Source organism: Devosia sp. Micro-HW1, from assembly GCF_056341075.1.
This window is the reverse complement of record NZ_CP094375.1, coordinates 574,277-630,697: the sequence shown is the minus strand read 5'-3', so window position 1 is coordinate 630,697 and position 56,421 is coordinate 574,277. Positions and strand designations below refer to the sequence as shown.

Genomic DNA, 56,421 nt, shown 5'->3' with positions numbered 1-56,421 from the left:
TCCCGGTGCCAATGGGCGCTTGCAGGCCATGCCGAAGCTGTCGTGGGGTGGGAAATGGCCCTCGGGTCAAACCCGAGGGCGGCGCGGTGAGCGATGTGGAAAAGCTACAAAAACAAAAACCCCGCAATCGCTTGCGGGGTTTCGTTCATTCCAGAAAGGAAGAGCCAGATTACTTGATCTTGGCTTCCTTGAATTCAACATGCTTGCGCACGACCGGGTCGTACTTCTTGAAGGCCAGCTTTTCAGTCTGGGTACGTGCATTCTTCTTCGTCACGTAGAAGAAGCCGGTGTCGGCCGTCGAGACGAGCTTGATCTTGATGGTGGCGGCCTTGGCCATGATAGTGGTCCTTCACAAAGCGAAAGGCGCCGCATCGGGGCAGCGCCGGAATTTGCGCGCAACCTACGGATTTGCTCGCCGTTGTCAAGTGATAGCATGGATCGCGAGAGGCCAAGATGACCGCACCGACCGAATTGCTGCATAAACTGCAGATCAAGGCAGGCTCGAAGCTCTGGCTGATCAATGTGCCGCAGTTCCTGGCGGAGGAATTGTCGGCGGGAGCCGAGGTCGAGATCGTGCACGAAAAGGACGCCTATGACGGTGTTCTGGCGTTTTTCGAAACGCCGGCGGAGGTGCCGGTCCTGGTGCCACGCATTCTCAAGGAAATGCCGCCTGACGGCTTGCTGTGGGTCGCCTATCGGAAGGGACCTGACGCCAAGGCGGCAGGGCTCAATCGCGATACCGGCTGGGAATCGCTCGACACCGCCGGCTGGCGGCCGGTGCGGCAGGTCGCCATCGATGAGGAATGGTCGGGCTTGCGATTCCGGCCGCGGGACCTGGTGAAGGCCAAAGAGGGCAGCCAGTTCGGGTGAGGGAGCCGCCTACTTCCGCACCAACCCAATTCTCGTCATTGCCGGGCTTGTCCCGGCAGTCCAGATTTTGGGGACATGGACCACCGGGACAAGCCCGGTGGTCACGACAGAGGCGGATTTAGCGGATGGTGTTGGGCTCAGTCCTTCTGGCCGGTTCCGAAGCCATACATACGATTAGCCCATTGCAGGCCGATGATGGCGCCCTTGATGGAGGGCAGCATGGCCAGCGGCAGGACGATGGCCAGAGGAATCATGGTCACCACATAGGTGATGGGCTGGACTTGATAAGCCATATCCATATGCAGCATCAGGAAGATGATGATGTGGCCCACGATGGTGATGGCGATATAGGGCGGGAAGTCGTCAGCACGGTGGTGATTGAGCTCTTCACCGCACACATTGCACTCGTCGGCAGCCTTCAGATAAGCGCGGAACATCTTGCCCTGGCCGCAATGGGGACAGCGGCAAAGGGCGCCTCGCCACATAGCCTGGCCTACGCTCCGCTGATCGAGAGTTCGAGTCTGATCGGTCATCAGTTATCTCTTTCTCCGGCCTGATCCTTTGGAAGACTTGGGGCCGAAGCTCCTAGATGGTCCCTTCCGTAGCCGTTTTCCAGATGGCGGATTGCCGCGCTTGCCCTCGGACAGGAGCTCAAAGCGCAGCGCACCGGCCACGGGTGCTGCTTCAAGTAGCCGGACCTCAACGCGGTCGCCCAGGGTAAAGGTTTCACCCGTGCGTTCACCAATCATCGCCTGCCGCTCCTCGACGAAGCGATAGTAGTCCTGTCCCAGTGTCGAGGCGGGGATAAACCCGTCGGCGCCGGTTTCGAGCAGGCGGATGAAGAGGCCTGATCGGGTGATTCCGGAAATGCGGCCCATGAAGCGGGCGCCGATGCGTTCGGCAAGGTATTGTGCCAGCAGGCGATCGGAGGTTTCTCGTTCGGCCAGCATGGCTCGGCGCTCGGTGGCCGAAATGTGCTGGGCGATGCCGGGCAGTTTTGCCGCTTCCTGGTCCGTGAGACCGTCGTCACCGAGACCTAATGCCCGAACCAGCGCCCGGTGCACGATAAGGTCCGCATAGCGGCGGATGGGCGAGGTGAAGTGGGCGTAGCGGTCGAGATTGAGGCCGAAATGGCCGTAATTCTCGGCAGCATATTCGGCCTGCGCCTGCGAGCGGAGAACCATTTCGCTGACCTGCTCGATATTGCCGGCCTTGCGGGCCTGGCCGAGGATGCCGTTGAAATCGGAGGCGCGGACGCTGTCGGATTTCTTCACCGAAATGTCGAGCGAGCCGAGGAATTCCCGCAGGGCCTGGAGTTTTTCGGAGCTGGGCTCGTCATGGACGCGATAGAGCAGCTCGCTGCGCTTCTGTTCGAGCGTTTCGGCGGCCGCGACATTGGCGGCGATCATCATTTCCTCGATGAGGCGATGGGCCTCAAGGCGCTCGGGGACGTGGATGTCGCGGACCATGCCCTTGTCGTCGAGCAGGATCTTGCGCTCAGGCAGGTCGAGATCGAGCGGCCCACGCTGGTCCCTGGCCGATGCCATGGCGTCGTAGGCGGCCCAGAGGGGGCGCAGAATGGGGTCGAGCAGGGGGCCGGTCTGGTCGTCGGCATTGCCATCGATGGCCGCCTGCGCCTGCTGGTAGCTGAGCTTGGCGGCCGAGCGCATGAGAATGCGATGGAAGCTGTGGCTCTTCTTGCGGCCATCGGGGCCGAGCACCATGCGGACGGCAAGGGCCGCGCGCGGGACGCCCTCTTTCAGCGAGCATAGCTCGTTGGAAATGCGCTCGGGCAGCATGGGGACGACGCGGTCTGGGAAATAGACCGAATTGCCGCGGATATAGGCCTCGCGGTCGAGCGCTGTGCCGGGGCGGACATAGGCCGCGACGTCGGCAATGGCAACAGTGACGACAAAGCCGCCCTTGTTGTTGGGGTCTTCGTCCAGTGCGGCGTGGACCGCGTCATCGTGGTCCTTGGCGTCTGCCGGGTCGATGGTGATGAGCGGAAGATCGCGCCAGTCTTCTCGGCCTTTCAGCGTGGCTTCCCTGGCCTCCTCGGCCTCGCGGAGGACGCTTTGGGGGAAGACGTGCGGGATTTCGAGATTGTGGATGGCAATCAGCGAAACTGCGCCTTCGGAATTGGGATTGCCGACGACTTTTGTCACTTTGGCGCGGGGGATCATCAGGCGGCCCGAGAAGAGCACCTCCACCTCGACCAGATCGCCGTCGCCAGCATCGCCCAAGTCGCCCAGGGCAATGCGCATTTCCTTCTGCTTGCGGTCGACCGGGATGAGGCGCGCGCCCTCGTCGTCCTTGCGGACGATGCCGATCTGGCCGCGCCGGGGCTTGTCCAGCACCTTCATGGGGCGGGCGGTATAGTCGGGGATGACGTCCTCGCCGGCATCAATGCGGGCGAGAATACGATCGCCGGGCGCCGGGACGACACGGGCATCGCGACCCGTGAGCACGCGGACGCGCGGCATCTCGCCTTCTTCCGGATTCCACTGCGCCGGAAAGGCGTGGAGATTATCCGGATCGGCATCGGAAGGGATGTCCAGCACCGTGACATGGGGCAGGGCGGCTGTTCGACGCAGCGCCTTGCGGGTGCGGGTGATGACGCCCTCGCCCTCCAGCTCGGCCAGCATGGCCTTGAAAGGGCGGCGCAAATCGCCGCGGATGCCAAAGACCTTGGCCAGGTCGCGCTTTCCCTTGATGTCATCTTCCTGCGCCAGCGCTTCGAGCAATTGCTCGCGTGACGGCAGCCGGTCGGCAACGGGCAGGCGGGGGCGCCTCGGGCCGGACGTATTTTTGGGCTTGGTGGTCTTGGGTGTAGTGGGCTTGGCCATGAAGTCGCGATCTGAAGATTTGCCCCCTATGTAGGGGATTGGCAGGTTTTTGCCAAACGAGGCCAGCGAATGGGTGGTGCGCAATCTGCGCCAACCTCTTGTGACCAGGCCCGCCGAAAGGCTATCCCTTGGCACAAACAAGAAGGAGGGGACCAATGCCCGCCGAGATTCTGCCGCTGATCCTGGCCGCCGTCCTGGGTTATCTTTCTGGTTCAATCCCCTTCGGACTGATCCTGACCGGGGCAGCTGGGCTTGGCGATATCCGCTCCATCGGTTCGGGCAATATCGGCGCCACCAACGTGCTGCGCACCGGCAACAAGAAGATCGCCGCCGCAACGCTGGTGCTCGATGCGCTCAAGGCCGTCGTACCCATCCTCGTGGCTCGCTATTTCTGGGGCGAGGATGCCGCCCGCGTCGCCGCCATCGGGGCCTTTCTTGGACACTGCTTCCCCGTCTGGCTGGGTTTCAAGGGGGGCAAGGGCGTTGCCGTGATGATCGGCTCCACGCTGGCCCTGAGCTGGCCGGTGGGCCTCATCTTCTGCGCGGTCTGGCTGCTGATCGCCTATACCCGCAAGATTTCCTCGCTGGCCGCGCTGACGGCCGCTGCGACCGCGCCAATCTTCGCCTATGTCTTCAGCGGCGAGCGGCTGGCTTTGGTTGTGGCCGGGCTGGCGCTGCTGTTGTTCTACCAGCACCGCGAGAATATCGGGCGGTTGCTCAAGGGCACCGAGCCCACCATCGGCGGCAGCAAGAAGGTCAGCTGATGCACAAGGGCCGGGTGACCACGACGTTCACATCGGCCCAGCGCATCGCCTGGCTGCGGTTGATCCGAACCGACTCTATCGGCCCCGCTACATTCCACCAACTGCTCCACCGCTTCGGTTCTGCGGAGGCGGCCCTCGAGGCTTTGCCGGACCTCAGCCGGAAGGCGGGGCGGCCGGTGGTACCGATCAGCATGGCGCGGGCGGAGGACGAGGTGGCGAACCTGTCGCGTCTTGGCGCCCGGCTGGTGGCGCAGGGCGAACCCGACTATCCCGGCCATTTGCACCATATTTCCGGCGCGCCGCCAGTCATCACGATGGCGGGTGGTGCGCGTCTGGACTGGAAGCGGACCGTTGGCATTGTGGGTGCCCGCAACGCTTCCACTGCGGGCCTCAAGATGACGCGCATTCTGGCGGGTGACCTCGGCGAACGCGGATATACTGTCGTGTCTGGTCTGGCGCGGGGCATCGATACTGCGGCCCACCGGGCAAGCCTTGAAACGGGTACGATTGCCGTGCTGGCGGGCGGGTTTGACCAGATCTATCCGGACGAGAATATTCCGCTGGCCCATGACATTCTCGACCATGGCGGCGCCCTGCTCACCGAAATGCCGTTCGGCTGGGAGCCCCGTGCACGCGACTTTCCGAGGCGTAACCGACTGGTTTCCGGATTGTCGCTGGGCATCGTCGTGGTCGAGGCGGCCAGGAGGTCTGGCTCGCTGATCACGGCGCGCCTGGCCCTGGAACAGAACCGCGATGTGTTTGCTGTGCCCGGATCACCACTTGATCCAAGGGCAGAGGGTGGCAACCACCTCATTCAGCAGGGGGCCAGGCTCGTCACCAATGCCGAGGACATTATCGAGGTGATAGGGGGTGCTGACCCGTCCCGGCACGTCCTGTTCGACCCGGAATGGCGGCCCGACGGGGAGTTCGTGGGCGAGGCCGAACCGGCTGCGGATGATCGGGCGCGGGTGCTCGAGGCGCTGAGCTCAACGCCGGTGGAGGTGGATGAGCTGATCGTCCAGACGGGGATCGCGCCGCATGTGATGCAGGTGATCTTGCTGGAGCTGGACCTCGGTGGGCAGGTGGAGTGGTCGAGCGGGCAGCTGGTTGCGCTGCGGCACGGGTGATTTCCCCCTTATACCCTTCGGGCACCTTCTCCCACGAGAGGAGAAGGAAGAAGTCAGCAGAAGATCGGTTCTTCGTGCAGGGCAACGCCGAAGCGCGCTCGGACGGTGCTTTTGACGTGGGCCGCGAGGGCGGCGACGTCGGATTGGCGGGCGCCGCCGTGGTTGACGACGACCAGAGCGTGGCGAGCGGACATGCCTACGGGGCCCATGCGGAAGCCCTTCAGGCCGCTCTTCTCGATCAGCCAGCCGGCCGAGAGTTTCGTCTGGCCATCCGGCTGGAGGTAGCTCGGCGCCTCGGGGAATTCCGAAAGAACCTTGGCCGCGACGGCAGCGGGCATGATCGGGTTCTGGAAAAATGACCCTGCATTGGGTTCCGTCCGCCAGTCCGGCAGTTTGCTGAGGCGCAGCGCGATCACACGGTCCATGACCATGCGCGGCGTGAGACTTTCGGCATCCTCGAGGTCGCTCAGTCCAGCAAAGCGCAGATTGGCCCGCCAGAGCTTTGGCAGGGCCAGGCGGATGGCAAGGACGACGTAGCGGTCAGGCTGCTGCTTGAAGGCGCTGTCGCGGTAGGCGAAGCCACAGGCAGCCTTGTCGAAACTGACGCGCTCGCCGGTATGACGGTCATAAGCGTCGAGCGAATGAAAGAAATCGGCCAGTTCAGCGCCATAGGCGCCAATGTTCTGGACGGGGGCGGCGCCCGCCGTGCCGGGGATCAGCGCCAGGTTCTCGATGCCGCCAAGTCCCTGCTCGACAGTCCAGGTGACCAGATCGTGCCAGGTTTCGCCGGCAGCCGCTTCGATGAGGACGTTATTGGTGGTTTCCTCGATGACGCGGCGCCCGGTCAGGGCGACAAGTGCGGTGATGCCATCGAAGGCCTCTGCGAGGACCACATTGCTGCCGCCGCCCAGAACCCGAACAGGCAGGTTTTGCGCCGATGCATGTTCAAAGAGAACGGGCAGCATCTCGACGGAGCTGATCTTGAAGCCAAAGCGCGAGCGGGCGTGCAGGGCCAGGGTGTTGCGCGCAGACAGGTCGAAATCGGGAATGAGGTCGAGAGGCAGGTCGGTCATTGTGCTCGCTTTGCCCTTGTCTCCGGGATTATTGGCGTTCGAGTCCGCCCTAGCATGGATTGCCCGGATAAACCGGGCAATGACGATAGGCGAGCGTTTTCTGCAAACGGGGCAGAAAACCCGCCCCGTTGACACCGCCCCCCGGCTTCACCATGTTGCGCGCTCTTTGAAGCGTGTTGCGGAACGGATCCCCTGATGAAGGTCGTCGTCGTTGAAAGTCCGGCTAAAGCCAAGACAATCAACAAATATCTGGGCAAGGACTATGAGGTCCTGGCCAGCTTCGGCCATATCCGCGACCTGCCGGCCAAGGATGGTTCGGTCCGTCCCGACGAAGATTTTGCCATGTCGTGGGAAGTTGATACCCAGGCAAAAAAGCGCGTCGCCGACATAGCTGCGGCTCTCAAGGGCGCCGAAGGATTGATCCTGGCGACTGACCCTGATCGCGAAGGCGAAGCGATTTCCTGGCATATTCTCGACGTCCTGCGCGCCAAGAAGGCCCTGAAGAAGGACGTTCCGGTGCAGCGCGTCGTCTTCAACGCCATCACCAAGGACGCCGTCACGGCGGCCATGGCCAAGCCGCGCGACATCGATATGCCTCTGGTCGACGCGTATCTGGCGCGCCGGGCGCTCGATTATCTCGTGGGCTTTACGCTGTCGCCGATCCTGTGGCGCAAGCTGCCGGGTTCGCGCTCGGCTGGGCGTGTGCAATCCGTGGCGCTGCGGCTGGTGTCGGAACGTGAAGCCGAAATCGAACGCTTCAAGCCTGAGGAATACTGGTCCGTCGAGGCGCAGCTGGCGCAGGGCGGCAAGAATTTTGTAGCGCGTCTCTTTGCCGTCGATGGCAAGAAGACCGACAAGCTCGACATCAAGACCGGCGAGAATGCCGCCGTGCTCAAGGCACTGATCGAGGGCGGCCAGTTCAACGTCGCCAATGTCGAAAAGAAGCCGACCAGGCGCAATCCCTATGCGCCCTTCACGACCTCGAGCCTGCAGCAGGATGCCTCGTCGCGGCTGGGCCTCTCGCCCAACCGGACCATGCAGATCGCCCAGCGTCTCTACGAGGATGGACTGATCACCTATATGCGTACCGATGCCGTGCAGATGGCCCCGGAAGGCATTGCCATGGCCCGATCGGTGATCGGCAAGTATTTTGGCGAGCAATATCTCCCGGAAAAGGCACGCATCTACCAGACCAAGGCCAAGAATGCGCAGGAAGCGCACGAAGCCATTCGTCCGACCGACATGTTCAAGCGCCCTGAAAGCCTCAACCTCGACGCTGACCAGGCCAGACTCTACGACTTGATCTGGAAGCGAACGCTGGCCAGCCAGATGGCTTCTGCCGAAATTGACCGCACCACAGTGGATATTGCCGTCAATGTGCCGGGCCGCGCGGTGACCCTGCGGGCCACGGGCTCGGTTGTCACGTTCCCGGGCTTCCTGACGCTTTATGGCGTGGAGGCGAAGACCGATGGCGAAGAGGACGACGAGGACGGCCGCGAACTGCCGCCGCTCAAGGTGGGCGACAAGCCGGACCTGAAGAAGGTCGAGATCGAGCAGCACTTTACCCAGCCGCCGGCGCGCTATTCGGAAGCGAGCCTGATCAAGAAGATGGAAGAGCTCGGCATCGGCCGGCCATCCACCTATGCGGCGACGCTGACGACGCTCAAGGATCGCAATTACGTCAAGCTCGAGGGGAAGGCGCTGCATCCGGAAGATCGCGGTCGCATCGTGACCTCGTTCCTCGAAAGCTTCTTCTCGCGCTATGTCGAGTATGGCTTTACGGCGCATCTGGAAGAACAGCTCGACCAGGTTTCGGCCGGTGAGCTCGACTACAAGGTGCTGCTGCGCGACTTCTGGAAGGATTTCACGGCGGCGACCGAGGAAATCAAGGATCTGCGCGTGTCCGAGGTGCTCGACGCACTCAACGACATGCTGGCCGACCACATTTTTCCGGCCAAGGCCGATGGTTCTGATCCGCGCCGCTGCCCGACCTGCGGCACCGGTACGCTGTCGCTGAAGCTGGGCAAGTTCGGCGCCTTTATCGGTTGTTCGAATTATCCCGAATGCAAGCACACGATGCAGCTATCGGACGCGGCCACTGGCCAGTCGCCGGAAGCGGCAGCCGGCGATGGCGTGCTGGGCATCGATCCGGAATCGGGCGAGGAAGTGCATCTGAAGTCGGGCCGCTTCGGCCCCTATGTGCAGCTGGGCGAGGGCAAGGAGCCCAAGCGCTCGTCGCTGCCCAAGGGCTGGGAAGCGGCATCGCTGACGCTGGAAAAGGCGCTGCAACTGCTGTCGCTGCCGCGTGAAGTGGGCCTCCACCCGGAGACCGGGCTACCGATTTCGGCAGGGCTTGGGCGTTATGGGCCGTTCATCCTGCATGACGGCAAATATGCCAACCTCCCCGACGTGGAAGAAGTTTTCACGGTCGGCCTCAACCGTGCGGTTGACCTGATCGCCCAGAAGGCCGCCGGTGGTGGCCGGGGCGGACGCGGCGCCGCCGTGGCCGCGATCCAGACTTTCGAGCACGACGGCGGACCGATCACGGTGCGTGCCGGGCGCTATGGGCCCTATGTGAACCAGGGCAAGGTCAATGCGACACTGCCCAAGGACCTCAAGCCCGAGGATGTGACGGTGGAACAGGCCATCGCCCTGATTGCCGCGCGGGCCGAGGCGACCGGCACCAAGAAGGCGCCGGCCAAGAAGGCTGCAGCGAAGAAGCCAGCGGCGAAGACTGCGACCGCCAAGAAGCCTCCGGCTAAAAAGCCGGCTGCAAAAAAGGCGCCTGCGAAGAAATCGACCACGGACGAAGACGCGCCGTTCTGAGGCACTCCTTCGCGCCTGAGTGGTCGCCGCCGCCACCCGGCTCGACCGCGGATGGATTGCCCGGTCAGGCCGGGCAATGATGAACGGCCCTGTGTTGCCTGGCCCCCGGCAACCTTCGACTAGCCGATCGTGCGCTCGACGAGGCTCAGCCAGTTGTCGAGTGCGATCTTGCGGACCAGCGCTTCCCCGTAGCCGCGGTCCAGCATGCCCTGCAGAAGTCTGGGCACCCCGGTGATGTCGCCGATGACGGCCGGCATCATGGCGCCGTCGAAATCGGACCCGAGGGCCACGCCGTCCTCACCGATGGCCTCGAGCAGGGCATCGACATGGCGCACCATGAGGTCGATGGGCGTATCGGGGAGAAACTTCCCATCGGGGCGGAGGAAGCCGGTGGCAAAGTTGATGCCGACAACGCCGCCAGTGTCCCGGATGGCGGAGAGCTGCCAGTCGACCAGGTTGCGGGTGCTCTGGCAGATGGCGTGCACATTGGAATGGGTGGCGACGAGCGGCTTGGTCGAGAGCGCGGCCACATCGCGGAAGCCGGCGGCGTTGAGGTGGCTCAGGTCGATCATTACCCCGCGCGCATCGCAAAGGCGTACCAGGTCCTTGCCGGCATCGGTGAGGCCGGGACCGATATCGGGATCGGCCGGAAAGCGGAATGGCACGCCCGTACCGAAAGCATTGGCGCGGCTCCAGGTAATGCCGATGGAGCGCAGGCCGGCGGCATAGAGCACTTCGAAGGACTCGAAGCCGGTGTCGATGGCTTCGGCGCCCTCGATGTGGAAGATCGCAGCCAGTTTTTCCGCTGACATTGCCGTGCGGATCTCGGCGGCGGATCGGCAGATGGCAAGGGCGCCGCTGCGTTCGAGCTGGAGCAGCAGGGCGGCCATGCCGTTGGTGGAGCGCTGGGCGTCCGCAAGGTCGAGCAGGGGCGGCAGCTCACCCTTGGCGTAGTCTGGCGAGGCGGCGACGCTGGCCAGATCGGTCTTTACCGGGGGCGGGAACATGGCGAAGAAGCCGCCCGCCATGCCGGCGGCGCGGGCACGAGGAAGGTCAAGGTGGCCCTCGGGTGCACCGTCGACAAACGTCGAGATGCGTGTCTCCGGCGGCTTTTCCAGAAGGCGCAGCAGCGTGTCGTTGTGGCCGTCAAAAAAGGGAATGGTGGTCATGGAATCGCCCTGGGTCTGAAGGGGGTAGGGTAGCGACTTCACCCGCAAGGGGCACCCCCACCCGGCCTCCCCCTGGAGGAGGGGAGGAGTAGTGCCGTGCTCCGGAGAGGGAGCTGGTCAGGCCTCGTCGACGAAGACGGTCTTGCCGCCGACGAGTGTGCGGGTGACCTTGCCCTGCATGCGGGCGCCTTCAAAGCTGGTATTGCGAGAGCGGGAGCGGATGGTCTTTTCGGTGACCTGCCAGGGATAGTCGAGGTCTATGAGGATGAGGTCAGCCGGTGCGCCCCTGGCGATGCGGCCGGTCTCGAGGCCAAGGATTTCGGCCGGGCGGCTGGTCATGGCGCGGAGGATGGTCATGAGGTCCACGTCGCCCGAGTGAACGAGGCGCAAAGCGGCCGAGAGCAGGGTTTCGAGACCGATGGCGCCATTGGAGGCTTCGGCGAAGGGCTGGCGCTTCACCTCGCTGTCCTGCGGATCATGGTCGGAGTGGATCGTGTCGATGATCCCGGCTTTCAGTGCCTCTATCATGGCCTGGCGATCATCTTCGGTGCGCAGGGGTGGACTGAGCTTGAAGAAGGTGCGGTAGCGGCCGATGTCGTTTTCGTTGAGGCAGAGATTGTTGATCGAGATGCCAGCCGAAATTGTCCCGTTACGCTTTTTCGCGGCTTCGAGCAGAGCGGCAGAACCGGCAGTGGAAATCTGGGCAGCGTGATAGCGGACCTTGGTGAGGGCCGCCAGTTGCAGATCGCGGGCGAGCGGGATGGTCTCGGCTTCGCGCGGTACGCCCTTCAAACCCAGTACAGTCGCAAAGAGCCCCTCGTTCATGACGCCATCGCCCACGAGGCTGGCCTCGGCTACGTGGTGGACGAAGGGCATGTTGAAATTGGCGGCGTAGCCCATGGCGCTGCGCAGCAGCGACGCCGACTGGATCGACTGGGCGCCATCAGTGAGACAAACGGCGCCGGCTTCCTTGAGGAGGCCGAATTCGGTGATTTCCTTGCCCTGAAGCCCCTTGGTGATGGCAGCGGCGGGCAGAACGCGGGCCGGGGACTGGACCTCGGCACGGCGGATGAGGAAATCCACTAGAGCGCCGTCGTCCACGGTCGGCGTGGTATCGGGCATCATGACGAAGCTGGTGACGCCACCGGCGACAGCGGCCGAGCCAGCCGAAGCCAGCGTTTCGCGATATTCCTTGCCGGGTTCGCCGACAAACACGCGCATGTCGATGAGGCCGGGCGCCAGGATCTGGCCGCCGGCATTGATCACCTCGGCGCCATCGGGAACGCCGGCGGGGCCCGACAGGGCGAGGTCGCTGACGCGGCCATTTTCGATCAGGACAGCGCCGAGCTGGTTGGTGCCGGAAGCCGGGTCGGCGATGCGGGCATTGTCGATGATGAGCGGACTTGTCATTGCTCGTTCCTCGCCGGCAGGAGTGCATCAAGGACAGCCATGCGCACGGCCACGCCCATTTCGACCTGATCGGTGATGACCGAGCGTTCGCCATCGGCAATGGCCGGGTCGATCTCGACCCCGCGGTTCATGGGCCCCGGATGCATGACGATGGCATCAGGCTTGGCCCAACCAAGCTTCTGCTCATCGAGGCCGTAGAAGCGATAATATTCGCGGACCGACGGGATCATCTTGCCATTGGCGCGCTCGTGCTGCAGGCGCAGCATCATGATGACGTCGACACCTTTCAGACCCTCTTCCATGTCGGTGAAGACCTCGGTGGCGAGGTTTTCGATGCCGGCTGGCAGAAGCGTGCGCGGGGCGATGACGCGGGTACGCACATTGAGCGCTCCGAGCAGCAGCAGGTTGGAGCGCGCAACGCGGGAATTGGCAATGTCGCCGCAGATGGCGACGGTGAGGCCGGCGAGTGTGCCCTTGTGGTTACGGATAGTGAGCGCATCAAGCAGGGCCTGGGTCGGGTGCTCGTGGGCACCGTCGCCGGCATTGACCACCGAGCAGCCGACTTTCTGGGCCAGCAGTTCGACGGCACCTGCGGCAGAGTGGCGGACCACCAGCACGTCGGGACGCATGGCGTTGAGCGTGGCGGCGGTATCGACCAGGGTTTCGCCCTTGGAGACCGAACTGGTCTTGACCGACATATTGACCACCAAAGCGCCGAGGCGTTTGCCGGCAATCTCGAAGGAGGATTGGGTGCGGGTCGAGGGCTCGAAGAAGAGGTTGATCTGCGTCTTGCCCGAGAGCGTGGGCAGCGACTTGCGCTCCTGCCGGGAGATTTCGATCATCCGTTCGGCGCGGTCGAGGAGGTCGACGATTTCGTGCTGCTTGAGATCAGCAATGGAAATCAGGTGGCGCTGCTGGAACGGGGGGAAGTCGCCCGAGAACCGGGCAGAGTTTTGCTGCGGCATGTCGCATCCCTAGCGATTTGCTGCGGTCTAGCCGAGTGAGGGGGACGGGGCAAGGTGCACCGCCCCCCTTTCTCGTTTTTATGCCGACATCGCGGTGCGCCGCCAGAAGGCCAGCGCGAAGCAGACGCCGAGGACGAGTTCAATGCCCATGGCTGCCAGCAGGCTGGTTGGTGGCGTGCCATCGGCCGCCAGGGATAGGAGGCGGCCGAGGCCGAAGCCGAGATAGAGCAGGGTTCCTGCAAGCAACGCGTGCGGCAGCCAGGTGGGACGAGCCAAGGCGGCGAGCATGGCAAGCGCGGCAAGCAGGATGACCCCGGCCGGCGCCTTCATCTCGTTGAGCAGCGCGGTGTCACTGCCGATGGCGATGCCATAGCCGGCGTAGAAAGTGCCGGGCGCAAGGAGGATGGCGAGGGCCAGCATCAGCGCGAGCAACGCGCCGATGCCAAGCAGGAGACGCAGGGAAGGCGTCACGGGGTCACGCAGCCTGGTGCCAGGCGCCCGAGCGGGCCACATCACGACAGAAGGTGGCAAAGTCGCGCGGCGGACGGCCCAGGGCCTGCTGGACGCCATCGGTCAGGGATTCGTTACGACCGTCAAAGAGTTCCTGGAACAGGCCGGTGAGCAGATTCGCCTCGTCCGGGCCGTATTCGGCCGTGATGGCTGCGTGAAAATCTTCGAGCGAAATCGGCGCATAATCCACCCGATGTCCAGAAGCAGCGCTGATTTCGGCAACCGCATCGGCAAACGTCAGCAGGCGCGGGCCGGTCAGCTCATAGAGCCTGTTGTGGTGGCGGTCATCGATGAGCGCGGCGGCCCCGATCTCGGCAATGTCGTCGACATCGATGAAGGGTTCCGCGCGCATGCCAGCGGGCAGGGCGAGGACGCCACTCATGACGCCAGGATACATCATGCCCTCGGAAAAGTTCTGGTTGAAGAAGGCGGCGCGCAGGATGGTGTAGCCGAGGCCAGAGTCACGCAGGACGTTTTCGGCCTGGACCGCGCCGCTTTCGCCGCGGCCGGAGAGCAGGACCATGCGCTGCAAACCGGCCGACTTGGCGACCGCGACGAGGGCGGCAATGTCATCCGCTCCCTGTGGCGACGCAAGATCGGGATAATAGGCGACGAAGGCGGTTTCGATGCCCTCGAATTGGGCAGCCCAGTTGGAGCGATCCTGCCAGTCGAACGGCAACGGAGTACGACGGCCGGCGGGGCGGGCCGTGCGCCCCATGGCGGCCAGATTGGCAAGTATGCGACTGCCGACCTTGCCGGACGCGCCGATGATGAGGATTGATTCAGTGGTCATGAGAAATCTCCCGATAGCGGTTGCAGCCGAGAAATTGGCCGTCCGATCTGGACTTTCCATCGCAGGATTGCCAGTTATCTGTGCAGAACGTCCAAAGATGGATGGTGATATGACCGAAGTGCATTTCCAGCCCCCGGATGCGGTCGATCCGCTTGGCGACGTGCTGCACATGCTGCGGCTCAACGGCACGCTTTATTGCCGGGCGGAGTTGGCGGCGCCATGGGGTGTGGCGTTGCCGCAAATGGACCGCTCGATGCTGTTTATCGTGATCATGGAGGGCGAGGGCTGGATGCGGATCGCGGGGCGGGACCCTGTACTGGTGCGCGCGGGCAGCATGGTGGTGTTGCCGCAGGGAACGCCGGTAGACCTCGTCAGCACGGCCAACGGGCCCGCGGTGCCGCTGTTCGACCTGCCGGCAACCAAGGTCAGCGAGCGCTATGAGATGATGGACATTGCCGGGCCGGGCCCGGTGACACGGGCAATGACGGGCGTCGTGTCGTTCGACGATGTGGCGGCGCAACGGCTGGTTGACCTTCTGCCCGAAGTGCTCATCGTCGATCGCTGGCACGATGCGGCCGGCCTATGGCTGCGGAGCACGCTCGACCTCATTTCGCATGAGGCGGCGGCGCTGAAGCCGGGTGGTGAGGCGGTGATCACACGGCTGGCGGACATCCTCATCATCCAGGCCATAAGGGGGTGGCTCGATACGGCTCCTGAGGCGCAGACCGGCTGGCTCGCGGCCCTGCGCGACGTGCAACTGGGGCGTGCACTGGCGGCCATCCACAAGTCTCCCGGCGAGGACTGGACGCTGGAGCGGCTGGCGCGGCTGGCGGGCATGTCCCGATCAGGGTTTGCCGCCCGGTTTTCCGACATGGTGGGGCAACCGGCCATGCGCTACCTCAACGAGTGGCGAATGCAGAAGGCCCGCCTTGCCCTCACGGGTGGGCGCGACGCCATCGGGCAGATCGCGCGGAATGCGGGATACCAGTCGGAGGCGGCGTTTGGCCGGGCCTTCAAGCAGACGTTCGGCGAGTCGCCGGGGAGTTTCAGGCGAACGGCCTAGCGCGATCGCAGGCGGTCAAGGGCGCCCTGGAGAATGTAGCTGGCAGCCAGCTTGTCGACGACTTCGGCGCGGCGGTCGCGACGGAGGTCGGCCTCGATCATCATGCGGGTGACGGCGGAGGTTGAAAGGCGCTCATCCCAAAAGGCAATCGGCAGATTGATCTTGGGCGCCAGATTGCGGGCAAAAGCGCGAGTCGACTGCACGCGCGGGCCCTCAGTGCCGTCCATGTTGAGCGGTAGTCCCAGGAGCAGGGCGACAACCTGATTCTGCGCGATCAGCTCGAGGATGCGCTCCGCATCCTGGGTGAACTTGGTGCGCTTGATGGTTTCGAGCGGGGTTGCCGAATAGCGCATGCCATCGGAAATCGCGACACCGATAGTCTTGGTGCCCAGATCGAGGCCCAGAATCTTGCCCGATGCTGGAATGGCGGCGAGGGGATCGGTGGTTGGCTCGTCGGTCACGTCAGGCTCGCTGGACAGGTCATGACAGTCCTATAGGGTGCCGCGCAGATTTTGGCGACGAAAAAGGCCCGCAATGAAACTCACCTGGTTTGGCCGTTCGGCTCTGCGCATTCACATTGGCGGGCACGTGGTGGTCGTTGATGCGGACCATGCAGCCGAGGGTGTTGACCGCAATGAGCTGGCAAGCGGAGCCGATCGCTTGGTGATGTTGAACGGTCCGCATTCGGGAATCGCCGGTGCGAGCTGGAAGGCACGGCCGGCGCAAAGGCTGCTCGAAGCCGGCGATGCGACCCGGCCGGCGGATTTCTGGTCTCCCGGAGACGGTGCGCTGTTGATCGATCCGGACGAGGACATGCCGCTGCTGATCCTGGGCGGGCCGGTGCCTGAACTGGGGCGCTGGGTCGAACGTTCAGTGGTGCTGCTGGTCGGTCCGGACCTCTCCGGACGGGCGGATCGGCTCGTTTCTGCGGCAAATCCCAAGCTGATTGCCCTGGCAGCAGAGGAGGCGGAGATTGATGCGGCAATCGACGCCATAAGGGAGCGGCTGGACGGGACGGGGCTGGTCGCGCTCGAACCGGGGCTGGCGGTGGAAGTCTGATCCGCCGCATAAGGCATTTTCATTGTCTTTTTGGTCTTGGCGTTGCTAATAACGCGCCAATACGCCTTCTCTTCCGGAGTTTTTCGCATGTCTGTCGATGCCGCCACCGTCAAGCGCATCGGGCGCCTCGCCCGCATCCGCATCGAGGAAAATGAGGTTGCCGGCTACCAGAATGAGCTCAATGCCATTCTCGGATTCGTCGAGCAGCTCGGCGAGGTCAATGTCGATGGTGTCGAGGCCATGACTTCGGTGACGCCGATGCAGCTGCGCCGCCGCGACGATGTCATCACCGATGGCAATTATGCCGAAAAGATCGTCAGCAATGCACCGCTGACCGAGGACAATTTCTTCATGGTGCCCAAGGTGGTCGAGTAAATGACCATCTCGATCGCCATCGAAACGCCTTTGCAGGACGATGTGCGGGCGCTTGTCACCCGGCTCAATGATCACCTGTTGCCGCTGTCGCCACTGGAATTCCAGTTCAAGATGACAGTGGAGCAGATGGCCGATAGCGCGACGACGCTGTTCGTAGCCCGCGATGCGGGTGGCAAGGCCGTCGGCATGGGTGCGCTCAAGATGCACGGCCCTGAACTGGGCGAGGTCAAGCGCATGTATACCGTGCCGGAAGTGCGCGGACAGCGGGTCGGCCGGCAATTGCTGGAGCGGATCGTGCAGCTGGCCCAGGAGCGCAACCTGCCCGTGGTCATGCTGGAAACCGGCACTGGCGATGGCATGTTTGAAGCGCATCGGCTCTATACCCGTTACGGGTTCGTCCCGCGCGGACCGTTCCTCGATTATCCTGACAGCGAGTGGTCTGCGTTCTTCGAGCTGCGTCTTGATGCGGAGAAGGCTGCGTGAGAGCTCTCGTCGCCGGTATGATCGCGATGCTCACTGTGCCTGCCATGGCGCAGGAGGACCTTCGCATCGACCACGACGGCCTCTACGTGACCGATCCGGCGGCCTGCCAGATGCTCGAGGACAAGGGACTCGACGCCTGGATGGAGCTGGATTTCCTGAGCCTGCGCTTCGACGACGGTATTCAGTCGATGGAGTTTCACTGCAACTTTTTCGACGTGAAGACGCGCGAGGGTTCGACGCATCTGTTCATTGATGCGATCTGCGAACTGCCCGGCGCGGTCTATCCTGACACGCTCGCGGTGACGCCCTACAGCGAGACACAAATCCAGGTCGTTTCGGCCTTTGAGGCGACCATGGCCGCAACTGGCCAATTTGAAATGAGCAGCGAGGTTGCGACGCCCGGCGCGACGCTCTACACACGCTGCGACAATCTGAGTGAGATCCCCGTTGACTGACCTGACCAAGCTGAGCCTGGCCGATGCCCGCAAGGGCCTGGAAAACAAGAGCTTTACCGCCCTTGAGCTGACGGACGCCTATATCGGCGCCATCGAAGCGGCCAATCCCAAGCTCAATGCCTATGTGGCGACGACGCCCGACCAGGCGCGCGACATGGCCAAGGCCAGCGACGAAAGGCTCGGCAAGGGGCAGGGCGGTTCGCTCGAAGGCATTCCGCTCGGAATCAAGGACCTGTTTGCCACCAAGGGCGTGCATACCCAGGCGGCCAGCCATATCCTTGATGGCTTCAAGCCTGAATATGAATCGACCGTGACCGCCAACCTCTGGCGCGATGGAGCGGTCATGCTGGGCAAGCTCAACATGGACGAATTCGCCATGGGCTCGTCCAACGAGACATCCTATTACGGTCCGGTCGTGAGCCCGTTCCGCGCCGAAGGCAGCAATGCCAACCTCGTGCCCGGCGGATCGTCGGGCGGCTCGGCTGCGGCTGTTTCCGCTTGGCTTTGTGCCGGTGCTACCGCGACCGATACCGGTGGTTCGATCCGCCAGCCGGCCGCCTTCACCGGCACCGTGGGCATCAAGCCGACCTATGGCCGCGCCTCGCGCTGGGGCACGGTGGCTTTTGCGTCCTCGCTCGACCAGGCTGGGCCCATTGCCCGCACAGTTGAAGATGCGGCGATCATGATGACCTCGATGTCTGGGTTTGATCCAAAAGATTCGACCAGCGTCGACATTCCGGTTCCCGATTTCGCCGCCGCTGTCGAGCGCGGCGTGAAGGGCCTGACGATCGGTGTTCCCAAGGAATACCGCATGGACGGCATGCCGGCCGAGATCGAGAAGCTATGGTCCGAGGGGCTAGAATGGCTCAAGGCGGAAGGCGCTTCGGTCAAGGACATTTCCTTGCCGCACACCAAGTATGCGCTGCCGGCCTATTATATCGTGGCGCCGGCCGAGGCCTCGTCCAACCTGGCGCGCTATGACGGCGTCAAGTACGGTCTGCGCGTCTCGGGCAAGGACATTACCGACATGTATGAGCTGACCCGCGCCGCCGGGTTCGGCCGCGAAGTCAAGCGTCGCATCATGATCGGCACCTATGTGCTCTCGGCCGGCTATTTTGATGCCTATTACGTCAAGGCGCAGAAGGTCCGCACGCTGATCAAGAAGGATTTCGAGGAGGCCTTCCATGCCGGCGTCGATGCGATCCTGACCCCCGCTACGCCGTCGGCCGCCTTTGGCATTGGCGACGAGGCCCTGGCTGCCGATCCGGTCGCCATGTATCTCAACGACGTCTTCACCGTGACCGTCAACATGGCTGGCCTGCCGGGCATTGCCGTACCGGCCGGCAAGGACGGGCAGGGACTTCCGCTTGGCTTGCAGCTGATCGGCAAGCCGTTTGACGAAGAGACCCTGTTTGCGGCCGCCCGCGTCATCGAAAAGAGCGCCGGCGGGGACTTTGCGCCCAAGCCGTGGTGGTAGGTCGCAACCTCGAGCGCAAGCGGTTGTGCTTGATTGTCCCGCCGTTCCGCACTATTTGCGGCCAATGCACAAGTTGAAACTGGTGGAGACGCGCCCCTTAGCCGCGTCCGGGCCAACAGGAAACCAGCCAATGGCCGTTGATATCTTTACCTCGCTCGACTGGTCCGAGCCACCCAAGGACATGAGCAAGCCGCTGCAGGCCCTCTGGTGGCTCAAGAAGGGTGAATTGCGCGTTGGCGCCGAGTGGGAACGTGCCCACGCTATCGTCCAGTCAATGGAAGGCGTCCAGGCTTTCGACTGGGTTCACGCTCTGATGCACTGGATCGAAGCCGATATGGGCAATGCCGACTACTGGTATCGCCGCGCCGGCAAGCGCCGGGCAACGGCCAGCGTGTCCCAGGAATGGGAACACATTGCAGCGGCGCTCAGTGAAGTCACGCGTCACTGAGAGCAGGCGCTGCTTGAGAGTTCGAAGGCCGCAGGATCGTGTGATCCTGCGGCCTTCGCCTTTCAGGCGCGCAACACTTCCAGCCCCTGGCGGGTGATCCGGTAAGGACCGTTGCGCAGGGATGCGATGACTTTCTTGGCTCGCATGCTCTTGAACATGTCGAAGGTGCAATCGGACATCAGCCAGCCCTCGCGGGTGTAGCACTCGATGTCGATGGCCCGGCCATCGTCGTCACGGATAAGGGTAATCTGGCCGCCGAGGGCCAGCACGTTGAGAACGCGGCGTTCGCGTCGAGAAACGTTCATTGTCTTGATTTGCCAGCTTGCGGCCTGGCCTATGGCATGGCCGCGAACAAACGGGGCCGGCCGCTGGCATCACGCTCAGGGGCCGGACGGTTCATTCATGCCCCGTCGCGACCGGACGGGGACTCAGGCAATCTCAGACTGACTAGACATGGCTCGATGGTAGCGTCACCGGCGCGCGGCGACCAGTGCGCGGCTGCCACAGGTTAGGAACAATGCTCTTGCCTTCCGTGCCCCGGGTCGTCGGCGCGGCAAGGATCAAAGCGCCGGTGGCCATGAACCACAGGGTCTGTGGCCAGACCGCGAGCCGTTCCATGGTGCCGCGGCCAAAGGGGATGCCACCCATGGTGTGACAAAGCCCCGCAACCAGCACCACTGTTCCCACAAAGGCCGTCCAGCGCGCAAAGGCGGGCGCTGAAAACCAGAAGACGGCCGCGATGATGAGGAAGGCAAAGCCGGGGGCCGCGATGGCGGTCACCGCGCCATGGCTGTGAAAGGGGATTTCAAAGTCGAGCGGCGTCGCGCCCACGACCATCGCTCCGATACCGCCAAGCGCTAGCAAAAGCAGGGCGATGGACACGAGCGGGCCGTTGGGCCACAGGCTGCGGGTGAGCCAGACACCGATGACGGTGAGCGCACCGTGCAGGATTATGCCAAGGTTGAACACCAGGTGTAGTGGAGAGCACAGGATGTCGGGATTGCCCGAGGTTGGCCAGAAATGGACGCCGCAGCTGGTGATGCCCAGCATGCTGATGTCGTGGAGAAACAGGTTGTGCGCGGGAAAGGCCAGATGCGCCAGGAACTGGGCGAGGAAGAACTCGACGCTCAATAGCCAGCACAGGGCACCCAGACGAACCTGATCACGCATCGATATCTCCTGCCGGACAAAATGCCCGAACGCGTGAACTGTTCCCCGGCGCCGAAGGGCCGGGTTGAAATCGGCTCGCGACGCGTGCAAACAAGCCGCTACGCAGCCAGATATATGCATTGGGGAAAAATTGTGACCGTCGTGAAACTGCCAACAGAATGCGAGACCAAAGAAGACGTTCGCGCCGAGATCGACCGGATCGACCATGCTTTGCTGACCCTGTTTGCGGAACGCCACGGCTATGTAACCCGGATGGCCGAGATCAAGACCGATCCGCACGAGGCCTATGATCCGGCCCGGATCGAGGCCATCATTTCCAAGGTACGGTCGCGCAGTTTGGACCTTGATCTGGACGAAGATCAGGCCGAACTTATGTGGCGCACCCTGATCAATTGGAACATCAATTACGAGAAGGGTATCATCGCCGCGCGCAAGCGCGCCAAGTAGGAGGCTACGATGCCCGGCATTCGGTTACGCAAGGCGGAAATCACGGATGCCCCCCGACTGGCCGATATTGCCTATCGCGCCTGGGAGACCGGCATACTTCCTATTCTCACCAGCCGTCCTGGACTGCGAGAGGCCGAGCGCAAGCGGTTATCGCATGCCGTTGGGGCCGGCTGGCGACATACCATCGTGGCCGAGATTGACGGGGTGGTCGTCGGCTGGTGCTCACGCATCCAGGGGCGCAGCTATATCCCGTACCTCTTCGTCGTCCCGGAAATGCAGGGCCACAGGATCGGGGCCATGCTGCTCGAGCGCATGGAAATGATGCTCGAACTGCAGGGTGCGGAGCGCGTGCACCTGGAAACGCCGGCCGACCATGTGCGGGCCGTGCGCTTTTACGAACGCCAGGGCTATCGCATCCTGGCGCTTCGGCCCGATGGTCGGGAGGGGCATGATCCGTTTGTCAGCGTGCATATGGAAAAGCGGCTGCGGCCCTTTGACGGCGAGATAGGCGACGAGTGACGCTGCCGGGCTTTCTGATCGAATTGGGGCGTGCCGACCTTGCCGACGCCAGCGGATCGGTTGGCTTTGCCGCCTGGGCGGAGAGCGCCTTCGGCGCCAATGACGCGGGTCGGGTGGATCGTGAAAAATTGCGCAGCGAGTTCGTGCTGTTCTGCCGCGAGAAGCCCGAGACGATGTTGGTCGCCAGCTCCAATGCCGGCATACTGGGCTGGGGTGCGCGTGAGGAGATGGACAATGTCATCTCTGACCTTTGGGTCGCGCCGCATGCACAGGGACAAGGCATCGGAGCGGCCTTGCTAGACGCGCTGGAAGACGCTATCGCCAAGCAGGGCTTCGATTTTGCCGAACTCGAAACCTTTGCCGGCAATGCCGGTGCGGTACGCTTCTACGAACGCCGGGGCTATGAGGCCATCTGGCGGGGCGTGAAGTTTTCCGCCAGCCTGAATTATGAACTGGACAAGGTCCGCTTTCGCAAGGCTTTGCGAGTAGCGGCATAGGACTGCCCGAAACATGACCCTCGTTGATACCCGCACCCCTGACAAGAAGCGCCTGATCTCCGGTTCCACCGGGGATTGGGAAGTGATCATCGGCATGGAAGTGCACGCCCAGGTGACTTCCGAGAGCAAGCTGTTCTCGGGTTCGTCGACGGCCTTCGGCAATCCGCCCAATGCCAATGTGAGCTTCGTGGATGCGGCCATGCCCGGCATGCTGCCGACCATCAACGAGGAATGTGTGCGCCAGGCTGTGCGCACCGGCCTCGGACTCAAGGCCAAGATCAACAAGCGCTCGGTTTTCGACCGCAAGAACTATTTTTATCCTGACTTGCCGCAGGGCTATCAGATCAGCCAGTTCAAGGATCCGATCGTGGGCGAGGGCAAGGTTCTGCTCGACGTCGATGGCGAGCAGATCGAGATCGGCATCGAGCGTCTCCATCTGGAGCAGGACGCCGGCAAGTCGATCCACGACCAGCATCCGAACATGAGCTTTGTCGATCTCAACCGGTCGGGCGTGGCGCTGATGGAAATCGTCTCCAAGCCAGACCTACGCTCGTCTGAAGAGGCAAAGGCGTATCTCTCCAAGCTGCGCACCATCCTGCGTTATCTGGGCACCTGCGACGGCAATATGGAGCAGGGTTCCATGCGCGCCGACGTCAACGTCTCGGTGCGCCGTCCGGGTGGCGAATTCGGCACGCGCTGCGAAATCAAGAACGTCAATTCGATCCGCTTTGCGGGCCAGGCCATTGAGTACGAAGCGCGCCGCCAGATCGACATTCTGGAAGATGGCGGCTCCATCGATCAGGAAACGCGCCTGTTCGACCCCAAGAACGGGGAAACCCGCTCCATGCGCTCCAAGGAAGAAGCGCATGACTACCGTTATTTCCCGGATCCGGACCTGCTGCCGCTCGAGTTCGACGATGCGTTCATTGCCGAACTGGGCCAGAACCTGCCGGAGCTGCCGGACGAGAAGCAGGCCCGTTTCATCGCCGACTACGGTGTGACCGCATATGACGCGATGGTGCTGACCCTCGACCGCGAAACGGCCGACTACTATGAGGCCTGCGTTGCCCATGGTGGCGTCAAGCGCGACGGCAAGGCCGTGGCGAACATTCTCAATGCCGACGTTGCCGCCTTTGCCAACAGCCAGGGTCTGGCGGTTTGGGAGACCCACCTGCAGCCGGCGCAGATTGCCGGGCTGGTCGATCTCATTGCCAGCGGGACGATTTCATCCAAGGGCGGCAAGGATGTGCTGCAGATTCTCATCGCCGTAGAGCCCGAGGGCGACCCGGCGGAGATCGTCGAACGCCGTGGCCTCAAGCAGGTGACCGACCTTGGCGCGATCGAGAAGATCGTTGACGAGATCATCGCGGCCAATCCGGACCAGGTGGAAAAGGTCAAGGCCAAGCCGACCATGATCGGCTGGTTCGTCGGGCAGGCGATGAAGGCCTCGGGTGGCAAGGCCAACCCCCAGGCGCTCAACGAGCTGATGAAAACAAAGCTCGGGATTGAATAGAGACAGGAAAAAGGGGCCTTACGGCCCCTTTTTCATTTGTCTTCGCCATCACGGCGTCGGGTCATTCTCCGGATCGACTGGCCGATCAGGATCGACCGGCAATTTCTGTTCGTCCCTCAGCGTCGTGCTGTGCGGGTTGTCGGTGTCCTCGGTCGGCGCATAGAGCGGCATGGGCGGCACGCCGTCATGATGGATTTCGCGGTTTTCCGGGCGACGTTCGAAGTGGTCTCGCATCTAGACCTCCCGTAGAGGTGAATCTGGCATGGGAGTGACCGGCGGTTCTTCGACCGGCTGATCGGGAGGCGGAACCTCGGATGGCCGCGGCGGAAACGGGTCGACCGGCTGCGGCTGGGGCGGCTCGGGCTGCGGCACGATCTCAGGGATCGGACGGGGATCGATATCTGGTCTTTGGGGGTCAGCCATGGTCACTCTCCTGCTGGCCAACGAGGCCGGGGCTGGAGAGTTCCATCACGCCAGGGGAACAGACGCCCTAGGTGGTCGCCTGGCGGTGCCAGATCTGGCGGATGCGGCCATCGATGAACAGCAGGCCGAAGAAGATCACGATCATGCCCAGAAGCTGGATCGGCAGGATGGATTCCCCGAGAACGGTGACGCCGATGATGAGCGCCGAAATGGGGGCGATGAAGGTCGTGGTCGCGAAGTTGGTCGGGCCGACGCGCGGCAGGATGCGGTACATGATCTGGAAGGTGAAGGCGGTCGAGAGCAGTCCAATGGCCAGGGCCGCGGCCCAGGTGGTCGGCTGGGTCATGACGGGTACGCCTTCGGTGAAAAACGCCACCGGGATGGCGATGACGGCTGCGCCAGTCAGCGCAATGGAGGCGAAGGCCGTCGGTTCGACATGTTTGAAGCTGCGCGTGATGTTGAGTGTCAGCGCGTAGCAGATCGTGGCGCCAAGACAGGCGGCAACGGCCCAGAGCTGGCTGGTGCCGCCAGCGGCCAGGGCCGGGGACACAAGGATAGCTGCCCCCACAAACCCGATACCCACGCCGGTAAACTTGGTCGCCGTGCCCTTTTCTCCGCCGATCCAGAAATGGGAGATGACCGCGGTTACCATGGGTGTGAGAGCATTGATGATGGCCGCGATGCCGCTGGCCAGGTGCGCCTGGGCGAGCGGGAAGAGGGCGAAGGGTATGGCATAGGCAATGACGCCGAGACCGGCCAGCTGCAACCACAGGATCGGGTCCCTTGGTATTGGTTTGCGCAGCGCGACCATGACCGCCCAGCAGCCGAGGGCGCCAATGCCGACGCGCAGCGACGTTACCCAGAGCGGTCCGAGCTCGCGGATCAGGATTGCATTGAAAACGAAGGAACAGCCCCAGATGGCGCCGAGAAGGATGATCCAGAACCAGTCGCGCAGACTCATAGCCAAATACCTTGATGAAAGGCCGGCACGCTACGCCTGACCAGAACAAAGGTCGAACCGATTTTTACGATGAGGATCATCAATTGTTGTGATGGCCCCCGCGAATGGCCGCGGCGACAGATGGTCCGGTGAAACGGGATTCCGCCTTTAGAAGTGCACCGCGCCGCTTGCAAGGAGGCGAAGGGCTTCAGGATAGATGCGGTGCTCTTCAACGAGCACGCGGGCCGAAAGGATTTCCGGCGTGTCGCCCGGGAGGACCGGGACGCGGGCCTGGAGGATGACCGGCCCCTCGTCGAGGCCGGGCGTGACGAAATGCACGGAGCAGCCGTGTTGGGTCGCGCCATCGGCCAGGACGCGCTCGTGGGTGTCGAGCCCCTTGTAGTCGGGCAGGAGCGAGGGGTGGATGTTGATCATCCGGCCCATCCAGTGATTGACGAAGTCCTCGCCCAGGATGCGCATGAACCCGGCCAGGCAGACATAGTCCACCTCCCAGCTTTCGAGCACCTGGGTCATGGTGTCTTCGAACATTTCGCGGCTGGGAAACTTGCTCTGGGCGAGCGATGCCGTCGCAATGCCGTTGGCGGCGGCAGTCTGGAGACCCGCCGCTGCGGCCCTGTTGGACAACACGCCGACAATCTCGGCCGGAAAATCGGGCGCCTTGGCGGCCTCGATCAGCGCGGCCATGTTGGAACCGCGGCCGGAGATCAGGACGGCAACGCGCTTCTTCTTCACAGTGCCAGCTTGCCCTTGAAGGTCACGGGCTCACCAGACCGCTCGGTGAGTTGGCCGACAATGGCGGCGATCTCACCAGAGGCTGAGAGGCTGGCGACCAGCTTTTCGGCGTCTTCTGGGGCCACAGCGACCAGCATGCCGACGCCGCAGTTGAAGGTGCGCAGCATTTCGCGCTCACTCATGCCGCCGACCTTGGAGAGCCAGCCGAAGACGTCCGGAACAGTGACGGCGTCGAGGTCGACGTCTGCGGCCAGGTCGTCCGGCAGGACGCGCGGGATATTGTCGATGAAGCCGCCGCCAGTGATGTGGGCCAGCGCCTTGATGCCCAGGCCCTCGCGCAGGGCAGCGAGCAGGGGCTTTACATAGATGCGAGTCGGCTCGAGCAGGGCCTCGGCGAGGGTCTTCCCCTCGGCAAAGGGAGCAGGGGCGTCCCAGGCGAGACCGGAGAGGTCGACAATCTTGCGGACCAGCGAATAGCCGTTGGAATGCACGCCCGAGGAGGCAATGGCTACAAGCGTGTCGCCAGCGGCAATATCCTTGCGCGGCAAGAGATCGCTGCGCTCGGCAGCGCCGACGGCAAAGCCCGCCAGGTCGTAGTCATTGCCTTGATACATGCCGGGCATTTCAGCGGTCTCGCCGCCGATCAGCGCGCAGCCGGCAATACGGCAGCCATGGGCAATGCCTTCTACGATTGCCGTGCCCTGGGCGACGTCGAGCTTGCCGGTGGCAAAGTAGTCGAGGAAGAAGAGCGGCTCGGCGCCCTGGACCACGAGATCATTGACACACATGGCAACGAGGTCCTGGCCGATGGTGTCGTGCTTGCCGGTGTCGATGGCGATCTTGAGCTTGGTGCCGACACCGTCATTGGCGGCGACGAGGACCGGATCGACGAAGCCCGCGGCCTTGAGGTCAAACAGACCGCCGAAGCCGCCAATCTCGCCATCCGCGCCCGGACGACGGGTGGACCGTACTGCCGGCTTGATGGCTTCAACCAGGGCATTGCCGGCGTCGATGTCGACACCAGCCTGCTTGTACGAGAGACCGTTTGGTGGCAGGTTTTGCGTGTCGGACATGTGCCTCAAGCCAATGCTGGGGATTGCGGGCGCAAATGGCTGCGCACGAACCGGGTTGGTTGAATTTTTCGGTGTTTGCCGTTAGACGGCCTGATAGCTTTTCGATTACCTAGACGCAAGGGCTGCCCGGCTTCATGGCTCTCAGAAATCAAGTGTTCATCTGGATCGGGCTGCTGCTCGCACTGATCCTGTTCCTGTGGGTCTTCCGCAGCATTCTTCTGCCCTTCGTGGTGGGGGCGGCACTTGCCTATCTGCTCAACCCGCTGGTCAACCAATTGCAGCGTTGGCATTTTTCGCGGCTGTGGGCGACGATAGTGGTGCTGCTCAGCGTGCTGATCATTGTGTCGAGCCTGTTTTACATGCTGGTTCCGCTTATCCAGTATCAGGTAGTCGAGCTGATCCAGCGCTTCCCTGTATATTTTGCGGACCTGCAGGAACTGGTGGCAACCTGGTCACCGGAAATCAACGCCTGGCTCGGGCCTGAGCGCGCGGCGGAAGTGCAGGCCAGTCTTGCCGATGTGGCCCGGCAATTCATGGGCTTCCTCGCGCAACTGCCCGCCGAACTGGTCAGCATTGGCCTTACCGGCGCCTCGGTGGTGGGCTTCATTGTGCTGGCGCCGTTCGTGGCCTTTTACTTGCTGCTGGACTGGGAAGGCATGGTGCGGGGCATTGATGACCTGTTGCCACAGCAGCACAAGGAAGAGATCAAGGGGGTCCTTGGCGACGTCAACCAGTCCATGGCCGGCGTTATCAGGGGGCAGGGCGGCGTGCTGCTGCTCGACGCAGTGTTTTACGCCACGGCCCTGAGCCTTGTCGGCCTCAACTACGGTCTCGCCATCGGCTTGCTGGCCGGCCTGATGAGCTTCATCCCCTTCGTGGGTTTCCTTGTCGGCTTCGTGCTGTCGGTCGGCGTTGCCCTGGTGCAGTACGCTCCCAACTGGTGGATGGTCGCTCTCATCGCCGGCATCTACCTGTTCTGGCAGGTGATCGAGGGCAACATCCTCTATCCCAAGTTTGTCGGCTCCTCGATCAACATCAATCCGGTGTGGATGATGTTTGCTCTGCTGGCTCTCGGCGCAGTTTTTGGTTTTGTCGGCCTGTTGCTCGCCGTGCCCATGGCCGCCATCGCCTCGGTCCTGATTCGATACGGCGTGCGCAAATACAAGGAAAGCACGCTCTATCTCGGAGCGAAGGCGCAGGGTGATGATGCCGCACAGTGACAGTGGTCCGCGGCAATTGCCGCTGGACTTCGAGCATACGCCCTCGCATGCGGAAGGCGACTTCCTGATCGGCGAGGGCAATACGCTGGCATATGCGCGCGTTCTGGCCTGGCCGCATTGGCCGGACGGGGTGACCATGCTGATCGGTCCTGCTGCAGCCGGAAAGTCGCATCTGGCGCGCATTTTCGCTGACCGCGCCCATGCGATAGTGGCCACACCCGAGACCATCGGCGCAATTGCCGCCGTGGTGGATGCCCGCGCTGTCGTCGTCGAAGACGTCGACCGGCTCGACTATGACGAGCACGCGCTGTTTCACCTGCTCAACCAGGCCATGCGAGGCGAACGCACTGTACTGCTCAGTGCGCGGGAAGATGTTGCACACTGGCCGCTGCAGACCGATGATGTCCGCTCGCGCGTGCGGCGTGCTCCAGTTTTCCGGCTGGAGGCCAGCGACGACATCGAGTTGTCACAGATGTTCGTAAAACTGTTCGGGGATCGGCAAATCAGGATCGATCCCAAGGTCATAGGCTTTGTAGTGCCGCGTATGGAGCGCAGTCCGGAAGAGGCTGCCGCGCTTGTTGACCTGATGGACAGGCTGGCCCTCGCCAAAGGGACGGCCATCACCCGAACGATTGCATCAGAGGCTCTGGCGCTCCGGGAGGCGGAGCACGCCCGTGATCGCCAAAAAGAGTGGGACGACTAGCGATGAACGACATCAGCGAATTTGCCGAGACCGAAGGGGCGGTTCCCGACGTGGAAGCGCTGCGCAGCAGCCCGGCCCGTTTCGTCAATCGCGAGGTCAGCTGGCTGCAGTTCAACATGCGCGTGCTGGAAGAGGCAGGCAACGAGGCCCACCCGCTGCTCGAGCGCCTGCGTTTCGTGTCCATCTCGGCCAATAACCTCGATGAATTCTATATGGTGCGTGTGGCCGGCATCAAAGGCCAGATACGCGCCGGGCTCTCCAAGCAGAGCGCCGATGGCCTTTCTCCAGCCGAACAGCTGGAGGAGATCGCGACGCTTGCCCAGCACCTGCAGCTCGAGCAGCAGGATCACTGGAAGGACCTGCGCGATGAACTGTTCGCGCAGAATGTTGTCATCCACGAGGAAGACGACCTGACCAGCGAGCAGGTGGCGTATCTGCAGAAGCTGTTCCGCGAGGAAATCTTCCCGGTGCTGACGCCGATCGCGGTCGATCCGGCGCATCCATTTCCGTTCATTCCCAATCTGGGTCTGGCGCTGGCCTTCGAACTGAAGCGCCCCAATTCGGACCAGCCGCTGACGGCCCTGGTGCGCATTCCCGGCAATCTCGACCGTTTCATCAACCTGCCAAGCGCCCTCGTTTCGGAGGGACGGTCTGAGGTCGTGACCATCGACACGCTGGTCAAGCTCTTCTTCCATAAAATGTTTCCCGGCCATGAAGTGGTCGGCTCCGGCGCCTTCCGCATCATTCGAGACAGCGAAATCGAAATCGACGACGAAGCAGCCGACCTGGTTGTGGAATTCGAGAGTGCCCTGCGCCAGCGTCGCCGGGGGCAGGTGATCCGTCTCGAGATCGAGCGTTCGATGCCCCGCGCGCTCAAGCGCCAGATCGGCGAGCAGCTGGGCGTCAAGGAAGGCGACGTCTTCGAGGTGCACGGCTTCCTCGGCCTCGCCGATGCGCGCAAGATTTGTGACGTCGACCGGCCGGACCTCAAGTTCAAGCCGTATCATGCCCGGTTCCCCGAGCGCATTCGCGACTATAATGGCGACGGCTTTGCCGCCATTCGCGCCAAGGACATCCTGGTCCACCACCCGTTCGAGAGCTTTGACGTTGTCGCCCAGTTCCTGATGCAGGCGGCGCGCGATCCGGACGTGGTTGCCATCAAGCAGACGCTCTATCGCACTTCATCGGACAGCCCCATCGTCAAGGCTCTGGTCATGGCGGCCGAGGCGGGCAAGTCGGTGACCTGTCTTGTCGAGCTCAAGGCCCGGTTTGACGAAGAGGCCAATATCCGCTGGGCCCGTGACCTTGAGCGCGCCGGCGCGCAGGTGGTGTTCGGCTTCGTGGAGCTCAAGACCCACGCCAAGCTCAGCCAGGTGGTGCGGCGCGAAAAGGGCAAGTTGGTGAGCTATTGCCATATCGGCACCGGCAATTATCACCCGATCACCGCCAAGATCTACACTGACCTGAGCTATTTCACGATCGACCCGTCGATCACGCGCGACGTCGCGCGCGTCTTCAACTTCATCACCGGCTATGCGCGGCCTACAGAGCTGGAGACGATCGCCGTGTCGCCGGTCAACTTGCGCCAGACACTGGTGGACAATATTGCGCGCGAGATCGAGCTTGCGAGCAGCGGCCAGCCTGCCTCGATCCTGCTCAAGATGAATTCTTTGGTCGATCCGCAGGTGATCGACGCGCTCTACGATGCCAGCCAGGCGGGTGTTAAGGTCGATCTCATAGTGCGCGGCATCTGCTGCCTGAGGCCCGGCATTCCAGGGTTCTCGGACAATATCCGGGTCAAGTCGGTGGTCGGGCGTTTCCTCGAACACAGCCGCATCTACTGCTTTGGCAATGGCGAGGCGATGCCGTCCCCGCGGGCAAAGGTCTATATTTCGTCGGCAGATCTCATGGGGCGGAACCTCGATGGCCGCGTCGAGGTTATGGTGCCAATCCTGAACCAGACTGTGCACAAGCAGATCCTGGACAGAATTCTTGTTGCTTACCTCAAGGACAACCAACAGAGCTGGGAAGTGCTTCCCGATGGTAGCTCGCATCGTGTAAAGGTCATCGAGGGCGAAGAACCCTTCAATGCCCATGATTACTTCATGACCAATCCGTCCCTGTCGGGTCGCGGCAGCGCAGGCATGACGGAGAGCGACGAGGCTTGAGTTTGACACAGTTCTGGGGCGTCGATGCCGATCCAACCGCGCAGGGGCGCATCAAGGGCGCCCGGCCGGTTGCTGTCCTCGACATTGGCTCGAACTCGGTGCGTCTCGTCGTCTATGAACGGCATGCGCGCGCCCTGACGCCCCTCTACAACGAGAAGTCTGCATGCGCCCTCGGTCGTGGCATTGCCCAGACGGGCCGGCTGGCCGACGGCAATATGTCCAAGGCCATCGAGGCAATGAAGCGCTTCGCGCTGGTCGCGCGCATGATGCGGGTCGGAAAGATCTATATCCTGGCCACGTCGGCAGTGCGGGATGCGGCCAACCGGGCAGAATTCGTCGCCGCTGTTGAAGCGGTCATGGAAGCGCCCGTTCGTGTGCTGAGCGGTCAGGAAGAGGCTCACTATGCTGCGCTTGGCGTCGTCGCCGGCATTCCGGGTTTTTCCGGCGTCGTCGGTGACCTGGGTGGTGGCAGTCTCGAATTGTCCGACATGGCCAATGGTCGCGACACCAATGGCGAGAGTTTCGAGCTGGGCGTGATCCGCCTGCAGGACGATGCCGATGGCTCGCCCAAGAAGGCCGCTGCTCTGGTTCGACAGCGACTGGCGAGTTCAATCATTGCTGGCGATGAGCAGGGCGCGCAGTTTGCTGCCATTGGCGGCACGTGGCGCTCGCTGGCAAAGCTGCATCAGAGCCAGTTCGACTATCCACTGCATATGGTGCAGGACTATGTGGTCGCCGCGGCAGACATGATCGCGTTTTGCGACGAGATCGTCGGCGCCGACTCCATCAAGACCTATCCCGGTTCGGGCAATGTCAGCAATTCGCGCCGTGAATTGGTCCCTTTTGGTGCGGCTGCATTGTCAGAAATCCTCAAGGTCGGACAGTTTGGGAGCGTCGTGTTTTCGGCGCTGGGCGTGCGCGAAGGCTATCTTTATGGCAAGCTCGACGAGCGGGAGCGCGAGATCGACCCGCTGATTCAGGGCGCCGAGGAGCTTTCAGTTCTGCGGTCGCGCTCGCCGGCCCATGCCAACGATCTCATCGAGTTTACAAGCCAGTATCTGCAAAGCGCCGGAGTCAACGAGTCTGCGGATGAGCGGCGGCTGCGCATCGTGTCGTGTCTGCTGGCCGATATCGGCTGGCGTTCGCATCCAGATTATCGCGGGCCGCAAAGCGTCGATTCCGTCGCCTATGGCTCGCTGACCGGTGTGGACCATCCCGGTCGGGCGTTTCTCGCGCAGGTCATTGCCGTGCGCTACGATGGGCTGAAAAGCAAATCGGCGCAGGCTTTGACGCCGCTTGGGTCGCCGGAGCTGACCGCCAGGGCGCGCCTTATCGGGTCACTGATGCGGGTGGCCTATCCAATGACAGCTGCCATGCCCGGCATCCTGCCGCGCACAAGTTTCAGCCTGGATGGCTCGACTCTCGTCCTCAACCTGCCAGCCGACTTCGCCTTTCTGAATGGCGATCACCTGCGTAACCGCCTCCGGCAGTTTGCCGAAGAGGCAGGCCATTCGGACTCACGCGTGGTGGTCGGTTAGGCCTATTCGGCGTCAGATATGGCTTCGACCATCGCGTCGACAGCAGCGTCCAGTGAATCCAACTCAGTGGTATAGATTTCCCACAAAGATCTGGCATCGCTTTTATGGTACGTATGCCTGAGGACATTCCCCAAATCAGCAACGTTCCTCCACGGAATTCCATGACCATAACGGTGCTTGAGTTCTTCGGGAACGTGCCGGGACGCCTCACTGGCGATCTCCAGCTAGCGCTCAAACGCAGCGCGTGTGTCGGGCTCGGCATACATCTGATCAAACGACTTGCCGTCTAATAATCGACGAATGTTGGAAATGGCTTCGTTAATGTCGTTCAGGCGATAGATCGTTCGCCTCGTCATCAAAACACCGAAACTAAATCGGGTTTAGTTTCCTCTACGAAGCTGTCGTCCAAACTCCGCTTCATAAAGATGTTGGCCGGAAGTCCGGTGCCGTCCTCGACGATATGGCCGATGCCAACGATCTTGAGCATCGAGAATGGTCGGGTATCGTCAACCTCGATCATCAAGTCGATGTCACTTTCAGCGGTATTGTCGCCGCGCGCCCTTGAGCCAAACAGCGTCATGTGGCGAACACCGTCCCGCTCCAATGCCGGACGTAGTTGCCTCAGTCGAGTCACCAAATCTTCTCGCGCCACATTCTGCATGTGGGGAATATAGCATGCGGGCAGCGCTTTACTACCTAGCCTATTCGGCCGCTTCGGCCTGGTTGACCGAGAATTCCACCACGCCCTTGCGCGTAGCGATCAGGCCGATGCGGCCATGCTTGATGGCCAGGGCCTTTTCGCCGAAGAGCTTGCGGCGCCAGCCCTTGAGCGCGGGGACATCAGCATCGTCGTCGAGCACCAGGGCGTCGATCTCGTCGGATGTGGCAATGATGCGTGCTGCCACGCCGTGCTGTTCGGCGACGGCCTTGAGCAGGACGCGCACCAGGTCGCCGACGGCACCCTTGGGCGAGGGGCCGCGATACCGTTCAGGCATGTCGGGCAGGGCGGCCTTGGGCAGGGCCTCGACTTCCTTGAGGAGCGCCATGATTTCGCCCGCGGCGCTTGAACGCCCGAAGCCGCGCGGAACGGCGCGAAGTTTTTCGAATGCTTCCGAGGTCAGCGGGCGCTGCGTGGCCAGTTCGCCCAGCACGTCATCCTTGAGGATGCGGCTGCGCGGCTGGTCGGTGTCCTGGGCCTTCTGTTCGCGCCACCGCGCCAGAACCTGCAAAGCCGCAAGATCCCGCGGGCGGTTGAACTTCATCTTGAGCCGTTCCCAGGCCTGTTCCGGCTGGACGACATAGGTGTCGATACTGCGCAGGGTGGTCATTTCGTCTTCGACCCAATCCCAGCGGCGCGTCTGTTCGACCTGCTTGCGGAGCTCGCGATAGATGTCGCGCAGATAAGTAACGTCGGCAATCGCGTAGGTGCGCTGCTTTTCGGTGAGGGGACGAGCCGACCAGTCGGTAAAGCGCGAAGACTTGTCGAGTTCGACCTTGCAGATGGCGCGGACCAGACTGTCATAGGACGCGCTATCGCCAAAGCCGCAGACACTTGCGGCCACCTGGGTGTCGAAGATGTTGTGTGGCACGGCGCCGGTCAGCTTGACGAAAATTTCCACATCCTGCCTGGCAGCATGGAAAACCTTGGTCACATTGGGATTGGCGAGGAGCTTGAAGAAGGGCGCGAGTTTGATGTCGGGTGACAGCGGATCGATCAGCACGGCTTCATCATCGGTGGCGACCTGAATCAGGCACAGGCGCGGCCAATAAGTGGTTTCGCGCAGGAATTCGGTATCGACCGTCACAAATTCGAACTTGGACGCGCGCTCGCAAAATTCGGCAAGCTCATCCGTGGAAATAATCAGGTCCATACTGATACCGTCTCAAAATCGTCAACATTCTTCCTAGCAGGTGCGGCGCGTTAGCTCCACCTTCGATTTCCCTTGCGGTAAAGGCCCGAAAGCCGATATGCCCCGGCTGCTTGACAAGCGGGGACTGCCATGCGCTTTTCCCGCCCGAGATTCCGGCCTTTTTCCAGCTTTTTGAGATCTGACATGACCCTTCATCGCTATCGATCCCACACCTGTGGCGCCCTCACGGCGGGCGATGCGGGCAATAATGTGCGTCTTTCGGGCTGGGTGCATCGCGTGCGCGATCACGGCGGCCTGCTGTTCATCGACCTTCGCGACCACTACGGCATCACCCAGTGCGTGATCGATCCCGATTCCGCCGCCTTTGCGACGGCTGAAAAGGTGCGCTCGGAATGGGTGCTCAAGATCGACGGTGAGGTGAAGCTGCGCGACGCCGCTGCGGTGAACCCGAACATTCCGACCGGCACGATCGAAATCTTCATTCGCGATATAGAGGTTCTGTCCTCGGCCAAGGAATTGCCGTTGCCGGTGTTCGGCGATGCCGAATACCCGGAAGATATCCGCCTCAGGTATCGCTTCCTCGACCTGCGTCGCGAGAAGCTGCACGCCAATATCGTCAAGCGCACGAAGATCATCTCGGCGATGCGCTCCGGCATGGGTGAGGCAGGTTTCACCGAGTTCTCGACCCCGATCCTGACGGCCTCGTCACCGGAAGGCGCGCGCGATTTCCTGGTGCCCAGCCGTATCCATCCGGGCAAGTTCTTCGCGCTGCCGCAGGCGCCGCAGCAGTACAAGCAGCTATTGATGGTGGCGGGCTTCGACCGCTATTTCCAGGTTGCGCCGTGCTTCCGCGACGAAGATCCGCGCGCCGACCGCCTGCCAGGCGAGTTCTACCAGCTCGATCTCGAGATGAGCTTCGTCACGCAGGAGGACGTCTGGTCGACGGTCGAACCGGTTATGACCGAAGTTTTCGAAAAGTTTGCTGACGGCAAGCGCGTCACCAGGAACTGGCCGCGCATTCCCTATGACACGGCGATCCGCAAATATGGTTCGGACAAGCCGGATTTGCGCAACCCAATCGAAATCCAGGGCGTGACCGAGCATTTTGCCGGTTCAGGCTTCAAGGTCTTCGCCAACCAGATCGAGGCCGACCCGAAGGTCGAAGTCTGGGCGATTCCGGCGAAGAACAAGGCCGGCGCCGAGCCGATCGGTCGCGCCTTCTGTGACCGCATGAATGCCTGGGCGCAGGGCGAAGGTCAGCCGGGTCTTGGCTATATCTTTTTCAAGGACGGTGCCGGTTCGGGCCCGATCGCCAAGAACATTGGCGAGGAACGCACCGCTGCGCTCAAGGCCCAGCTTGGCCTCGATGACGGCGATGCGGTGTTCTTCGTCGCCGGTCGCCCGGACAAGTTCTACAAGTTTGCCGGTGAAGCCCGCACCAAGGTCGGCACCGACCTGGATCTGGTGGACAAGGACCAGTTCGCACTGTGCTGGATCGTCGATTTCCCGTTCTACGAGTGGAGCGAAGAGGAAAAGCGCCTCGACTTCGCGCACAACCCCTTCTCCATGCCGCAGGGCGGTATCGAGGGCCTCAATGGTCCCGACCCGCTCTCGCTCAAGGCCTACCAGTATGACGCGGTCTGCAACGGGTTCGAAATCGCCTCCGGGTCGATCCGTAACCAGGAGCCGGAGACCATGGTCAAGGCGTTCGAGTTGACCGGCAAGTCGCGCGAGGAAGTGGAAGAGCAGTTCGGTGGCCTCTACCGTGCCTTCCAGTACGGTGCCCCGCCGCATGGTGGCGCTGCCTTCGGGATCGATCGCATCGTCATGCTGCTGTGCGGCGTGGCCAACCTGCGCGAAATTACCGCCTTCCCGATGAACCAGCAGGCCGAAGACCTGCTGATGGGCGCGCCGAGTCCGGCTTCGCCCAAGCAGCTGCGCGAGCTGGGTGTGCGCATCAGCGTCCAGTAAACCGGGCATTCAGAGCTTTTGGAGGGGCGTCCGAGAGGGCGCCCTTTTTTCATTCCTCAGTAAGCGATGGTTAAACAGCGTTAACGACCCATTAAAACTTAGCTTGCTAGTCAGGTAGGCAAGATTTTCCGGGTTCGGATTCGCAGGTGAAGTCCAAGTTCTCTCATGTGCTGATGCTGGTGGGCGCCATTCTGGCGTTTGTGCCCATTGTTGCCGTGGATTACCTGCTCGATGCATATGTGCAGTATCGCGAAAAAGCGTATGCACAACAGTATGTTGAAGCACTAAGTTCACATATCAATGCAAGCGCGATGGATGGCGTCACGGCGCTTCGGCAGGTGATGGCGGCCAGCCCGTCCCTGTGTACACCAACCTTCGTGACCAATGCGCAGACCGCCATCGAAGCGAGTCTCAATCTGAAGCAGTTCCTCGTCGAGAACCTCGATGGGGTGCAGTATTGCGATGCCTATGGCCGCATGGTGAACCAGTCGCCACTCTCCCAGCCCTTGCCAATTCCCGGTCTCACCGAGACCATGACGGTGGTGAAGCTTGGTGACATGGCCATGCCTGCGATCAAGATTACCCAGACCTTTGGTGAAACACGGCGTGTGTCGTCCTTCGTGCCCTTGCTGGGCCAGTCCGAGACGACGCTGACTGAAACGCTGCGCGACGCGGCCATGATGCGGGTCACGCTTACCAATGGCCTTTCCATCGTGACGGTCGGGGACCCCTCGGGGTTCGATCGGCGTGCGACCAGTGCGGACTATATCAGTGCGCAGGGCTATGCGGGGCAGTTTCCAATCAAGGTTGAGTTTGCAGTGCCATTTGCCATGGCACGGGCAGGCTATGCTGACCTCGATGTGGTGTTTACGGTCATCGCCTGTATTTCCAGCGCCGTCTTCCTGCTGCTCAACCTGAGCTATGTGCGGCGCTCGCGTGTGCCAGCCTTCGATCTGGAGCGGGCAATCGAGCGCAATGAGATCAAGCCCTATTACCAGCCGGTCATTCATCTGCGGACTGGGGAGCTGGTCGGCTGCGAGGTGCTCTGCCGCTGGGAAAAGCGCAATGGGCAGGTGATCCCACCTGGCGCATTCATTGACTATGCGGAGGTAACTGGCCTCGCCATTCCCATGACCGTATCGCTGATGCAGCAGGTGCGGAACGACCTGGGCGAATTGTCGAAGACGATGCCCAACATGAAGATTTCGATCAATCTGTTCGAGGGTCATTTCCGCGACGTTGGGATTGTCGAGGACGTGCAGGCCATTTTCGGGCAATCGCCGATCAACTTCCGGCAGCTGGTGTTCGAAATCACCGAACGCCGCCCGCTGAACAATTCCATGACCACGACCAGCGTGATCTCGGGCCTCCATGCGCTTGGCGCCAGGTTGGCCATGGACGATGCAGGCACCGGTCACTCGAACCTGGCCTATCTGGCGACGCTCGGTGTCGACGTCATCAAGATCGACCGCATTTTCGTGGACATGATCAAGCCGGGCACCACGCAGGTGCCCGTGCTGGACGGGCTCATCGCCATGGCCAAGGACCTCGATTGCGAAATCGTCGCGGAAGGCGTCGAGACCGAAGAACAGGCGCTCTACCTGCGGTCACGTGGGGTTCTCCATGCGCAGGGCTATATCTTTGCGCCGGCGCTCAAGGTCGGCGCGTTCAAGGAGCTGGCCATGGCATTGCACGCTGCGAGCAATCCGCAGCCGCGCCTCGAAGTGGTCGCATCCGCCGCCTGACCGTCGCCGCATCGGCCAAGTTTCCACCCTGTCTGTCGCTGGCCTGTCATCGAAAACGATGCCGGGCGCGTCGTGCCGTAATTTCGCCGCCGACTCGACGGCTTGGGCTAATCCGGCCTTTTCAATCCAACTGATTGATGGCACCAACGCGTGCAATGGACTGCCCGGGGAGAGAATTTCGTGTCGACCGATATCAATGAACAGCGCAAGGCCCTTCGCGACGCCGCGCTGCATTTCCATGAATTCCCGAAACCCGGCAAGCTTGAAATCCAGCCCCTCAAGCCCCTGGGCAACCAACGCGACCTGGCGCTTGCCTATTCGCCTGGTGTCGCCGCGCCCTGCGAAGAGATCGCCCAGAACCCTGAATCGGTTGCGCGCTACACGTCGCGCCAGAACCTTGTTGCCGTAATTTCAAACGGCACCGCCGTGCTGGGCCTCGGAAATATCGGCGCCCTGGCGTCGAAGCCGGTCATGGAAGGCAAGGCGGTTCTGTTCAAGAAGTTCGCCGGCATCGACGTGTTCGATCTCGAGATCGATGAGATCAATCCGCAGAAATTCATCGACGCTGTGGCGCCGCTCTGGCCGACCTTTGGCGGCATCAATCTCGAGGACATCCGCGCGCCGGATTGTTTCGAGATCGAGGAGACGCTGCGCGAGCGCATGCCGATCCCGGTATTCCACGACGACCAGCATGGCACGGCCATCATCGTGGGCGCGGCCGTTCTCAATGGTCTTGAACTGGCCGGCAAGAAGATCGAGGACGTCAAGATCTGCACATCAGGGGCAGGGGCCGCGGCCATTGCCTGCCTCAATGTGCTGGTGGCGCTCGGTGCCAAGCACGAGAATATCTGGGTTGCCGACAAGGATGGTCTGGTGACCCACAAGCGCAATGACGTCAATGACAAGTGGCGCGGCCAGTTCCGCCGTACCAGCGAAGCCACGACACTGGCCGAAGTGATCGACGGCGCTGACGTGTTCCTGGGGCTTTCGGCTGCCGGCGCGTTGAAGCCGGAAATGCTCGAAAAGATGGCGCCGCGTCCACTGATCCTGGCCCTGGCCAATCCCAATCCGGAAATCATGCCCGAAGTGGCCAAGGAAACGCGGCCGGATGCCATGGTCTGCACCGGGCGGTCGGACTATCCGAACCAGGTCAACAACGTCCTCTGTTTCCCCTTCATCTTCCGCGGCGCGCTCGACGTGCATGCGACCACGATCAACGAAGAAATGAAACTGGCGGCGGTGCGGGCCATTGCCAAGCTGGCGCATGAGCCGGGGCTGGAAGTGTCGCCCTCGGGCGCGCCGGCCGTTTATGGGCCCGAGCACATCATTCCCAATCCGTTCGACCAGCGGCTGATCCTGCGCATTGCGCCGGCCGTGGCGCGTGCGGCAATGGATTCAGGCGTCGCCAAGAAGCCGATCCTGGATTGGGATGCCTATCTCGACAGTCTCAATCGCTTCGTTTTCCGTTCTGGCCTCGTGATGAAGCCGATCATCGATCGGGCGCAGGGGCAGGGGAAGCGCATTGCCTTTGCCGATGGTGAGGACGAACGCGTCCTGCGCGCGGCGCAGGTGCTGCTCGAAGAGGGGATTGCTCGCCCCATTCTCATCGGCCGTCCGGCCGTGCTGGAAGCACGCATTGAACGCTTTGGCCTTTCCATTCAGCCCGGCCGCGACTTTGAGGTGATCAACCCCGAAGACGACCCGCGCTACCGCGACTATGTGAGCCTCTTCCATCAGTTGGTGGGCCGGAACGGCGTGACTCCGGACACGGCCCGCACCATCGTACGCACCAATACCACGGTCATCGGCGCCCTGGCGGTGAAGCGCGGCGAGGCCGATGGACTGCTCTGCGGCCTGCAGGGTCGCTACATCAAGCATGTGCGCGATATCCGCTCGATCATTGGCCTGCAGGACGGTGTCACCGAGGCTTCGGCCATGTCGATGCTGATCATGCCACGCGGCGCGTTCTTCCTGACTGACACCTATGTCAGTCAGAACCCCAGTGCCGACGAGATCGTCTCGATCACCCTGCAGGCGCGTGACCACCTCAAGCGTTTCAATATCGAGGCCAAGGCGGCGCTGCTGAGCTATTCGAATTTCGGATCGCGCGATGGCGACAGCGCTTACAAGATGCGTGAAGCCTATGCCAAACTGAAGGCAATTGCGCCCGATTTGATCGTCGAGGGCGAAATGCAGGGCGACCTGGCGCTGAACCAGTCGCTGCGCGAACGCTACATCCCCGAAACGGTCCTCAAGGGCGAAGCCAACCTGCTGGTCTTCCCGGATCTCGACGCGGCGAACCTTTCGATGACGCTGCTCAAGGAAATGAACAATGCCCTCGCCGTCGGTCCGATCCTGATGGGCATGCAGGCGCCGGCACATATCCTCGCGCCGTCGGTGACCAGCCGCGGCATTGTCAACATGGCGGCCATCGCAGCCAATGAAGCCCTGGGAGCTGCCAAGTGATCCGGCATACCGTCGTCTTTACGCTCAAGCATGCGGCAGGGTCGGTTGAGGAGAAGGCGTTTCTGGACGCCGCCCTGATCCTGGAGGCTATTCCGGGCGTGCAGAAGTTCGAGCGGCTGCGCCAGGTGAGCCCGAAGGCGGACTATGCCTTTGGCTTTTCCATGGAGTTTGCCGACCAGGCCGCCTATGACGGCTACAATGTTCATCCTGACCACGTGGCCTTCGTGGAGGGCCGCTGGATACCTGAAGTCGCACGCTTCCAGGAGATCGATTACATTGCGCTTTGACGCCTGAAGGGGTAAGAGCGGGCACCGCAGCCAGAAGCCGAGGACCCGGTCATGAACCAGATTGCTGTGTTCAGTGGTGGTGCGCATCCTGACCTGGCCAGGGAGATTTGCGCGGAACTTGACGTTCCGCTGCTTCCAACGCGGGTCAAACGCTTTTCCAATGACTGTATCGAAGTGCAATTGCAGGCCAATTGCCGCGAGCAGGACGTGTTCCTGGTGCAGACCTTCAGCGCGCCGGTGCAGGATCACCTGACCGAGCTGCTGCTGATGCTGGATGCGGCCCGGGGTGCTTCGGCGGCCCGGATCACCGCCGTTATTCCGCACTATGCCTATGCGCGATCCGACAAGAAGGATGCGCCGCGCATTTCTATCGGTGGCCGCCTCGTTGCCGATCTGCTCAAGACTGCCGGTGCCGACCGGGTCCTGACCATGACGCTGCATTCGCCCCAGGTGCATGGTTTCTTCAGCGTACCGGTGGACCACCTGCATGCTCTGCACGAGCTGGCGGCGCATTTCCGGCAGCATGATCTATCCAACACGGTTGTGGTGTCACCTGACCTTGGCAATGCCAAGACGGCTGCCGCCTTTGCCCGATCCCTGGGTCTTCCGGTCGCAGCAGGCGCCAAGGAACGTCTTTCCGACACACAGGTCCGCATCTCTGCCATCATCGGGGAGGTCCGCGGCCATGACGTCATCGTGCTGGACGATGAAATCGCCAGCGGCGGTTCAATCCTCGAACTGTTGAAACACCTCAGGGCGAATGGCGCGCGTTCGGTGCGCATTGCCTGTACGCATGGTATTTTTGCGGGCAATGCGGTGGCCAGGCTTGCGGCCGAGCCCGATGTCACAGAGATCGTCTGCACCAATACCTTGCCCAATGCGCTCCGGCACAGGGATCCAAAGCTGACGGTGCTGTCGGTCGCGCCGGCCTTGGCCGAGGCGATGCGGCGGATCAACAATGGCGAGTCAGTCAGTGCACTTTTTGCCGAGGACGCGCATCCGCACCGTGCAGCGGCGGAATAGGAAACGGGGTATTAATCCCTTGTCTGGCATTGTCGGCCATCTCGAACTGGTTTGCCCATGCCCACCCGTCTCAAACGTCCTCCATTCTGGCGTCCCCTGGCCCTCACGGTCACGCTGCTTGGCTTCCAGGGCTATCTGGGCTATTCGGCCATTTCCGGTCAGTTCGGCATTGCCAGCCGCAAGGAAATCCTCGCCGATATCGAAGTGCTGCAGGATCGCAGCGCTGCGTTGCAGGCGGAGATCGACGCTTTCGAGCATCGTGTATCGCTCATGAATCCACGCCATATCGACCCCGATATCGTGATCGAGCGGGCGAGGGCGCTGCTCAACATGGCTCATGCCGACGATATTCTGGTGATGGTGAATCCGGAAACCGGTCAACCAATTTCTGGTCAATTCGTAGAATTAATCGACGATCAGTTAATCTCGATTATCGAAGCGGATTCAACGCTTTAAGTTTAAAGTTACACTGCCGAAGGGGCAATGTTATTGCTCCTGCGCTTGCAGTATCATGCGCAAAGTGGCCTGATGGCCCGGCGGCAAATCCCCCGACCCAAGCGGAGTGTAGAATGGCGCGCAAGGCGACGGCCACCAAGGCCAAGACGCAGCCCAACGTCCCCCAGTTCACCGATGAACAGGATCTCGAAGCATTCCGCGAAATGCTGCTGATCCGCCGGTTCGAGGAAAAGGCCGGGCAGATGTACGGCATGGGCCTGATCGGTGGCTTCTGCCACCTCTATATTGGCCAGGAAGCGGTCGTCACCGGCATTACCATGGCCTCGGAGAAGGGCAAGGATTCCCAGATCACTGGTTATCGTGACCACGGCCACATGCTGGTCATGGGCCTCGACCCCAAGGGCGTGATGGCCGAGCTGACCGGTCGCCAGGGTGGCCTGTCGAAAGGCAAGGGCGGCTCGATGCATATGTTCTCCAACGAGCACCGCTTCTATGGCGGCAACGGCATCGTGGGCGCGCAGGCGTCACTGGGCACGGGCCTTGCCTTTGCATCGAAATATTCGGGCGACGGTTCGGTGGCGATTGCCTATTTCGGCGATGGCGCGGCCAACCAGGGCCAAGTCTATGAGAGCTTCAACATGGCCAAGCTCTGGAACCTGCCGGTCGTCTATGTGATCGAAAACAACAAGTATGCCATGGGCACCTCGATCGAGCGCGCTGCCGCGACGACCGATTTTTCCATGCGCGGCGCCTCGTTCAACATCCCGGGCGAGCAGGTCGACGGCATGGATGTGCGCATGGTCTACGATGCCGCCCAGCGCGCCATCGAACATGCCCGTTCGGGCAAGGGCCCATACATCCTGGAAATGCTGACCTACCGCTATCGCGGCCACTCCATGTCCGACCCGGCGAAGTATCGCTCCAAGGATGAAGTGACCAAGTATCGCCAGGAACGCGACCCTATCGAGCAGGTGCGTGCGCGCCTCATTGAAAGTGGCAAGGTGACCGAAGAAGATCTCAAGGCGATCGAGACCGAAATCCGCGCCATTGTCACCGAAGCGGCCGATTTTGCGACCAACGATCCGGAGCCGGCTGCGTCGGAACTCTGGACCGACATCACCATCGAAGCCTGAGGCCGCAGATGACCATCCTGCTTGGCGTCGTCCTGCTGTTTGCCGCCCTGTCGGCGGTTCTGGCCGCGGTGCAGGCCTCGGCGATCAGCCGGTTGACGCCGGCGGGCCAGTGGCGCGGCTGGCTGTTTGGCTGGTGGCGCTTTGCCGAGATTGAACAGCGCGCCGGTCTTGCCGGTGAGGCGCAGGCCGCGATCTACAAGCGCGCCGTGATTGCCGCCGTGGTTTTCGTGATCCTCGGCCTCATCCTCAGCGGCTGGGCGGTCAATGAACGTCCCAATGGGTCTGCCCAGGCGGGGCCCAAGAAATTCAACGGCTGGCGTGTCGACACCGTCGCCTATTTCCCCAATTCCCTTCTCCGCCCTGTGGCCCCCACGCCCGGCGCGTTTTCCGTGGAGAGCTGATATGCCTCAAATCCTCATGCCTGCCTTGTCGCCGACGATGGAAGAAGGCAAGCTTGCCAAGTGGGTCGTCAAGGTTGGCGACAAGGTGAAGTCCGGCGACGTGCTGGCCGAGATCGAAACCGACAAGGCGACGATGGAAGTCGAGTCAGTCGACGAGGGCACGGTCACGGAAATCCTCGTTGCCGAAGGCACCGAGGGGGTGAAGGTCAATACGCCCATCGCCCTGGTGCTGGCGGAAGGCGAAAGCGCCGGTTCGGCTGCTGCGCCTGTTGCGGAGACGGCGCCCGAGCCCGCCGAAGCGCCCGTCGTGCCGGCCGAGAAGGCTGCTGCCTCGGCGCCTGCTGCTGCCGTTCCGGCTGCACCCAAGTTCGAGCCGCAGGCCGATCCGGACCTGCCCGAAGGCGTCGAAATGGTCGAGATGACCGTGCGCCAGGCGCTGAACGAGGCCATGGCCGAAGAACTGCGCCGCGACAAGGACGTCTTCATCATGGGTGAAGAAGTCGCCGAATATCAGGGCGCCTACAAGATTACCCAGGGCCTGCTGCAGGAATTCGGCAAGGACCGCGTTATCGATACGCCGATCACCGAGCATGGTTTTGCCGGTCTTGCCGTCGGCGCAGCTTTTGCCGGCCTCAAGCCGATCGTGGAATTCATGACCTGGAACTTTGCCATGCAGGCAATCGACCAGATCATCAACTCGGCCGCCAAGCAGCTCTACATGTCGGGTGGCCAGGTGACTGCCCCCATGGTGTTCCGTGGCCCGAACGGTGCTGCGGCCCGCGTCGGCGCGCAGCACAGCCAGGACTATTCGGCCTGGTACAGCCATGTTCCGGGCCTCACCGTCATCGCGCCCTATAGTGCCGCCGACGCCAAGGGCCTGCTCAAGGCCGCGATCCGTTCGCCCAATCCGGTGGTCTTCCTCGAGAACGAAATCCTCTACGGCTCCACCGGCCTCGTGCCCAAGGTCGATGATTTCGTTCTGCCGATCGGCAAGGCCCGCATTGCCCGCAAGGGTGCGGACGTGACCATCGTCTCGTTCTCTATGGGCATGCGCTACGCGACCCAGGCGACCGAAAAGCTGGTTGCTGCCGGCGTCGATGTCGAACTGATCGACCTGCGCACCCTGCGTCCGCTCGACATCGACACCGTCATCGAGTCGGTCAAGAAGACCGGGCGCCTGGTAACGGTCGAAGAGGGCTGGCCGCAGAATGGCATCGGCTCGGAAATTTCGGCCCAGGTGATGGAGAAGGCCTTCGACTATCTCGATGCGCCCGTGCTCCGCGTCACCGGCAAGGACGTGCCCATGCCCTATGCCGCCAATCTCGAAAAGCTGGCGCTGCCCAACGTTGATGAAGTGATCGCGGCGGTCAACGCCGTGACCTATCGCTCGTAAGGAGACAAGGGATGCCAATCGATATTACCATGCCGGCGCTCTCTCCGACGATGGAAGAGGGCAAGCTTGCCAAGTGGCACGTCAAGGAGGGCGACTCTGTCTCCTCCGGTGACGTGATCGCCGAGATCGAAACCGACAAGGCGACCATGGAAGTGGAAGCCGTGGACGAAGGCAAGATCGGCAAGATTCTCGTGGCCGAAGGCACGGACAACGTGAAGGTCAATGCCGTCATCGCCGTTCTCCTGCAGGAAGGCGAGGATGCCTCGGCAGCGAGCGCGCCGAAGCCCGAAGCGCCCAAGGCGGAGACTCCAAAAGCAGAAGCGCCGAAGGCTCCTGCGCCAGCCGCCGCTCCGGCTCCCGCCGCCAGCAACGCAAATACCGGCTCGAGCGCTCCCGCACCCAAGCCCGCTGCGGCCCCGGCCAAGGCAGAAGGCGGCAAGGTGTTTGCCTCGCCGCTTGCCCGTCGCCTCGCCAAGGAAGCGGGTATCGATGTTGCCGCCATTTCCGGCACCGGTCCCAAGGGCCGCGTAGTCAAGTCGGACGTGGAAGCCGCCAAGTCGGGCAAGGCGCCGCTCAAGGCTGCCGCAGCCCCTGCTGCCGCCGCTTCCGGTGGTGGCGCGGTGTCGTCCGGCATGAGCAAGGCTCAGGTGTTGGCCCAGTTCGAGGAGGGCACCTACGAAATCGTCCCCAATGACGGCATGCGCAAGGTGGTGGCGGCCCGCCTCACCGAGAGCAAGCAGTCGGTGCCGCATTTCTACCTGACGCTCGATTGCAAAATCGATGCGCTGATGGCTGCCCGCGAGCAGATCAATGCTGCCGCGCCCAAGAACAAGGAAGGCAAGCCGGCCTACAAGCTGTCGGTCAATGACTTCGTCATGAAGGCCTGGGCCATCGCGCTGCAGCGTGTGCCTACCGCCAATGCGACCTGGGCCGGGGACTCGATCCTCTACCACAAGCGTTCGGATGTCGCGGTTGCCGTTTCGGTGCCGGGTGGCTTGTTCACCCCCGTGGTCAAGAGCTGCGATACCAAGTCGCTGCGCGAGATTTCGGATGAAGTGAAGGATCTGGCGACCCGCGCCCGCAACAAGAAGCTGGCGCCCCACGAATACCAGGGCGGTTCGTCCTCGGTTTCGAACCTCGGCATGTTCGGCATCAAGCACTTTGCTGCCGTGATCAACCCGCCGCATGGCACGATCCTGGCTATCGGTGCCGGCGAAGAGCGCGTCTATCCCGAGAATGGGCAGATCAAGATCGGCCAGTTCATGACCGCGACGCTCTCCTGCGATCACCGCGCCGTCGATGGTGCACTGGGTGCGGAAGTGCTGGGCGTGTTCAAGGGCCTGATCGAAAACCCGGTGATGATGCTGGCCTAGGGGCAGGGCGCATGAAGACCATTCTCGCCTATGGCGACAGCCTGACCCATGGCGCGGACCCTGGTGGTGGCCCGCGGCATGCCTATGAGCATCGCTGGCCGACGACTCTCGAAAAGGGTCTTAGCGGCAAGGCCCGCGTGATTGCAGAAGGTCTTGGCGGTCGCGCCACGGCCTATGACGATTGGACGGCGGCAGCGGACCGGAATGGTGCGCGCATCCTCCCGACGCTTCTCGATAGCCACAAGCCGCTCGACCTCGTCATCATCATGCTGGGCACCAATGACCTCAAGCCCTTCGTGGCCGGGACGGCAGCCTATGCCGCCCGGGGGGCGCGGCGGCTCATCGAGATAACGCGGGGCCACTTTGCCGGCACTGGCGAAGCCGCGCCGCAGATCATCCTCGTGTCGCCGCCGCATGTCGTGCCGACGACCAATGAAAACATGCTGAGTAATTTCGGTGGTCTCGACCATCTCCTGGCCGAGTCGCAGGACTTTGCCCGCCACTATCGCCGCCACGCCGAGGAAACCGGCGTGCATTTCTTCGACGCCGCCACGGTCGCCAAGGCCGATCCGCGCGACGGCGTGCATCTCGATCCGGCCAATACCGCCGCTATCGGCGAGGGCCTTGTGCCGCTCGTCAAATCCGTTCTGGGTCTCTGACCCGAAATACTCTGGAGGCCCAAATGGCTGACCAATACGATCTTCTCGTCATCGGCGCCGGTCCCGGCGGCTATGTCGCCGCCATCCGTGGTGCCCAGCTGGGCATGAAGGTGGCCATTGTCGAGCGCGAGCATATGGCCGGCATCTGCTCGAACTGGGGCTGTATCCCGACCAAGGCGCTGCTGCGCTCGGCCGAAATCTACGGCCATATGGGTCATGCCAAGGACTATGGCCTGACCGCCGAAAAGTTCGGCTTCGACCTCGACGGCATCGTCAAGCGTTCGCGCGCCATTGCGGCGCAGATGAACAATGGCGTGCAGTTCCTGATGAAGAAGAACAAGATCGACATCATCTGGGGCGAGGCGACCATCACCAAGCCGGGTGAAATCAAGGTTGTTCCGAGCAAGAAGCCGATCGTGCAGCCGCAGGGCCCGGTGCCCAAGAACGCGCTGGGCGAGGGGACCTACAAGGCCAGGAACATCATCATCGCCACCGGTGCGCGCCCGCGGGTGCTGCCCGGTATCGAGCCGGATGGCGACAAGATCTGGACCTATTTCGAAGCGCTGAAGCCGACCGAAATGCCCAAGAGCCTCGTCGTCATGGGTTCGGGCGCCATCGGCATCGAGTTCGCCTCCTTCTACCGCTCGTTGGGCGCCGAGGTGACCGTCATCGAACTGCTGCCGCAGATTCTGCCGGTGGAAGATGCCGAAATTTCGGGTCTCGCCCGCAAGCGCCTTGAAAAGCGCGGCATCAAGTTCCTCACCGAAGCCAAGGTTGCCAAGGTCGAAAAGACTGCCTCCGGCGTCGTGGCGCATGTCGAGACGAAAGATGGAAAAACTCAGCAGATTGCTGGAGACAAGCTGATTTCGGCCGTCGGCGTGCAGTGCAATATCGAGGGCCTGGGGCTCGATACGGTCGGTGTGAAGACCGAGCGTGGCGCCATCGTCATCGATAACTATGGCGCGACCAATGTCGCCGGTATCTGGGCCATCGGCGACGTCGCCGGCCCGCCGATGCTGGCGCACAAGGCCGAGCATGAAGCCGTCATCACCGTCGAGAAGATCGCCGGCCTCAAGGTCCACGGCCTCGACAAGTCCAAGGTGCCCGGCTGCACCTATTGCGAACCGCAGGTGGCGAGCGTCGGCCTGACCGAGGCCAAGGCCAAGGAAGCCGGTCGCGAAATCAAGGTTGGCCGCTTCCCCTTCGTGGGCAATGGCAAGGCGATTGCCCTGGGTGAGCCGGATGGGCTGGTGAAGACCATTTTCGACGCCAAGACCGGCGAACTCCTTGGCGCCCACATGGTTGGCGCGGAAGTGACCGAACTGATCCAGGGCTTTGTGGTGGCGATGAATCTCGAAACCACCGAGGAAGACCTGATGCACACCATTTTCCCGCATCCGACGCTCAGCGAAACGATGAAGGAAAGCGTGCTCGACGCCTATGGACGCGCGTTGAATATCTGATCAACGACGTCGTCTACACACACGGTGTCATCCCGGCGAAGGCCGGGATCCACTCTCAGGGCCCTCAACACTCGGAAAGCTCCCAGCATGGATTCCGGCCTTCGCCGGAATGACCCGGTGAGAGTGAACAGGGTGCGGCCAAGACAAGGAGTTATCCACATGGTCAAGGCAATACAGATCGGGCTGGGACACTGGGGTTTCAGCTGGTCCAAGGATGTTATCCCCAATGTTCCCACTGTCGAGATGGTGGGCTATGTGGATACCAATCCCGAGGCCACGAGCCGGGTGCAGGCTGAGTTGGGGATTGACCCGAAACTCTGCTTTTCCAGCCTCGAAGATGCCGCCAAACACACTGACGCGACGCTGGCGCTCTGCACGTTGCGCACTGAAGCGCATTACCCGGTCGTGAAGCGGTGCCTCGAGCTTGGCTACAATGTGCTGGTGGAGAAGCCCTTCACCACCACCATTGCCCAGGGCAAGGAACTGGTGGCCCTCGCCAAGGCGCAGGGCAGGGTGCTGATGGTGAGCCAGAACTATCGCCATCAACCGGCGCCGATTGCGGCTTCGGAGCTGATTGCCGCGGGCAAGTTCGGGGCGCTCAATATGGTGTCGATCGATTTCCGGCGCCATGGTCCGAGCCAGGGCTATCGCTATTGGGACATGCCCGATCCGCTCCTGGCCGATATGTCGATCCACCATTTCGATCTCATGCGTTTCGTGCTTGGCGACGAGCCGGTTCGCCTCTCGTGCCGCACCTGGAACCCGCCGGGAAGCCCGTTCCGCTACGACCCGAGCGGCGTGGCCACCATCGAATTTTCCAAGGGAACCGTGGTGTCATACCGCGCCAGCTGGATGAATTCGGGTCCGGTGACACCGTGGGCCGGCGAATGGGTCATGGATGGCGCCGAAGGCCAGATCGCCTGGAGCTCGCGTGATCATTTCCGCGACAAGGCCGGCCCGGATGTGCTGACCCTGTTGGCGCTCGATGGCAAGGCGGAGAAGGTCAAGCTCGATCCGGTGACATTCGCCGACCGCAAGGGCACGCTCAATGCCATTGCCGGCGTGCTCGACACCGGTGTGGTGCCACGTGGCTTCAGCTCGGGTGAAGACAACCTGGGGTCCCTTGCCTTGGTGCAGGCGACAATCCTGTCGGCGTCGCGCGGTGGCGACTGGGTCGAGATGAAGGAAATCATGGGGTAGTCGGCGGCCTGCATGGCTGCCAATCACCCATAAGGCCGGGTTGAACCGGCCGTCCAAGGGAGCGATATAGGGGCAAATCCCCAGTCAGGACTGACATGGTCACGCTCATCGACAATTCTGCGGCCAAGCCGCGCCACCCCGAAAAGGCCAACCGGCCCGACAGCATCGTGCTGCGCAAGCCCGACTGGATACGGGTCAAGGCGCCGGGTTCGCCGGTCTACAAGGAAACCCAGCAGATCGTGCGCGAGAACAATCTCGTCACCGTCTGTGAGGAAGCCGGTTGCCCCAATATCGGTGAATGCTGGAGCAAGAAGCACGCGACCATGATGATCATGGGCGAGATCTGCACCCGCGCCTGCGCCTTCTGCAATGTGCGCACCGGCCTGCCGACCGCCCTCGATCCGTTCGAGCCGGAAAATGTCGCCAAGGCCGTCGAAAAGCTCGGACTGGAGCATGTGGTCATCACCTCGGTGGACCGCGATGACCTGGCCGATGGCGGCGCGCAGCATTTTGCCGACGTGATCCTGGCCATTCGCGCCCGCAACCCGAAGACGACGATCGAAATCCTGACGCCGGATTTCCTGCGCAAGGACGGCGCGCTCGAAGTCGTGGTCGCGGCCAAGCCGGATGTGTTCAACCACAATCTCGAAACCGTGCCCTCTAAGTATCTCAAGGTCCGTCCGGGCGCCCGCTATTTCCACTCGATCCGGTTGTTGCAGCGGGTCAAGGAACTCGATCCGACCATCTTCACCAAGTCCGGCATCATGGTGGGCCTGGGGGAAGAGCGGAACGAAGTGCTCCAGCTCATGGACGACCTGCGTTCGGCCGAAGTCGACTTCCTGACCATCGGCCAGTACCTGCAGCCGACGAAGAAGCACTATCCGCTGCAGCGCTTCGTGACGCCCGAGGAGTTCAAGTCCTTCGCCACCGTGGCGACCTCCAAGGGTTTCCTGCTGGTCTCGTCCAGCCCGCTGACTCGATCGTCCCACCATGCCGGTGAGGACTTCGCGCGCCTGCGGGCCAACCGCATGGCCAAGCTCGGGCACTAGGGATGAAGCGTTTCTTCGAGAGGCATGTGAAGCATCTGCCGCAGCGGATGTATGAGATCGTCGCCGATCTCAACGACTATCCGCGTTTCATTCCGAACTGCCAGGCCATGCAGGTGCGCCCGGACCCGGCCGCAGGTGCTAAGGATGTGCGCCTGGCGCGCATGACCATATCCTTTGGGCCGATCACTCAGGCCTATACCAGCCGCGTGACGCTCGACCCGCAGGCCCTGACGATCCGGGCAAAGGCCGTGGACGGGCCGTTCTCCCATCTCGACTCCGTCTGGAGTTTTGAACCCGAGGGGCAGGGGACCCGCGTGCGGTTCGAGATCGACTTCAAGATTTCCAACCCTCTGATCGCCGCTGTTGCCGAACCGGCCTTTGCGGCTAAGCAGGAGGAAATCATGCGCGCCTTCTGTGACGAGGCGGATCGCAGGTTCGGGGGATAGCTCGGAGGTCCGGCCGCACCCTCCTGTCCTCCCCCGTTTACGGGGGAGGGGGACCGCCGATAGGCGGCAGAGGGGGGCAACAAGCACCGGGCCATTCGTCATCCGCACACTCAGCGCCCGCCGCTCCCCTTTCCACCACGCTTTGCGTGGTTCCAACTGCCAAAACTTATCCCCGCTCCATCGTCATCCCGCATACTCCCCTCATCAACCGGGCAAAGATGGAGTTGCAACGATCAACTGCCCGGTGACAGTCGGGAGGGCTCTGAATCGTTACGGAGCCTGTGTCCGGAGATGGGTTCGTGGCAGTAATGCCCCCCTAGTGAAACTCCCTGCAAGCATGCCCGACGCCCCGAGACGGAAACCGTCTCAGATTTAAACTGCTCAGAGGCGATTGCCGTCTCGGGGCGCCATCAACGACCGCAAACCCGGAGGTCCATTGACCGTCCGACACTTCGGCACGCCGCGGCGCTGCGGAAGGTTCTTTGAAATTAAGCCTGGTCGCTGGTCAGCACTTGAAGCACCAGGTCCAGCGCGGCTTCGACCGTCGCCTTGCGAATGGCGTCGCGCCCGAGGTCACCAAAGCGGTGCTCGATGACAACGGTCGCCAGTTCAGAAGACACTGCGACATAGACCAGTCCCACGGGCTTCTTCTCGCTGCCGCCATCCGGTCCGGCAATGCCAGTGACGGCAACAGCAAAGTCGACACGCGCCGTGTTGCGCGCGCCGTCGGCCATCGCACGCGCCACCTGGTTGCTGACCGCTCCATAGTCCGCGATCAGCCGCGGCTGCACCTGGATCATGCGCGATTTGGCTGAATTTGCGTAAGTGACATATCCGCCATAGATGGCCGCCGAAGCGCCGGGAATGTCGGTCAGGGCCGAAGCGATCATGCCACCAGTGCAGCTTTCAGCCGTCACGATGGTTTGCTTGCGCTCAGTGAGGATGTCGATGATCTGCTTGCCGGCAGATGGTTTTTCCTTTGTTGCCATCAGTTGGACCTCGGCACTTCCACGCTGGCACTGGCCATCGACACGATACCTTCCTCCCGCCCGATGAACCCGAGCTTCTCATTGGTCGTCGCCTTGACCGCCACGCGATCCGCCGAGATGCCGAGCGTTTCGGCAATGGCGGCGCACATGGCCGGGACGTGAGCAGCAATCCTCGGCGCTTCGGCGACAATTGTCACGTCCAGATTGACGATCCGGCCACCGCGCTTTTTCACCAGTTCGCCAGCATGGCGGAGGAAGACTGTGGAGGCCGCTCCCTTCCATTGCATGTCGCTGGGCGGGAAGTGTGTGCCGATATCGCCCTCGCCGATGGAGCCCAGGATTGCGTCCGTCAGAGCGTGCAGGGCGACGTCGGCATCGGAATGACCCTGAAGCTTCGCATGGTGCGGAATTTTGACCCCACACAGCCACACACCGTCGCCGGGCGCGAAGGGATGCACGTCATAGCCGGTACCAATGCGGGTTTCGAAACCCAGATCTGCCATGAGAATGCGCTCCGCTCGGGTGAAGTCTTCGGGATGGGTGATCTTGATATTGTTGCGGTCGCCTTCCACCATGGCGACGCGCAGGCCTGCCCATTCGGCGATTTCGGCGTCGTCGGTGAATTCCCGGCGGACCGAGCCGGCCCGCATATGGGCCGAGAAAATCTGACCGAATCGGAAACCCTGGGGGGTTTGTGCAGCGAAGAGCTGCCGCCGGTCTTCGGTCTTGATGACGATGTCGCCCTCAAGCGAACGCTTGATCGTATCGGTCACCGGCAGTGTGGGCAGGGCGCCATCATGACCGTCCAGTGCTGCTATGACGCGGTCGATAACAGCCAGGGTCACGAAGGGGCGGGCGGCATCCTGGATGAGCACCCGATCAGGCCGCAGCGGCGCGAGCACCTTGAGCCCTTCGAGGACCGAGGACTGACGGGTTTCGCCGCCGTGGGCGGCCGGCAGCAGGCGCGCATCCGACAATCCGAGTGCCGCATAGCGCTCGGCATGATCGGCATGAATCACGGGGAGGACGTGCGAGATCCGTTCGTCGCTCAGGAAGCTGGCAATGGTGCGCGCAAGGATAGGTGTACCGGCAACAGGCCGGTACTGCTTGGGCTCGCGATTACCATCGGTACCAGCGCGCTCGCCTTTACCGGCTGCGACAATGATGACGGCTATGGATTTTGGACGCATGGGGATATAGGCACTTCGCAGCAGAAACCGTCACATGGATAGGGTCTAGCTCCCGTGCCGCCATGCGGCAAGAGCAGGGCTGATTTCCGCTGTTGCGGCACTGCGTAGCGGTTGCACGGCCAATGAAAATGATTATTGTGCGGGCACCGTCGCCAAATTGAACATTTCTGGGGCAGATCGTTGGAAGTCAGTGCCTTCGCATTGAGCATCGGAGGGCATGCCATACGCAATCGCGCCTTCCTGGCGCCGATGGCTGGCATAACCGACCGGCCGTTTCGGGAAATCGCGGAGCGTTTCGGTGCCGGACTTGTCGTGTCCGAAATGGTCGCCAGCTCGGCGCTCACCACCGGCCACGAAGGCATGGTACGCAAGCTGACCCGCGCCGGTTCGCTGCCGCATGTGGTGCAACTGGCCGGGTGCGAGACGCAATGGATGGCCGAGGGGGCACGCATCGCCGATTCTGCCGGCGCTGACATTATCGACATCAATTTTGGCTGCCCCGCAAAGCGCGTGACCAATGGCTATGCCGGTTCGGCGCTGATGCGGGTGCCGGACCAGGCTCTCGCCATTGTCGAGGCGGTCGCGGGCGCGACCAGCAAGCCCGTCACGGTCAAGATGCGTCTAGGCTGGGACGATGACAGTCTCAACGCCCCGCAGATTGCCAGGCTCGCAGTGAGCGCAGGTGCGCAGATGATTACCGTGCATGGCCGCACGCGACAGCAGTTCTACAAGGGCTCGGCGCGCTGGGCGCCGGTCCGCGAAGTGGTTGAGGCCGTCGATGTGCCGGTCGTCGTCAATGGCGACATTGTCGATCTGGCCTCGGCCCGGCAGGCACTCAGCGAATCCGGCGCAGCGGCCGTCATGCTCGGCCGCGGCGCGCAGGGCCAGCCCTGGCGTGTCGGGCAGATCGGCGCGGGACTGGCGGGGCAAACGGCCCCCGATGCTCCCTTGGGCGCCGAACTGGCAGAGCTGGTGCGACAGCATTACGAGGACATGCTGATCGACTACGGTACCGAGGTGGGATTGCGCGCCGCGCGCAAGCATCTCGACTGGTATGCCGAGGCGGCGCAGCTCGACCTCGACAAGCCGACGCGCAAGGCCTTGCTCGACAATGAAGATACCAAATCGGTGCTGTCCCTGATCGGCACCCTGTTTTCCGGTGACTGGAGGAGTGCGGCGTGACGACTGCCGTTCTTGACGACGTGGACTCGCTTCCGGCCCGGGCCGTGTTGCAGGCCTTGCCGCAACCTGTTCTCGTCCTCGACGAGAACCGGGGCATCCTGTTCGTGAACTACGCCGCCGAGGCCTTTTTCGGGGCGTCGATGAGCGTGTTGACACGCCAGTCTCTCGATGACCTCATTGCCTTCGGTTCGCCCATCATTTCGCTGGTGGAAACGGTCGTGCAGCGGCGAGCGCCGATGACCGAGTATCGCGTGCGCGTGGGTTCGTCCCGTTTTGGCGACGAACGTATCGCCGACGTGTTTGCCAGCCCGATCTCGGATACTGACGGCCGGGTTGCAGTGCTGATCCAGGAACGCACCATGGCCGACAAGATCGATCGGCAGATGGTGTCGCGCGGGGCGGCGCGCTCGGTAACGGGCCTGGCCTCCATGCTGGCCCACGAGATCAAGAACCCGCTCTCGGGCATCCGGGGCGCAGCGCAATTGCTCGAGCAGACCATCCCACCCGAAGAGGTGCCGCTGGCGCGACTGATCCGCGAAGAAACCGACCGCATCGTTGGATTGATCGACCGGGTGGAAGTCTTTGGCGACGAGCGTCCCATGGAACGCGAGCCGATCAACATCCACGTCGTGCTGGATCGCGTTAAGCTGCTGGCCCGCAACGGCGTGGCGCGCGGCATTACCTTCCACGAGGAATATGACCCGTCGCTGCCGCCAGTCTTTGGCAATCGCGACCAGCTCATTCAGATCTTCCTCAATCTGATCAAGAACGCTTCCGAAGCTCTTGAAAGAACACAGAAACCAGAGATCAAGCTGACGACGGCCTTCCGTCCTGGCATTCGCATCAGCGTGGCCGGCGTTGCCGAGCGTATTTCGCTGCCGCTCGAGATTGTCATCGAGGACAATGGCCCTGGCGTGCCGCCGGACATCCTTCCGTTCCTGTTTGATCCCTTTGTCACCACCAAGACCAATGGCTCGGGCCTTGGCCTGGCGCTGGTGGCCAAGATCGTGGGTGACCATGGCGGCGTCATCGACTGTGACAGCCGTCCCGGGCGCACCCGTTTCCGCATCCTGCTGCCTGTGGCCAGCGGTGCCTTCCAGACTCCCGCCGACGCCGAAGAGGGTTCGACGATATGAGCCATGTGGTTCTGCTTGCCGATGACGATGCCGCAATCCGCATGGTGCTCAACCAGGCGCTGACGAGGGCTGGCTACGAGGTTCGGCCGACGGGCAACATCTCGACCATGTGGAACTGGGTCAGCCGCGGGGAGGGGGACATTCTCATTACCGACGTGGCCATGCCCGATGGCAATGCCTTCGAGGTGATGCCCAAGATCAAGAAGCTGCGGCCTGAGCTGCCGATGATCGTGATGAGCGCGCAGAATACGTTCATGACGGCCATCCGGGCTTCCGAGGTCGGCGCCTACGAGTATCTGCCCAAGCCGTTC

At 62.4% G+C, this 56,421-nt stretch carries 58 protein-coding genes (1 of these 58 running past the window's edge); 37 read left to right on the top strand and 21 right to left on the bottom strand.

Going from position 1 to position 56,421, the window contains the following annotated elements:
* Positions 1–169: 169 nt before the first annotated feature.
* Entirely contained in the window at positions 170–337 is a 168-nt protein-coding gene (gene rpmG, locus MQW79_RS02920) for a 50S ribosomal protein L33 (RefSeq protein ID WP_046104197.1), read from the bottom strand.
* A 116-nt stretch (positions 338–453) separates the two neighbouring features.
* Between rpmG and MQW79_RS02915 the strand changes: the two genes are divergently transcribed.
* Positions 454–870: a hypothetical protein gene (locus MQW79_RS02915; RefSeq protein WP_476586732.1), complete on the top strand. Its 417-nt coding sequence runs from the start codon at positions 454–456 to the stop codon at positions 868–870.
* Between the two features lie 137 nt (positions 871–1,007).
* Here MQW79_RS02915 and MQW79_RS02910 read toward each other — a convergent pair whose 3' ends face one another.
* On the bottom strand, positions 1,008–1,403 hold the full coding sequence (locus tag MQW79_RS02910) for a DUF983 domain-containing protein (RefSeq protein ID WP_476586731.1): 396 nt from the start codon (positions 1,401–1,403) through the stop codon (positions 1,008–1,010).
* 3 nt (positions 1,404–1,406) lie between these two features.
* Positions 1,407–3,716 (bottom strand): ribonuclease R, encoded by a 2,310-nt coding sequence (gene rnr, locus MQW79_RS02905; RefSeq protein WP_476586730.1) that lies wholly within the window; start codon positions 3,714–3,716, stop codon positions 1,407–1,409.
* Positions 3,717–3,871: 155 nt separating this feature from the next.
* Here rnr and plsY point away from each other — a divergent pair, with 155 nt between their 5' ends.
* Entirely contained in the window at positions 3,872–4,480 is a 609-nt protein-coding gene (plsY, locus tag MQW79_RS02900) for a glycerol-3-phosphate 1-O-acyltransferase PlsY (RefSeq protein WP_476586729.1), read from the top strand.
* A complete protein-coding gene (gene dprA, locus MQW79_RS02895) occupies positions 4,480–5,607 on the top strand; it encodes a DNA-processing protein DprA (protein WP_476586728.1) in 1,128 nt (375 codons plus the stop codon). The genes plsY and dprA overlap by 1 nt, the downstream gene beginning before the upstream one ends.
* 53 nt (positions 5,608–5,660) lie before the next feature.
* On the opposite strand, the gene murB is transcribed toward dprA, so the two are convergent.
* Entirely contained in the window at positions 5,661–6,680 is a 1,020-nt protein-coding gene (murB, locus tag MQW79_RS02890; RefSeq protein ID WP_476586726.1) for a UDP-N-acetylmuramate dehydrogenase, read from the bottom strand.
* Between the two features lie 195 nt (positions 6,681–6,875).
* Here murB and topA point away from each other — a divergent pair, with 195 nt between their 5' ends.
* Positions 6,876–9,506, top strand: coding sequence for a type I DNA topoisomerase (topA, locus tag MQW79_RS02885; RefSeq protein ID WP_476586724.1), 2,631 nt, complete (start codon positions 6,876–6,878; stop codon positions 9,504–9,506).
* Between the two features lie 119 nt (positions 9,507–9,625).
* On the opposite strand, the gene MQW79_RS02880 is transcribed toward topA, so the two are convergent.
* The 5 genes from MQW79_RS02880 to MQW79_RS02860 all read right to left on the bottom strand — a co-directional run bounded on the left by MQW79_RS02880 (position 9,626) and on the right by MQW79_RS02860 (position 14,353).
* On the bottom strand, positions 9,626–10,675 hold the full coding sequence (locus tag MQW79_RS02880; protein WP_476586722.1) for a dipeptidase: 1,050 nt from the start codon (positions 10,673–10,675) through the stop codon (positions 9,626–9,628).
* Positions 10,676–10,792: 117 nt separating this feature from the next.
* Complete coding sequence (gene pyrC, locus MQW79_RS02875) at positions 10,793–12,085, bottom strand: dihydroorotase (protein WP_476586720.1); 1,293 nt, start codon at positions 12,083–12,085, stop codon at positions 10,793–10,795.
* Positions 12,082–13,050, bottom strand: a complete 969-nt coding sequence (locus MQW79_RS02870) for an aspartate carbamoyltransferase catalytic subunit (protein ID WP_476586718.1) — start codon at positions 13,048–13,050, stop codon at positions 12,082–12,084. Before MQW79_RS02870 ends, pyrC begins: the two co-directional genes overlap by 4 nt.
* Positions 13,051–13,128: 78 nt before the next feature.
* Positions 13,129–13,521, bottom strand: coding sequence for a DUF4345 domain-containing protein (locus MQW79_RS02865; RefSeq protein WP_476586716.1), 393 nt, complete (start codon positions 13,519–13,521; stop codon positions 13,129–13,131).
* A 4-nt stretch (positions 13,522–13,525) separates the two neighbouring features.
* The gene (locus tag MQW79_RS02860; protein WP_476586714.1) at positions 13,526–14,353 is read right to left on the bottom strand and encodes an NmrA family NAD(P)-binding protein; all 828 of its coding nucleotides are present in this window, start codon (positions 14,351–14,353) and stop codon (positions 13,526–13,528) included.
* Between the two features lie 109 nt (positions 14,354–14,462).
* Between MQW79_RS02860 and MQW79_RS02855 the strand changes: the two genes are divergently transcribed.
* A complete protein-coding gene (locus MQW79_RS02855; protein WP_476586712.1) occupies positions 14,463–15,416 on the top strand; it encodes an AraC family transcriptional regulator in 954 nt (317 codons plus the stop codon).
* Here the strand turns inward: MQW79_RS02855 and ruvX are convergent.
* Entirely contained in the window at positions 15,413–15,877 is a 465-nt protein-coding gene (ruvX, locus tag MQW79_RS02850) for a Holliday junction resolvase RuvX (RefSeq protein WP_476586710.1), read from the bottom strand. The genes MQW79_RS02855 and ruvX overlap by 4 nt on opposite strands.
* A 73-nt stretch (positions 15,878–15,950) precedes the next feature.
* On the opposite strand from ruvX, the gene MQW79_RS02845 reads away from it, so the two are divergent.
* The 6 genes from MQW79_RS02845 (at position 15,951) to MQW79_RS02820 (ending at position 19,713) form a co-directional block, all read left to right on the top strand.
* Positions 15,951–16,475 carry a hypothetical protein gene (locus MQW79_RS02845; RefSeq protein ID WP_476586709.1) on the top strand — a complete coding sequence of 175 codons (525 nt, stop codon included), beginning with the start codon at positions 15,951–15,953 and terminating at the stop codon, positions 16,473–16,475.
* An 87-nt stretch (positions 16,476–16,562) separates the two neighbouring features.
* Positions 16,563–16,850, top strand: a complete 288-nt coding sequence (gene gatC / locus MQW79_RS02840) for an Asp-tRNA(Asn)/Glu-tRNA(Gln) amidotransferase subunit GatC (RefSeq protein WP_476586708.1) — start codon at positions 16,563–16,565, stop codon at positions 16,848–16,850.
* Positions 16,851–17,333, top strand: a complete 483-nt coding sequence (locus MQW79_RS02835; protein ID WP_476586707.1) for a GNAT family N-acetyltransferase — start codon at positions 16,851–16,853, stop codon at positions 17,331–17,333.
* Positions 17,330–17,788, top strand: coding sequence for a hypothetical protein (locus tag MQW79_RS02830; protein WP_476586705.1), 459 nt, complete (start codon positions 17,330–17,332; stop codon positions 17,786–17,788). Before MQW79_RS02835 ends, MQW79_RS02830 begins: the two co-directional genes overlap by 4 nt.
* Positions 17,781–19,265, top strand: a complete 1,485-nt coding sequence (gene gatA / locus MQW79_RS02825) for an Asp-tRNA(Asn)/Glu-tRNA(Gln) amidotransferase subunit GatA (RefSeq protein WP_476586703.1) — start codon at positions 17,781–17,783, stop codon at positions 19,263–19,265. The genes MQW79_RS02830 and gatA overlap by 8 nt, the downstream gene beginning before the upstream one ends.
* Before the next feature lie 130 nt (positions 19,266–19,395).
* Positions 19,396–19,713 carry a hypothetical protein gene (locus MQW79_RS02820; protein WP_476586702.1) on the top strand — a complete coding sequence of 106 codons (318 nt, stop codon included), beginning with the start codon at positions 19,396–19,398 and terminating at the stop codon, positions 19,711–19,713.
* 62 nt (positions 19,714–19,775) lie between these two features.
* Here the strand turns inward: MQW79_RS02820 and MQW79_RS02815 are convergent, their stop codons facing one another.
* Positions 19,776–20,018 (bottom strand): YjhX family toxin, encoded by a 243-nt coding sequence (locus tag MQW79_RS02815; RefSeq protein WP_476586700.1) that lies wholly within the window; start codon positions 20,016–20,018, stop codon positions 19,776–19,778.
* A 142-nt stretch (positions 20,019–20,160) separates the two neighbouring features.
* Positions 20,161–20,883: a DUF998 domain-containing protein gene (locus MQW79_RS02810; RefSeq protein WP_476586699.1), complete on the bottom strand. Its 723-nt coding sequence runs from the start codon at positions 20,881–20,883 to the stop codon at positions 20,161–20,163.
* A gap of 21 nt (positions 20,884–20,904) precedes the next feature.
* On the opposite strand from MQW79_RS02810, the gene MQW79_RS02805 reads away from it, so the two are divergent.
* From MQW79_RS02805 to gatB, 4 genes are read left to right on the top strand one after another with little or no spacing between them, the layout of a single operon-like run.
* Positions 20,905–21,330, top strand: a complete 426-nt coding sequence (locus MQW79_RS02805) for a chorismate mutase (protein WP_476586698.1) — start codon at positions 20,905–20,907, stop codon at positions 21,328–21,330.
* A gap of 9 nt (positions 21,331–21,339) precedes the next feature.
* Positions 21,340–21,849: an N-acetyltransferase family protein gene (locus tag MQW79_RS02800; RefSeq protein ID WP_476586697.1), complete on the top strand. Its 510-nt coding sequence runs from the start codon at positions 21,340–21,342 to the stop codon at positions 21,847–21,849.
* Positions 21,846–22,346, top strand: coding sequence for a GNAT family N-acetyltransferase (locus tag MQW79_RS02795; protein ID WP_476586696.1), 501 nt, complete (start codon positions 21,846–21,848; stop codon positions 22,344–22,346). The genes MQW79_RS02800 and MQW79_RS02795 overlap by 4 nt, the downstream gene beginning before the upstream one ends.
* A 13-nt stretch (positions 22,347–22,359) precedes the next feature.
* Positions 22,360–23,859, top strand: coding sequence for an Asp-tRNA(Asn)/Glu-tRNA(Gln) amidotransferase subunit GatB (gatB, locus tag MQW79_RS02790; protein WP_476586695.1), 1,500 nt, complete (start codon positions 22,360–22,362; stop codon positions 23,857–23,859).
* A gap of 48 nt (positions 23,860–23,907) precedes the next feature.
* Here gatB and MQW79_RS02785 read toward each other — a convergent pair whose 3' ends face one another.
* From MQW79_RS02785 to purM, 4 genes are all read right to left on the bottom strand, one after another.
* The gene (locus tag MQW79_RS02785; RefSeq protein WP_476586694.1) at positions 23,908–24,093 is read right to left on the bottom strand and encodes a hypothetical protein; all 186 of its coding nucleotides are present in this window, start codon (positions 24,091–24,093) and stop codon (positions 23,908–23,910) included.
* Between the two features lie 256 nt (positions 24,094–24,349).
* The gene (locus MQW79_RS02780) at positions 24,350–25,243 is read right to left on the bottom strand and encodes a DMT family transporter (protein WP_476586693.1); all 894 of its coding nucleotides are present in this window, start codon (positions 25,241–25,243) and stop codon (positions 24,350–24,352) included.
* A 147-nt stretch (positions 25,244–25,390) separates the two neighbouring features.
* Positions 25,391–25,927 carry a phosphoribosylglycinamide formyltransferase gene (gene purN, locus MQW79_RS02775; RefSeq protein WP_476588174.1) on the bottom strand — a complete coding sequence of 179 codons (537 nt, stop codon included), beginning with the start codon at positions 25,925–25,927 and terminating at the stop codon, positions 25,391–25,393.
* 44 nt (positions 25,928–25,971) lie between these two features.
* A complete protein-coding gene (gene purM / locus MQW79_RS02770) occupies positions 25,972–27,048 on the bottom strand; it encodes a phosphoribosylformylglycinamidine cyclo-ligase (protein WP_476586692.1) in 1,077 nt (358 codons plus the stop codon).
* Positions 27,049–27,182: 134 nt separating this feature from the next.
* On the opposite strand from purM, the gene MQW79_RS02765 reads away from it, so the two are divergent.
* Genes MQW79_RS02765 through MQW79_RS02750 form a run of 4 tightly spaced genes read left to right on the top strand, consistent with a single transcriptional unit; the run spans position 27,183 to position 32,677 of the window.
* The gene (locus tag MQW79_RS02765) at positions 27,183–28,268 is read left to right on the top strand and encodes an AI-2E family transporter (RefSeq protein WP_476586690.1); all 1,086 of its coding nucleotides are present in this window, start codon (positions 27,183–27,185) and stop codon (positions 28,266–28,268) included.
* Positions 28,252–28,971 (top strand): P-loop NTPase family protein, encoded by a 720-nt coding sequence (locus tag MQW79_RS02760; protein WP_476586689.1) that lies wholly within the window; start codon positions 28,252–28,254, stop codon positions 28,969–28,971. Before MQW79_RS02765 ends, MQW79_RS02760 begins: the two co-directional genes overlap by 17 nt.
* A gap of 2 nt (positions 28,972–28,973) precedes the next feature.
* Complete coding sequence (locus MQW79_RS02755; RefSeq protein ID WP_476586688.1) at positions 28,974–31,139, top strand: RNA degradosome polyphosphate kinase; 2,166 nt, start codon at positions 28,974–28,976, stop codon at positions 31,137–31,139.
* 2 nt (positions 31,140–31,141) lie between these two features.
* Complete coding sequence (locus MQW79_RS02750) at positions 31,142–32,677, top strand: Ppx/GppA phosphatase family protein (protein ID WP_476586686.1); 1,536 nt, start codon at positions 31,142–31,144, stop codon at positions 32,675–32,677.
* Positions 32,678–32,679: 2 nt separating this feature from the next.
* Here the strand turns inward: MQW79_RS02750 and MQW79_RS02745 are convergent, their stop codons facing one another.
* From MQW79_RS02745 to rnd, 3 genes are all read right to left on the bottom strand, one after another.
* Positions 32,680–32,895, bottom strand: coding sequence for a HepT-like ribonuclease domain-containing protein (locus MQW79_RS02745; protein WP_476588173.1), 216 nt, complete (start codon positions 32,893–32,895; stop codon positions 32,680–32,682).
* Between the two features lie 137 nt (positions 32,896–33,032).
* Positions 33,033–33,338: a nucleotidyltransferase family protein gene (locus tag MQW79_RS02740; RefSeq protein WP_476586685.1), complete on the bottom strand. Its 306-nt coding sequence runs from the start codon at positions 33,336–33,338 to the stop codon at positions 33,033–33,035.
* Positions 33,339–33,378: 40 nt separating this feature from the next.
* On the bottom strand, positions 33,379–34,548 hold the full coding sequence (rnd, locus tag MQW79_RS02735; protein WP_476586684.1) for a ribonuclease D: 1,170 nt from the start codon (positions 34,546–34,548) through the stop codon (positions 33,379–33,381).
* Between the two features lie 183 nt (positions 34,549–34,731).
* Here rnd and aspS point away from each other — a divergent pair, with 183 nt between their 5' ends.
* From aspS to MQW79_RS02660, 15 genes are all read left to right on the top strand, one after another.
* Positions 34,732–36,519, top strand: coding sequence for an aspartate--tRNA ligase (gene aspS / locus MQW79_RS02730; RefSeq protein WP_476586683.1), 1,788 nt, complete (start codon positions 34,732–34,734; stop codon positions 36,517–36,519).
* A gap of 146 nt (positions 36,520–36,665) precedes the next feature.
* The gene (locus tag MQW79_RS02725; RefSeq protein WP_476586682.1) at positions 36,666–38,264 is read left to right on the top strand and encodes an EAL domain-containing protein; all 1,599 of its coding nucleotides are present in this window, start codon (positions 36,666–36,668) and stop codon (positions 38,262–38,264) included.
* Positions 38,265–38,444: 180 nt separating this feature from the next.
* Positions 38,445–40,730 (top strand): NADP-dependent malic enzyme, encoded by a 2,286-nt coding sequence (locus MQW79_RS02720; RefSeq protein WP_476586681.1) that lies wholly within the window; start codon positions 38,445–38,447, stop codon positions 40,728–40,730.
* A complete protein-coding gene (locus MQW79_RS02715; RefSeq protein ID WP_476586680.1) occupies positions 40,727–41,017 on the top strand; it encodes a Dabb family protein in 291 nt (96 codons plus the stop codon). The genes MQW79_RS02720 and MQW79_RS02715 overlap by 4 nt, the downstream gene beginning before the upstream one ends.
* A gap of 51 nt (positions 41,018–41,068) precedes the next feature.
* Positions 41,069–42,040 carry a ribose-phosphate diphosphokinase gene (locus MQW79_RS02710; protein ID WP_476586679.1) on the top strand — a complete coding sequence of 324 codons (972 nt, stop codon included), beginning with the start codon at positions 41,069–41,071 and terminating at the stop codon, positions 42,038–42,040.
* A gap of 57 nt (positions 42,041–42,097) precedes the next feature.
* Positions 42,098–42,496, top strand: coding sequence for an FtsB family cell division protein (locus tag MQW79_RS02705; RefSeq protein WP_476586678.1), 399 nt, complete (start codon positions 42,098–42,100; stop codon positions 42,494–42,496).
* Positions 42,497–42,609: 113 nt separating this feature from the next.
* Positions 42,610–43,629: a pyruvate dehydrogenase (acetyl-transferring) E1 component subunit alpha gene (gene pdhA / locus MQW79_RS02700; RefSeq protein ID WP_476586677.1), complete on the top strand. Its 1,020-nt coding sequence runs from the start codon at positions 42,610–42,612 to the stop codon at positions 43,627–43,629.
* Positions 43,630–43,637: 8 nt separating this feature from the next.
* Positions 43,638–44,030, top strand: coding sequence for a hypothetical protein (locus tag MQW79_RS02695; protein ID WP_476586675.1), 393 nt, complete (start codon positions 43,638–43,640; stop codon positions 44,028–44,030).
* A gap of 1 nt (position 44,031) precedes the next feature.
* Complete coding sequence (locus MQW79_RS02690) at positions 44,032–45,423, top strand: pyruvate dehydrogenase complex E1 component subunit beta (RefSeq protein WP_476586674.1); 1,392 nt, start codon at positions 44,032–44,034, stop codon at positions 45,421–45,423.
* An 11-nt stretch (positions 45,424–45,434) separates the two neighbouring features.
* Complete coding sequence (locus tag MQW79_RS02685) at positions 45,435–46,796, top strand: pyruvate dehydrogenase complex dihydrolipoamide acetyltransferase (protein ID WP_476586673.1); 1,362 nt, start codon at positions 45,435–45,437, stop codon at positions 46,794–46,796.
* A gap of 11 nt (positions 46,797–46,807) precedes the next feature.
* Entirely contained in the window at positions 46,808–47,455 is a 648-nt protein-coding gene (locus MQW79_RS02680) for an SGNH/GDSL hydrolase family protein (protein WP_476586672.1), read from the top strand.
* A 23-nt stretch (positions 47,456–47,478) separates the two neighbouring features.
* Positions 47,479–48,918 carry a dihydrolipoyl dehydrogenase gene (gene lpdA / locus MQW79_RS02675; RefSeq protein ID WP_476586671.1) on the top strand — a complete coding sequence of 480 codons (1,440 nt, stop codon included), beginning with the start codon at positions 47,479–47,481 and terminating at the stop codon, positions 48,916–48,918.
* Positions 48,919–49,077: 159 nt separating this feature from the next.
* Positions 49,078–50,118 carry a Gfo/Idh/MocA family protein gene (locus MQW79_RS02670; protein ID WP_476586670.1) on the top strand — a complete coding sequence of 347 codons (1,041 nt, stop codon included), beginning with the start codon at positions 49,078–49,080 and terminating at the stop codon, positions 50,116–50,118.
* Positions 50,119–50,213: 95 nt separating this feature from the next.
* On the top strand, positions 50,214–51,167 hold the full coding sequence (lipA, locus tag MQW79_RS02665; RefSeq protein ID WP_476586669.1) for a lipoyl synthase: 954 nt from the start codon (positions 50,214–50,216) through the stop codon (positions 51,165–51,167).
* A 2-nt stretch (positions 51,168–51,169) separates the two neighbouring features.
* A complete protein-coding gene (locus MQW79_RS02660; protein ID WP_476586667.1) occupies positions 51,170–51,613 on the top strand; it encodes a type II toxin-antitoxin system RatA family toxin in 444 nt (147 codons plus the stop codon).
* Positions 51,614–52,101: 488 nt separating this feature from the next.
* Here MQW79_RS02660 and MQW79_RS02655 read toward each other — a convergent pair whose 3' ends face one another.
* Both MQW79_RS02655 and MQW79_RS02650 read right to left on the bottom strand, forming a co-directional pair.
* Positions 52,102–52,602 (bottom strand): CinA family protein, encoded by a 501-nt coding sequence (locus tag MQW79_RS02655; RefSeq protein WP_476586665.1) that lies wholly within the window; start codon positions 52,600–52,602, stop codon positions 52,102–52,104.
* Complete coding sequence (locus tag MQW79_RS02650) at positions 52,602–53,792, bottom strand: bifunctional 2-C-methyl-D-erythritol 4-phosphate cytidylyltransferase/2-C-methyl-D-erythritol 2,4-cyclodiphosphate synthase (RefSeq protein ID WP_476586663.1); 1,191 nt, start codon at positions 53,790–53,792, stop codon at positions 52,602–52,604. Before MQW79_RS02650 ends, MQW79_RS02655 begins: the two co-directional genes overlap by 1 nt.
* 180 nt (positions 53,793–53,972) lie before the next feature.
* Here MQW79_RS02650 and dusB point away from each other — a divergent pair, with 180 nt between their 5' ends.
* The 3 genes in view from dusB to ntrC are tightly spaced (each overlapping or abutting the next) and all read left to right on the top strand, a layout consistent with a single transcriptional unit that may run on beyond the window.
* Positions 53,973–54,974 carry a tRNA dihydrouridine synthase DusB gene (gene dusB, locus MQW79_RS02645; protein ID WP_476586662.1) on the top strand — a complete coding sequence of 334 codons (1,002 nt, stop codon included), beginning with the start codon at positions 53,973–53,975 and terminating at the stop codon, positions 54,972–54,974.
* A complete protein-coding gene (locus tag MQW79_RS02640) occupies positions 54,971–56,110 on the top strand; it encodes a two-component system sensor histidine kinase NtrB (RefSeq protein WP_476586661.1) in 1,140 nt (379 codons plus the stop codon). Before dusB ends, MQW79_RS02640 begins: the two co-directional genes overlap by 4 nt.
* Positions 56,107–56,421, top strand: the beginning of a protein-coding gene (gene ntrC / locus MQW79_RS02635) for a nitrogen regulation protein NR(I) (RefSeq protein ID WP_476586660.1). 1,134 nt of this gene lie beyond the right edge of the window; only the first 315 of its 1,449 coding nucleotides appear in the window; its start codon is at positions 56,107–56,109; its stop codon lies beyond the right edge, outside the window. The genes MQW79_RS02640 and ntrC overlap by 4 nt, the downstream gene beginning before the upstream one ends.

Coding starts and splice junctions, on each gene's coding strand:
- rpmG (WP_046104197.1), bottom strand. CDS start 337: ATGGCCAAGGCCGCCACCATCAAGATCAAGCTCGTCTCGACGGCCGAC.
- MQW79_RS02915 (WP_476586732.1), top strand. CDS start 454: ATGACCGCACCGACCGAATTGCTGCATAAACTGCAGATCAAGGCAGGC.
- MQW79_RS02910 (WP_476586731.1), bottom strand. CDS start 1,403: ATGACCGATCAGACTCGAACTCTCGATCAGCGGAGCGTAGGCCAGGCT.
- rnr (WP_476586730.1), bottom strand. CDS start 3,716: ATGGCCAAGCCCACTACACCCAAGACCACCAAGCCCAAAAATACGTCC.
- plsY (WP_476586729.1), top strand. CDS start 3,872: ATGCCCGCCGAGATTCTGCCGCTGATCCTGGCCGCCGTCCTGGGTTAT.
- dprA (WP_476586728.1), top strand. CDS start 4,480: ATGCACAAGGGCCGGGTGACCACGACGTTCACATCGGCCCAGCGCATC.
- murB (WP_476586726.1), bottom strand. CDS start 6,680: ATGACCGACCTGCCTCTCGACCTCATTCCCGATTTCGACCTGTCTGCG.
- topA (WP_476586724.1), top strand. CDS start 6,876: ATGAAGGTCGTCGTCGTTGAAAGTCCGGCTAAAGCCAAGACAATCAAC.
- MQW79_RS02880 (WP_476586722.1), bottom strand. CDS start 10,675: ATGACCACCATTCCCTTTTTTGACGGCCACAACGACACGCTGCTGCGC.
- pyrC (WP_476586720.1), bottom strand. CDS start 12,085: ATGACAAGTCCGCTCATCATCGACAATGCCCGCATCGCCGACCCGGCT.
- MQW79_RS02870 (WP_476586718.1), bottom strand. CDS start 13,050: ATGCCGCAGCAAAACTCTGCCCGGTTCTCGGGCGACTTCCCCCCGTTC.
- MQW79_RS02860 (WP_476586714.1), bottom strand. CDS start 14,353: ATGACCACTGAATCAATCCTCATCATCGGCGCGTCCGGCAAGGTCGGC.
- MQW79_RS02855 (WP_476586712.1), top strand. CDS start 14,463: ATGACCGAAGTGCATTTCCAGCCCCCGGATGCGGTCGATCCGCTTGGC.
- MQW79_RS02845 (WP_476586709.1), top strand. CDS start 15,951: ATGAAACTCACCTGGTTTGGCCGTTCGGCTCTGCGCATTCACATTGGC.
- gatC (WP_476586708.1), top strand. CDS start 16,563: ATGTCTGTCGATGCCGCCACCGTCAAGCGCATCGGGCGCCTCGCCCGC.
- MQW79_RS02835 (WP_476586707.1), top strand. CDS start 16,851: ATGACCATCTCGATCGCCATCGAAACGCCTTTGCAGGACGATGTGCGG.
- MQW79_RS02820 (WP_476586702.1), top strand. CDS start 19,396: ATGGCCGTTGATATCTTTACCTCGCTCGACTGGTCCGAGCCACCCAAG.
- MQW79_RS02815 (WP_476586700.1), bottom strand. CDS start 20,018: ATGAACGTTTCTCGACGCGAACGCCGCGTTCTCAACGTGCTGGCCCTC.
- MQW79_RS02810 (WP_476586699.1), bottom strand. CDS start 20,883: ATGCGTGATCAGGTTCGTCTGGGTGCCCTGTGCTGGCTATTGAGCGTC.
- MQW79_RS02805 (WP_476586698.1), top strand. CDS start 20,905: ATGCCCGAACGCGTGAACTGTTCCCCGGCGCCGAAGGGCCGGGTTGAA.
- MQW79_RS02800 (WP_476586697.1), top strand. CDS start 21,340: ATGCCCGGCATTCGGTTACGCAAGGCGGAAATCACGGATGCCCCCCGA.
- gatB (WP_476586695.1), top strand. CDS start 22,360: ATGACCCTCGTTGATACCCGCACCCCTGACAAGAAGCGCCTGATCTCC.
- MQW79_RS02785 (WP_476586694.1), bottom strand. CDS start 24,093: ATGCGAGACCACTTCGAACGTCGCCCGGAAAACCGCGAAATCCATCAT.
- MQW79_RS02780 (WP_476586693.1), bottom strand. CDS start 25,243: ATGAGTCTGCGCGACTGGTTCTGGATCATCCTTCTCGGCGCCATCTGG.
- purN (WP_476588174.1), bottom strand. CDS start 25,927: ATGGCCGCGCTGATCGAGGCCGCCAAGGCGCCCGATTTTCCGGCCGAG.
- purM (WP_476586692.1), bottom strand. CDS start 27,048: ATGTCCGACACGCAAAACCTGCCACCAAACGGTCTCTCGTACAAGCAG.
- MQW79_RS02765 (WP_476586690.1), top strand. CDS start 27,183: ATGGCTCTCAGAAATCAAGTGTTCATCTGGATCGGGCTGCTGCTCGCA.
- MQW79_RS02760 (WP_476586689.1), top strand. CDS start 28,252: ATGATGCCGCACAGTGACAGTGGTCCGCGGCAATTGCCGCTGGACTTC.
- MQW79_RS02755 (WP_476586688.1), top strand. CDS start 28,974: ATGAACGACATCAGCGAATTTGCCGAGACCGAAGGGGCGGTTCCCGAC.
- MQW79_RS02740 (WP_476586685.1), bottom strand. CDS start 33,338: ATGCAGAATGTGGCGCGAGAAGATTTGGTGACTCGACTGAGGCAACTA.
- rnd (WP_476586684.1), bottom strand. CDS start 34,548: ATGGACCTGATTATTTCCACGGATGAGCTTGCCGAATTTTGCGAGCGC.
- aspS (WP_476586683.1), top strand. CDS start 34,732: ATGACCCTTCATCGCTATCGATCCCACACCTGTGGCGCCCTCACGGCG.
- MQW79_RS02710 (WP_476586679.1), top strand. CDS start 41,069: ATGAACCAGATTGCTGTGTTCAGTGGTGGTGCGCATCCTGACCTGGCC.
- MQW79_RS02705 (WP_476586678.1), top strand. CDS start 42,098: ATGCCCACCCGTCTCAAACGTCCTCCATTCTGGCGTCCCCTGGCCCTC.
- pdhA (WP_476586677.1), top strand. CDS start 42,610: ATGGCGCGCAAGGCGACGGCCACCAAGGCCAAGACGCAGCCCAACGTC.
- MQW79_RS02695 (WP_476586675.1), top strand. CDS start 43,638: ATGACCATCCTGCTTGGCGTCGTCCTGCTGTTTGCCGCCCTGTCGGCG.
- MQW79_RS02690 (WP_476586674.1), top strand. CDS start 44,032: ATGCCTCAAATCCTCATGCCTGCCTTGTCGCCGACGATGGAAGAAGGC.
- MQW79_RS02685 (WP_476586673.1), top strand. CDS start 45,435: ATGCCAATCGATATTACCATGCCGGCGCTCTCTCCGACGATGGAAGAG.
- MQW79_RS02680 (WP_476586672.1), top strand. CDS start 46,808: ATGAAGACCATTCTCGCCTATGGCGACAGCCTGACCCATGGCGCGGAC.
- lpdA (WP_476586671.1), top strand. CDS start 47,479: ATGGCTGACCAATACGATCTTCTCGTCATCGGCGCCGGTCCCGGCGGC.
- MQW79_RS02670 (WP_476586670.1), top strand. CDS start 49,078: ATGGTCAAGGCAATACAGATCGGGCTGGGACACTGGGGTTTCAGCTGG.
- lipA (WP_476586669.1), top strand. CDS start 50,214: ATGGTCACGCTCATCGACAATTCTGCGGCCAAGCCGCGCCACCCCGAA.
- MQW79_RS02660 (WP_476586667.1), top strand. CDS start 51,170: ATGAAGCGTTTCTTCGAGAGGCATGTGAAGCATCTGCCGCAGCGGATG.
- MQW79_RS02655 (WP_476586665.1), bottom strand. CDS start 52,602: ATGGCAACAAAGGAAAAACCATCTGCCGGCAAGCAGATCATCGACATC.
- MQW79_RS02650 (WP_476586663.1), bottom strand. CDS start 53,792: ATGCGTCCAAAATCCATAGCCGTCATCATTGTCGCAGCCGGTAAAGGC.